This window comes from Klebsiella sp. HN106 (assembly GCF_051209435.1).
GTDB classification, from domain to species: Bacteria; Pseudomonadota; Gammaproteobacteria; order Enterobacterales; family Enterobacteriaceae; genus Klebsiella; species Klebsiella oxytoca.
The window spans coordinates 113,180-170,379 of the sequence record NZ_JBLURD010000012.1; the positions used below are offsets into that span (position 1 = coordinate 113,180).

The following is a 57,200-nucleotide window of genomic DNA, read 5'->3' on the forward strand; positions in this document are numbered from 1 at the left end:
GCCTGCGTTTACTGCATTGAATACTATCATTCCTGTAGGGCTTTATCTCGGGAGCGCGCTGAAAAAAGACGGTATAGCCGGCACCGGGCCTGGCCGGCCTGTGACGGCAGGCGTAGCGGTATTGACGATCTCTTATTAGTGGCTACAGGTTTTGCAAAGATCCCTCAGATGAGTGGATAGCTAAGAAATAAATTGTTTTCTTTTATTCAATACATGCATGAATTTATTAAGATCCTGAGTGCCTTTTATTTTAAAATCATGCATAACGTTTTTTTTATGCGAGTACACGGTTTTATAGTTGACTTTTAACTCACGGGCTATTTGCATTTGGTTCAATCCAAGACTGAGAGCATGTATTACTTTTGACTGCGCATGGGTTATTGATTTACATGGGCAGTTGATACAAAGATTTACCTTTGGTGCAATATCTTCATATCCTCTTAATAAAAATAAATTTATATGAATGTATATTTTCCCCGTAATCACAGGAATTGAATCGGATTTGTATAAAAATAAACAATCTTTTGTGCAGTTAGGAATTTCACTTTTGGAGGATACGCTTTTTTTCTCTTGAAGAATAAATAGCAAGCTTTTTTCTTTTTTATATTTCAACTCATCATGGCACAAAAAGATCTCTCCAGGTTCCATTTCGGTGAATATGATATGTGCTTGTGCAATGTTGCTTTGAGTGTACTTATCTTCAAAGATAACGTTTTCGTCTGTGGTGATGGACTCCATAACCATTTGTTTTATAGCGTGTTTTGAGTAGACGTTTTTGGTATTGATCAAAATATTAAGCATACATAGATTCACATAGTTATTAATATATGCACTCTGATTTAAAAGAATGCCGGTAAAAATATAGCTGTTAAAAAAGTGAGCTTAATAGTCGCGATCTGCTTTTAAAGTTTAAAATAAGATATTGTAGGTCTGCAAAAAAAGCAACATTTGTCTGCAAAATGAGATTTGAGATATTTTTTCTAAGAAAAATCTTATTTTTCATATAGCTGGGGTTTACAGGCTCCATTTTTGTGAATGTGCTCCGCGATAAATTTTTATTATGCACAAAAAGCTTAGTGTCAATACTTAATTACTGGTAAAATACCAACGGGCTAAAATTTGATATGGATGTCATTTACCGCAATGAAAGAAAATGTTTTTAATGAAATAGTTGAATGGATTGAGTCTCGCCTGACAATAAATCCATCGGTCGAAGATATCGCCCGTGGCGTGGGATATTCGCGGCGTTCAGTTTATAATATATTCCATGAATATGCCGGACTGCCTGTCGGCAAGTATATCAGAATGCGCCGCATGACGCTTGCTGCCGGTAAACTCAGGCTGACTCACCAACCTATTTCATCTATAGCCTGCTCACTGCATTTTGACTCTCATCAAACCTTTTCCCGCGAGTTTAAAAAAGCCTTTGGTCGCTGCCCCAGCCAGTATCGACATTCAGCATACTGGGATATGTCGGCGCTCTATCAGAAGGTGGGGCCGCAGGGCGACAGACTGCCTGTACCCTGGCTTTGTTTTCTCGAAGAGCAAACCTTTTCTGGATACGGCTTCACCTATACGCTCTCCCTGGCCGAGGGTATCTGCGCCAGGAAAAATGTCACCAGGCGGAAAATCGCGGCGGAAATGCCGGGCGGCGAGCGAGACATCTATATCCTCTCTGAATTCTCACCTGCCGCCGATAATCTCTATAAAGTGACCATCGGCAGTTTTATTGGTGCACCAGTAAGCTCACGGGAACGCCCTTTCCGCGAGATAAGGGTCGCTAAGCGGGGTTTATACCTGGGCATGGAATTTAGCGGTAGCTGGGAGGATTATGTTTTACTGTCAAATAATGTTTATATGAAACATCTTCCTGAGCTCGGGCTGTATCGCCGCGAGGGCTACGATATCGAACGTTTTGTTCAGCCGCAAAACGTGACGTCAGGAAACGATCGGCCTTATTACACCATCCAGTATTTTGTCCCGGTGGCCTATCTTTAGCGATTGGCTCACGCTCTCTGCCGCCACTAGTGGTGCCCGCAAGGTATGACCCAGTCAGACCCTGCATTGACACGAGAGACCACTGCTATCCACATTCGTACAGAGTTGGAGGGTAGGCTGACAGCTTTCCTGGTAATAGGTGTTTCGGATCGCGGCTGGAGGCCGCGTCCGGCGCGCTATCGGGAGGGACATACTGGATGTCGGCCATAAAAAAAGCCCGCACAAGTGCGGGCAAAAATACTGGAAGCAATGTGAGCAATGTCGTACCGAATACCTGAGTTGTTTACTCAACTATTCGGTAATGAGAAAGATAATATTTCTCATTTAAGATATCAACCCCAATTTTTGTGCGGCAGCGATCTTTTTACATTGAGGTGTTCATCGGGCATTTACAGGCTGCTATCCCCCTTGAAGCCGTCCCGTTCATAAAAGGATGTCTCTCGGGCGCAAAAACGGCCGATAGCTATGATGTTGGCCGGATGGCCGCAAAAAGAGGTGATGGCGCGGTTTCGTCTGACGCGTAAATACGCCGACAGCTTACCGCTGAAATAACCGCCCGGCCCAGGGCCGGACGGCAAGCATCATCAGGCGGCTTTAGTGGCGGCTTTCAGACTGCGGGCGAAGGTCTTTAATTCTGCCAGCATGGCCTGCGGGTCGTTCACGTTGCGCTCGATAATTTTGACGATGGCAGAGCCGGAAATCGCCCCGGCCGCGCCTGCGTCAATCGCGGCGGTAACCTGCTCCGGCGCCGAGATGCCAAATCCTTGCAGCGGCGGGGCGGCGTTGTACTCGGCCAGCTTTTCAATCAGATGATGCAGCGGCAGCGCGGCGCGGTTTTCCGCACCGGTTACGCCCGCCCGCGACAGCAGGTAGGTATAGCCGCGCCCGTAAGAGGCGATCTGGCGCAGCAGGTCGTCATCGGCATTCGGCGGGCAGATGAAAATCGGCGCGATGTTGTGGCGCAGCGCGGCCTGGCGGAACGGCGCGGACTCTTCAACCGGCACATCGGCCACCAGCACTGAATCGACGCCAGCGCGTTCGCACGCGGCGTAGAATTCATCGATACCGGGGCTGAACACCAGGTTGGCGTACATCAGCAGCCCGACTGGAATCGTCGGGTGCTTCTGGCGAATCGCCGTCAGCATCTCGAAGCATTGCGCGGGCGTCACCCCGGCGGCAAAAGCGCGCAGGGTGGCGTCCTGGATCGTCGGGCCATCCGCCAGCGGGTCGGAGAAAGGAATGCCCAGCTCCAGCGCGTCGGCACCGGCTTCAATCAGCGTATCGATAATTTTCAGCGACAGCTCAGGATTAGGGTCGCCGAGGGTGACGAAGGGAACAAACGCGCCTTCCCGGCGAGCTTTCAGTTGTGCAAACAGCGTCTCATAACGTTCCATCAGATTTCCCCTCGCGCTTTTAAAATATCGTGTACGGTGAAGATGTCTTTATCGCCGCGGCCGGAGAGGTTAACCACCAGCAGCTGCTCTTTTTCCGGGTTTTCGCGCATCATTTTAAGCGCGTGCGCCAGGGCATGGGAGGATTCCAGCGCCGGAATAATCCCTTCATGGCGGGAGAGCGCTTTAAAAGCATCCAGCGCTTCATCATCGGTAATCGATACGTAATCGGCGCGACCAATGCTGTTTAAATAAGCATGCTGCGGGCCAACGGACGGGAAATCCAGACCGGCGGAGAGGGAGTAGGACTCCTCAATCTGCCCCTCATCGGTCTGCATCATCGGCGATTTCATACCGAAGTAGATGCCCACGCGGCCGTGCTTAAGCGGCGCCCCGTGTTCGCCGGTTTCGATCCCATGTCCGGCGGGCTCCACGCCAATCAGGCCAACGGCGGTGTCGTCGATAAAGTCAGCGAACATGCCGATAGCGTTGGAGCCGCCGCCAACGCAGGCGATAACCGCATCCGGCAGGCGTCCTTCTTTCTCCAGGATCTGCGCTTTAGTCTCTTCGCCAATCATCCGCTGGAATTCACGCACGATGGTCGGGAACGGATGCGGGCCAGCGGCGGTGCCGAGCATGTAGTGGGCTTTTTCATAGCTGCCTGACCAGTCGCGCAAAGCCTCGTTACAGGCATCTTTCAGGGTGGATGAGCCGCTATGTACCGGGATCACTTCCGCACCCATCAAGCGCATGCGGAAGACGTTCGGCGACTGGCGTTCGATATCTTTGGCGCCCATATAGATGCGGCACTTCAGGCCGAGCAGGGCGCTGGCAAGGGCTGAGGCAACGCCGTGCTGACCGGCGCCGGTTTCGGCGATAATTTCCGTTTTGCCCATGCGTTTTGCCAGCAGCGCCTGGCCGAGCACCTGATTAGTTTTGTGTGCGCCGCCGTGCAGCAGATCTTCCCGCTTCAGATACAGGGTCGTGCGCGTACCTTCGGTGAGGTTACGGCATTGGGTCAGCGCCGTCGGGCGACCGGCGTAGTTTTTAAGCAGGTCGCTAAATTCGGCCTGGAATGCAGGATCTTTCTGCGCGCTGACGAAGGCTTCTTCCAGCTGGCGCAGGGCAGGCATCAGGATCTGCGGAACGTACATCCCGCCGAATTCGCCGAAATAGGGATTCAGTAAAGTACTCATTGTTGCTCCTTAATATGCGCGCAGCGTTTGAAACAGCGAGGCCAGCTTGCTGGCATCTTTAATACCCGGCTGTGACTCTACGCCTGAATTAAAATCGAGTCCGGCACAGCCGCTTTTCGCGGCTTCCACACAGTTATCGGCGCCGAGGCCGCCAGCCAACAGAACGTTACGCAGATCCTGGCCTTGCAGCAGAGACCAGTCGAAACGCTGGCCGGTGCCGCCCTGACCATTGTCGAGAACGTATTTGTCGACATGATTCAGATTGCGCGGCGGTAGCGTTTCGCCAACGCTGAGGGCTTTCCAGATTTGTACCTTGCCCGGTAATTCGGCGCGCAGGGCGTCGATATAGGCCTGGTCTTCGCTACCGTGGAGTTGCACAGCGGCTAAGCTCAGATTTTTCGCGCGGGCAATCACTTCCGCCACCGGCGAATTGCGGAACACGCCGACATAGCTCAGAGGCGCGCTGGCAATTACCGCTTGCGCCTGAGCCTCGTTCACCGCTCGCGGCGACGTCGGAACGAAAATCAATCCGCCATAGATCGCGCCGGATTCATATGCCACCTGGGCATCCTGGGGGCGGGTCAGGCCGCAGACCTTATTCTCACCGAGCAGCACGCGTTTTACGGCGGCGTTCAGATCGTCATGCTCCATCAGGGCAGAACCAATCAGGAAGCCGTTGGCAAAGTGGCTTAATTCGCGCACTTCAGCATAAGTATGGATGCCGGACTCGCTGATGACCGTGACGCCATGACCGAGGCGGGGTGCCAGGGTGCGGGTGCGGTTGAGGTCAATCGACATATCGCGCAGATCGCGATTGTTGATGCCGACCACTTTAGCCTTCAGCGCAATTGCGCGCTCCAGTTCCTCTTCATTGCTCACTTCGGTCAACACGCCCATGTTCAGGCTATGCGCGACGGCGGAGAGCTGACGATACTGCTCATCGTCCAGCACCGAAAGCATCAGCAGACAGGCATCAGCCTGGTAGTAGCGCGCCAGGTAGATTTGATAAGGATCGATAGTAAAGTCCTTACACAGAATCGGCTGCGGCGCGACCTTGCTGACCATCGGCAGACAATCGAAGCTGCCCTGGAAATACTTCTCATCGCAAAGCACTGAGATAGCCGAGGCATAGTGCTTGTAGACACCGGCGATGGCCGCCGGGTCAAAATCTTCGCGAATCAGGCCTTTCGATGGCGAGGCCTTTTTGCACTCAAGAATAAATGCGGTGCGGGTGCCGGCGAGGGCATCGTAAAAATTGCGCTGCGTCGGTACCACTTCATTTTGAAAACTGGCTAACGGTTGTTGTTGTTTGCGGGCTTCTACCCAAATCGCTTTGTCGGCCACGATTTTTGCTAAAACGGTCTGCATTATTTACCCTCTTGCCGCTAATGCGGTCACTCTGTCATAGGCCGCTCCGCTGTGCAGCACATCGATGACTTGCTGCGCGTTGGCCTTCAGGTCTTCGCGTCCATGTAAACGCATCAACATGGCGACGTTGGCGGCAACGGCGGCTTCGTGAGCGGCTTCACCTTTACCTTGTAGTAAGCGCGTAAGAATGTCACGGTTTTCTTCCGGCGTGCCGCCTGCCAGCTGCTCCTGATGATACGGCGTCAGGCCGAAGTCGGCGGCGGTCAACTGGTAGCTCTTGATCTGACCGTTGCTGAGCTCCGCGACCACCGTCGGCGCGTGCAGCGATACTTCATCCATACCGCCGCTATGTACCACGGCGGCTCGCTGGTAGCCCAGCACGCGCAGGGTTTCCGCAATCGGCAGCACCAGTTCCGGACTGTAGACGCCAATCAGCGCCAGCGGCGGATGCGCCGGGTTGATCAGCGGCCCGAGCACGTTGAACAGGGTACGGGTTTTGAGCTGCTGGCGTACCGGCATCGCGTGACGGAAGCCGGTGTGGTATTTCGGCGCAAACAGGAAGCAAACGCCCAGTTCATCCAGCGCCTGGCGAGATTTATCGGCATTCATATCGAGATTGATACCGAATGCTGCCAGCAGGTCGGAAGAACCGGACTTGCTCGACACGCTGCGGTTGCCGTGTTTGGCGACCTTCAGGCCGCAGGCGGCAGCCACAAACGCGCTGGCGGTTGAAATATTGATACTGTTGCTGCCGTCGCCGCCGGTACCGACGATATCGGCAAACGGATAATCCGGACGCGGGAACGGCGCGGCGTTTTCCAGCAGCGCGGTAGCGGCGCCGGCGATCTCCTGCGGATGCTCGCCGCGTACCTTCATGCTGACCAGCGCGGCGGCCAGCTGCTCAGGCTTCACTTCGCCGCGCACCACTGCGGAAAACAGCTGGTGGCTCTCCTGCTGGCTCAGGGTTTCTGCCTGATACAGTTTTTCCAGAATCGGCTGGAGGGTATTAGTCTGTTCCAGCTTCTGCAGCGCCCAGGCCAGAGTCTGTTCCAGCAGACGCGCCCCTTGGGTGGTCAGAATCGATTCAGGATGGAACTGGAAGCCGCAGACGCGATCCGCGTCGTGACGCACCGCCATGACCATGCCGTTAAAGTGGGCGTTGATCGTTAGTCCGGCCGGGATATTGCTGCCCACCAGCGAGTGGTAGCGGGCGACCGGCAGAGGATTACTCAGACCGGCAAACATCGCCTGGCCGTCGTGTTCAATGCTTGAAGCCTTGCCGTGAAGGATTTCACCGGCCTGGCCGACGTAGCCGCCGTAGGCTTCAACAATCGCCTGGTGACCGAGGCAGATGCCGATAATCGGCAGCTTACCGCGCATGCGGGTCAGCAGCTCCGGCATACAGCCCGCTTCGCTCGGGGTTCCCGGGCCCGGGGAGAGCATCAATACTGGATTGTCCATGGTGCCGATGCGCTCAATCAGCGCCTGCGCCGGGACGGAATTGCGATAAATCACCACGTTATGGCCGTTCGAACGCAGCTGGTCTGCCAGGTTATAGGTGAAAGAATCGATATTATCGAGCAGCAGAATGTCGGCCATTAGAAAATCTCCTTCGCGTGGTGGGCCTGGGCGATAGCGCGCAGCACCGCGCGAGCTTTATTGCGGGTTTCATCCGCTTCTGACTGGGGAACAGAGTCGAGCACGATACCGGCGCCGGCCTGCACCGTGGCGATGCCATCCTGCACGTAGGCAGAACGAATGACGATGCAGGTATCGAGGTCGCCATGGGCGGTGAAGTAGCCCACCGCGCCGCCGTAGCTGCCCCGGCGCTTGCCTTCGGCAGCGGCAATGAGCTGCATGGCGCGCACTTTCGGCGCTCCGCTGAGGGTGCCCATATTCATACAGGCGCGATAAGCATGCAGAACGTCGAGATCGCTGCGCAGCTCGCCAACCACGCGGGAGACAAGGTGCATCACGAAGGAGTAACGGTCGACTTTGGTTAAGTCGGCAACGTAGCGGCTTCCCGGCGTGCAGATGCGCGCGAGGTCGTTACGCGCAAGGTCAACCAGCATCAGATGCTCGGAGAGCTCTTTATGGTCGGTGCGCATCTCCAGCTCAATACGGCTGTCGAGATCGCGATCCAACGAACCGTCTGCACGGCGGCCGCGCGGACGGGTACCGGCTATCGGGTAGATCTCAATCTGACGGTTGGTGGCATCGTACTTAAGCGAGCTCTCCGGCGAAGCGCCGAACAGGGTGAAGTCGTTGTCCTGCATAAAGAACATGTACGGACTGGGGTTGCTCTTTTTCAGCACATCATAAGCGGCCAGCGGCGACGGGCAGGGCAGCGAGAAACGGCGCGAAGGTACCACCTGGAAAATCTCGCCCGCGCGGATGGCGCGCTGCATTTTACGCACCACGGCGCCGTACTCTTCGTCGCTCTGGTCGCAATCGCAGCGCATCTCGGCTACCGTCGTCACCGGCAGCGGCGCCGGCGGTTCGTTCAGCTGTTGACGAAGCTGAGCGATGCGCTGCAGCAGACGCTGCTTTTCGCTTTCCAGCGGGGTGAACAGGCTCGCCTGAATGCGCGTGTTTTTAGTCTGATGGTCGATAACCAGCAGCGTTTCCGCCAGGTAGAAGCAGTAATCCGGGCAGGCAGTGTCGCTTTCCAGCGGCGGTAGGTTTTCAAAGCCGGCGACGAGGTCATAGGCGAACAGACCGCCGAAGAACATGGCTTCGCGTTCGTCCTGCGGTACGGTAATCAGTTCCTGCAGCAGGCGAAAGGCGTCGAATACCGACAGTGAACACAGACGGGCATCTTCATCTAACAGCGCGCTGACCGGCGGGAAAGTTAATACCCGACCGTTTGGCTGACGCTGGTTATTAATGCCTGAAGGCAGAGCGCTGTCCAACAGCTCCAGCAGCGCCGTGCCGTTAGCGGAAAGTGCGTGAATAGTGACAGTGTCACCTAGTGCGGTAATACGCAGCGCGCTATCCACCAGCAGCAGGCTTTTCAAATCATCCTTACTGTCGATATCCGCGGATTCCAGCAGCAGGGTGGCGGGACGCGCGCCGCATAGCTGGTGGAATAGCGCCGTCGGGTTTTCCCGATAGATGGCGTCGCTGGTGAGAAGCTCGAGTGCCGGTTTTGATGTTTGCATTGTTTGTTGTCGCCTGTTCGCTGTAATAATTTGTCCAATAAAAAGCCCGCTCATTGGCGGGCCGGGTATCTGTATGCTGAGTGCAAAACGCGATCACGCCGCCCGATAACAGGAGGCGCGCCACCAGCCGTGCAGAGTGATGAGTTGCGTTTTCATTGATGATACCCCTTCATGTGAACTTGCGTACTAGTTAACTAGTCCGAGAGATTAAAGTCAACCCCCGTTTGCAGATTTTCTCTATCAGTCGGTATGATGATGCGCTTATTACTATCCTTAATCCCTTAAGCTGCAGAACATCAGTCAATTTGCCTGTGACTTAAAGTATGACGGGTACAGGTTCATGTCCAGCAGGAGTCATCTTGAGCAACACCAACTACGCAGTGATTTACGACCTGCACAGCCATACCATTGCCTCTGACGGGCGACTGACTCCAGAAGAACTTGTCCATCGCGCGCATCAGATGCGCGTCGGCACCCTGGCGATAACCGATCACGATACCGTGGCGGCGATCCCCGCGGCCCGGGCGGAGATTGAACGCGCCGGTTTACCGTTGACGCTGATATCCGGAGTGGAAATCTCCACGCTGTGGGAAAACCATGAAATCCATATTGTCGGGCTGAATATTGATATCGCCCATCCGGCAATGACCGCGCTGCTTGATGAGCAGAAAGCGCGCCGCCAGATGCGGGGACAGCAGATTGCAGAGCGGCTGGAAAAAGCGCGGATCCCTGGCGCCTGGGAAGGGGCGCTGAAGCTGGCTGACGGCGGCGCGGTAACCCGCGGCCACTTCGCCCGCTTTCTGGTGGAGGCCGGCTATGCCAACAATATGGCTGACGTTTTTAAGAAGTATCTGGCGCGCGGGAAAACCGGTTACGTTCCGCCTCAGTGGTGTACAATAAAACAAGCGATTGATGTCATTCATCATTCCGGCGGTAAAGCGGTCATTGCCCATCCCGGACGCTACGACCTCTCTGCCAAGTGGCTGAAACGACTGTTGGCCCACTTTAGCGAGCAGGGAGGCGATGCGATGGAAGTCGCCCAGTGTCAGCAGGCGCCGCACGAGCGGGCTCAGCTTGCCGCTTACGCCGTGCAGTATGGCCTTCATGCCTCGCAGGGGTCTGATTTTCATCAGCCCTGTCCGTGGATCGAGCTGGGCCGCAAACTTTGGCTACCCGCTGGCGTAGAAGGGATCTGGCGCAGTTGGGAAGTGGCCGTAGAACAAAATTGAGAGGGAAGTATGAGCCAGTTTTTTTATATCCATCCGGAAAACCCACAGGCGCGGTTGATTAACCAGGCGGTGGACATCGTGCGTAAAGGCGGGGTGATCGTCTATCCAACCGACTCCGGCTACGCCTTAGGCTGCAAAATTGAAGATAAAGGCGCGATGGAGCGGATTTGCCGAATTCGTAATCTGCCAAACGGCCACAACTTTACCCTGATGTGCCGCGATCTGTCCGAGCTGTCGACCTATTCATTCGTCGATAACGTCGCCTTCCGTCTGATTAAAAATAATACGCCGGGTAATTACACCTTTATCCTTAAGGGCACCAAAGAAGTCCCGCGCCGTCTGCTGCAGGATAAGCGTAAAACCATCGGTATGCGCGTACCGTCAAATCCGATTGCCCAGATGTTGCTGGAAACGCTCGGCGAGCCGATGCTTTCCACCTCGTTGATGCTGCCGGGCAGTGATTTTACCGAATCCGACCCGGAAGAGATCAAGGATCGTCTGGAGAAGCAGGTAGACCTGATTATTCACGGCGGCTATCTGGGACAACAGCCGACCACGGTTATCGATCTTACTGAAGACGTACCGGTGGTGGTGCGTGAAGGCGTGGGTGACGTGACGCCGTTCCTGTAATGGCCCTGTTTCCAGGGAAGGAAGGGGATACAGCGAACACCATCTTGCCGTTTGCTTTATACTGACATTCAGCGCTGCCTGATGTTTTATCCACTTTAAAAGAAGCTATGATGCCGCCTGGCATCTGTCTGCTTGCCATGCGCCTGCACCGAGGCGCGTGGTAAGTTGTGCTATGTGCGTAATGCAAAGAAGCATTCATCCTCAAGTTCGTGTACCATGTTCGGCCACGCGAGAGGCGTGTCTCTGTTATGTCTGCTGCGGTGACATAAAAAACGACACGAGCCGATGCATCATTTATTTACAGAACAGGGTGTTAGGTTGAATTCTATCCGACTCCCTGTTTTTCGAAGTATACCAGACGCCTGGGAAGGCGACACCTTAAGGAAGCTCAATGAGCGAGAAATTACAAAAAGTGCTGGCCCGCGCTGGCCACGGCTCCCGCCGTGAAATCGAAGCCAAAATCGAAGCTGGCCACGTCAGCGTCGATGGCAAAATCGCCACCCTTGGCGATCGCGTTGAAATTGTCCCGGGTTTAAAAATTCGCATCGACGGTCACCTGATTTCGGTGAAAGAGTCTGCGGAACAGATTTGTCGCGTGCTGGCTTACTATAAGCCGGAAGGCGAACTCTGTACCCGTAATGACCCGGAAGGACGTCCGACGGTGTTCGATCGCCTGCCAAAGCTGCGCGGCGCGCGCTGGATTGCCGTTGGCCGACTGGACGTTAATACCTGCGGTCTGCTGCTGTTTACCACCGACGGTGAGCTGGCGAATCGCCTGATGCACCCGAGCCGCGAAGTGGAACGTGAGTACGCGGTGCGCGTGTTCGGGCAGATCGATGATGACAAGCTGCGCCAGCTGGCTCGCGGCGTGCAGCTTGAAGACGGCCCGGCGGCGTTTAAAACTATCAAGTTTACCGGCGGCGAGGGGATCAACCAGTGGTACAACGTCACCCTTACGGAAGGCCGTAATCGCGAAGTTCGCCGCCTGTGGGAAGCAGTTGGTGTGCAGGTCAGCCGCCTGATCCGCGTGCGCTATGGCGATATTCTGCTGCCGAAAGGCCTGCCGCGCGGCGGCTATACCGAGCTGGACCTGGCGCAGACCAACTACCTGCGCGAGCTGGTCGAACTTGCGCCGGAAACCAGCTCTAAGGTTGCGGTTGAAAAAGACCGTCGCCGTATGAAAGCGAACCAGATCCGCCGTGCGGTTAAGCGCCACAGTCAGATGGGCAATAATAATAACAACCGTCGCTCCAGCAGCCGTAATAACGGTAACGGTTAATAATTTCAGTTCCGGCGGTTACCGCCGGAATTCTTCCTCCTGTGACTCCTTTCACACTTCTGCATAAAGACAAAAAACAGGAAATCCCCGGACAAATAACGCAAAGCGGTGCGCCAGGCAACGCCATATACTGAGGCCACTGATTACAAAAACAGGTAGCCTAAAATGGATACAGCAGGAAAACTATCGGCAAGCTATGTGGTTATCGGCGTTAAAGAAAAAATAGGTTATGGCTTTGGTGATTTTGCCTCTAATTTATCGTTCGGTTTTGTTTCTCTGTTCTTACTCTTTTTCTATACCAACATTTACGGCATTAGCGCCGTACAGGCGAGCCTGATTTTTGTTATTGCGCGCGTGGTTGATGCCGCTTTTAATATTCTGATTGGCTTTGCCATCGATAAAACCCACAGCCGTTACGGTAAACTACGCCCGTGGTTGTTATATGGCTCAATTCCGCTCGGCTTTTTAACGGTGCTCTGCTTTGTGCCATTCGGCGGTGAGGCAAAATTCTATTTTGCGCTGATCTCCTATACCATTTATTGCCTGGCGTATACGGCGGTGAATACGCCTTATTCGGCGCTGACTAATCGTCTGACCCAGCATGAAGCCTCCCGCTCATCGCTATCGGTATACCGGTTTGTGCTGGCGATTGTTGGCTATCTGATTGTTTCCACTACTGCCGATATGCTGATTTCCCCGTTTAGTGATAAGCAACTGGGCTACGTCTTTGCGGTCTCTTGCTTTGCGCTGCTGGCGACCTTTTTGTTCCTTGCCTGTTTCGGAATGACCAAAGAGCGCGTTGGCGAGGAAGAGGAAACTCCCGCGCCGACGCTGCGGGAAATGTTGAAGGCGGTGGCAGGCAATGCGCCGCTTATTAACCTCTCGATGTTTACCGTCTTTTTTTATATTGCCTATACCGTGTGGATGGCGATTGCTATTTACTTCATTAAATACATTATTGGCAGCGAAGGTTTTACGTCGACCTTCTTTATGATTCAGTCCGCAGCGTATATTGTCGGCACCGTTATTTCGGAAAAAATCATTGCGCTGATAGGTAAAAAGAAAATGACTTTGGTGGCGCTGTTGATCGGCATTGTCGGCGTACTTATGCAATATTTTATCGCTGGCGACAATATCTGGCTGATTATGACCGGGGTATGCTTGTATAGCATTACGCTGGGGATGGGCTTTGTTTCCATGTGGTCAATGATTGCCGATACCGTGGAATATGCCGAGTGGCACCATGGGGTGCGTACCGAAGGCGCCATCTACGGCTTCTTTAATTTCATCACCAAAATAGCAATGGCTATCGGCGGCGGCTGTGCGGGATGGATGCTGGACTATTATCACTATGACGCGGGTAACATTACTGCCAGCGCAATTAACGGTATTAACGTACTGATGACGCTATTCCCCGGCGCGATGTTTGCTCTCAGCGCCATATTTGTCGCGTGCTATTCGCTGGATGAAAAAACCTATCGCGATATTGTGCAAAAAATCAGCCTGCGTAAACAGAACGCGCTTTAACCTCAGGGAGCCAGAGAGATGAATAACGATTTTAATACCACCCTCGCCGCGATGAGCATCGAAGATAAAGTGGCGCTACTGACCGGCAGCGGCCTGTGGCGTACCGCGTCGCTGCCGCAGCACGGTATCGAAGATATCATTATGACCGACGGTACCTATGGCGTTCGCTACAGCAGCGCGCAGATTGATGGCCGGGAAAAGTGGAGCATGGATGATTTTATTTCGGTCATCACCCAAACAGCAGACCAGGCCAGCGCGGAAGAACCTACCGCGAAAGGGGGAAGCGAGGCGCTCTTCAGTACGTCGCTCCCGGCGACCTGCTTTCCTAACGGTTCCAGCCTGGCCTGCAGTTGGGACGTTGAACTGGTGCATCAGATGGGGCAGGCGCTGGGAAGAGAGTGCCAGCATATGGGGGTTGGGATTCTGCTCGGACCGGGCATTAACATCCGCCGTACGCCGCTGGCTGGTCGAGGCTATGAATATTATGCCGAAGACCCGGTGGTCAGCGGCGACATTGCTGCTGCGCTGATCAACGGTCTGCAGCAGGAGGGCGTCGGCGCCAGCCTGAAACACTTTGCGGCGAACAACTCCGAGTACCGTCGTACGGAAATGGATTCGATCATTGAAGAACGGGCGCTGCGGGAAATCTACCTGGCGGGTTTCCAGCGGGCGATTACAAAATCCCAGCCGTGGACGGTCATGTCTTCGTACAATCGTCTTAACGGCGTACAAACTTCGCAGGATCCGTTTTTACTCACTCAGGTATTGCGCGATGAGTGGGGATATGACGGCCTGGTCATGTCCGACTGGTACGGTATTAAAGATCGCCCGGCATCGCTGATGGCGGGTAACGATCTGGCGATGCCGGAAACCCGCCGCGATAAACAAACTCTGCTGGCGGCTATTGAATCCGCAGAGGTGCCGATGGCGGTGGTAGACCGCGCCTGTCTACGCATGCTGAAACTGCTCGACAAGGTTCAGCGCCATCGCCGCCCGGAAACGCGAGCCGATTTCCCGGCGCACCACGCGCTGGCGCAGCGCCTGGCCGGCGAATCCATTGTCTTGCTGAAAAACGAAGATAGACTGCTGCCGCTGCATCCGGAGAAAACACCGCGTATTGCGGTGTTGGGTAAACCAGCCCAGGAGCCGGTGATCCAGGGGTCCGGATGCGCGACAACGGTGCCGTATCTGCTCGACCGCCCGCTGGATGAAATTTTCGATCTCGCCGGGGACGATTTTAGCGTCTCATGGGCCGTAGGCGCGCCGGACGATCTGCGCAGCGATGAACAGGCGCTGGCGCAGGCCTGCCGGGTCGCTCAGGAAGCTGACGTGGCGGTGATTTTCGTCAGTACCGCCGTGGGTGAAGATGGTGAAAATGGCGATCGTCAGGATCTGAATATTCTGCCGGTGCATGAACGGTTGATTCGCGAAGTGGCGGCAGTCCAGCCGAATATCGTAGTGGTGCTGGCAAATAGCGATGCGGTGGTGATGCCGTGGCTTGGCGAGTGCAAGGCGCTGCTGGAAACGTTTTTTGCCGGACAAGGAATGGGGCGCGCGGTTGCGGAAATCCTCTTCGGCCAGCGCAACCCTTGCGGTAAATTGACGGTGACGGTGCCCAATACGCTGGAGGAAACGCCGGCCTGGCTGCACTATCCGGGCGAAAACCTGCGCCATCATTACGGAGAAGGGCTTTTTGTCGGCTATCGCTATTACGACAAGCGTTGTCTGACGCCGCAGTTTCCCTTCGGTTTTGGCTTAAGTTATACCCGGTTTGCTTACGATAATATTGCGCTCTCAGCCTCCCGTGTAGGCGCAAGCGAGACGCTTACCGTTTCGTTCGATCTGACCAACTGCGGAGAGTATGCAGGCAAGGAGATAGTTCAGCTGTACGTGAGCGCGCCTCAGGGAGAGCTGATTCGCGAAGTGCAGTCATTAAAAGCCTTCAGTAAAGTGGCGCTGGCCGCAGGGGAGTGCCGCCGGGTCAGCCTGCAGCTGCCCATCGGCGACCTGGCCTGCTATCATCCTGGCCTCGGCGACTGGGTCGTGACGCCGGGGCTCTGGCAGATCCGAGTCGGCGGCTCATCGCGGGATCTGCCGCTGACGGCGGAAATCGAAGTGGACTGCCCGCAGCGGTACGTCCCGCTTCGCGATGATAATTCGCTGCAGCAGCTGATTCAGCAGCCGGAAGCTTTTGCCCGGGTAGTCAAGTTGATTGCCGATAAGAGCCAGATGCCTGCGGAACAGGTCCGTGAAAAACTGATCCGCCTGGCGCCGGATTTGTTCTGCGGGCTGCTGATTGCGCTGACCGAGTTTCTGGCGCTGGATATTGAGCGCGACGAACTTAACGCCGTGCTGACAGGGCGCTGATCGTTGCCAATGACAGGAGAGTGCGCATGTTTCCTTTTTCAGTGACTCACCCCGGTTCGCTCACGCAGAGCGGACGACAGACGGCGAACAGCGGCTACGAGCTGATTGCCTTCGATGCCGAGAAGCTGAACGTGTTTGCCGCGGAGGTTCGCTACTGCGAGCCGCACTGGCATCCGGCTCCTGAGCTGATTACCGTACTGGCAGGGCGGTTTACGCTCGCCGTCGGCCAGCAGAGCCTGGAGCTGGCGCAGGGGGACATGCTGTACATCAATGCGGAAGAGGTTCATTCCCTCAACGCGGAGGCGGCGGGCAGCCAACTGGTCACCGTTCAGTTTTCGCCCGGCCTGTTTGACGAACTTCACCCCTCGCCGCAGCTGGAATGGAGTACCTGCGGACGATCTTACACTGCGGCGGACAGTGAAGTGCATCAGCGGCTGGCGGGGTTACTGAAACAGCTGATCGACAACCCTGCGCCGTTTCAGCGTATCGCCGCCATTTATCTGTTACTGGATGCGTTAGTCTCTGCTGGCAAGCCGACGCAGCGCGGCGAAAGTTCGCTGCGCGACGAGGCGATGATCAAAAAAGGCATAGATTTTATCAATCAACACTTTGACCAGCCGCTGACGCTGAGCGAGGTCGCCTGCCATAGCGGGATGAGCTACTCCTGGTTTTCGCGGCTGTTTAAAAAGGTGAGTCGCTATAATTTTAAAGAGTATCTGACGCTGGTGCGGCTAAACAAAGCCCGCACGCTGTTGCGCGATACCCGTACGCCGATTACCGAGATTAGCCACAGCTGCGGATTTCAGGAGCATAAATACCTGATTGCCGCCTTTAATAAATACTGCGGCGTTACGCCGACCGAATATCGCAAGCGCTTCGTTTCACGGCAAAATATTGTCGAAAGCGAACTGGCTCCGGGGGAGGATTGCCTGTGTCTGCCGCTCAACCATGCGCTGCTTGAGCGGCTGGTGGCTAGTAGTCGATCCCCATCTGCGCTTTGATACCGGCATCAAACGCGTGTTTCACCGGACGTAGTTCGCTGACGGTATCGGCCAGTTCGGTAATTTCACGGTGGCAGCCGCGTCCGGTAATAATCACCGTCTGCTGCGCCGGACGGTTGCGTAACGCGGTAAGCACCTCTTCCAGCGGCAGATAGTCGTAGGCCACCATATAGGTGAGCTCGTCCAGTAAAACGAGATCGAGGCTTTCATCGGCCAGCATGCGGCGCCCGTGCTCCCAGACCGCGAGGCAGGCGGCGGTATCGCTTTCGCGATCCTGCGTATTCCAGGTAAAACCGGTCGCCATCACCTGAAACTCGACGCCGTGGGGTTCGAGCAGATTGCGCTCGCCGTTCGGCCAGGTGCCTTTAATAAACTGCACGACGCCAGCTTTCTTACCGTGCCCGACGGCGCGGGTGACGGTACCGAAGGCGGCAGTCGTTTTACCCTTACCGTTGCCGGTAAAAACGATCACGATACCGCGCTCTTCCTGCGCGGCGGCGACGCGAGCGTCAACTTTGTCTTTTACCCGCTGCTGGCGTTCGCGGTGGCGTTCATCACTCATTGTGCGATTCCTGGTTTGCGGCCCGGCTGGGCGTCAAAAGTCATTCCCGTCTTACGACGACTGTCGTCGCCCATCAGCCACAGGTATACCGGCATGATATCAGCGGGGGTTTTCAATTTTTGCGGATCTTCCGTCGGGAACGCATTGGCGCGCATTTTGGTGCGGGTGCCGCCTGGGTTAATGCAGTTGACCCGCAGATGGCGGTTCTGATACTCCTCGGCCAGCACCTGCATCATGCCTTCGGTAGCAAATTTCGACGCGGCGTAAGCGCCCCAGTTCGCACGTCCCTGGCGGCCGACGCTGGAGGAGGTAAAGACCAGCGAACCCGATTCGGATTTGAGTAATAAAGGAAGCAGGGCCTGGGTGAGCATAAAGGTGCCGTTCACGTTCACCTGCATCACCTGCTGCCACACTTCCGGCTTTTGTTGATCCATCGGGCAAACGTCGCCCAGCAGACCCGCGTTATGTAGCACTCCGTCGAGGCGCGGGTAGTGGATGGCTATTTTCTGCGCCAGCTGCTGGCACTCCTGCGGCGTGCAGGTTAACAGGTCGAGAGTAAACCAGCTGGCGGGAATGCCGCCAGCCTGCTCAATCTCTTGCGCGACGCCGCGCAGTTTCTCTTCATTGCGTCCGACCAGAATAACGCTGGCGCTATAGCGGGAATAGGTCAGGGCGGCTTCACGGCCAATGCCGTCGCTGGCGCCAGTAACCAGGATGATGCGGTCCTGTAACAGGTGACGTTGCGGTTGATAGTGCACGGCGACTCCTCGGGCGATCTGCTGACGATCGCGCTTGCTGTTCGGTATCTCACTTTTGCGCTTTATGCCTGAAAGCGCCCGCTAATGCAATCGGCGAAGCGGAAACTCTTCGCGGAATTAATATCTTGCAACGATTTCATCGTCGCTGAAAAAAACAGGAAGGCGCCTCGCACGCGACACAAAGCACAAAGACTTCTCGCCGACGGCTGATGTACACTGTGCGCCAACGTCAGTGGTTTACACAAGGTGAAAACGTGGAATTAGTTGCTCAATATGGCCTGTTTTTGGCCAAAATCGCGACCATCGTTGTCGCAATTGCGGTTATCGTCGCCATTATTGTTAACCTGACTCAGCGCAAAAAACAGCGCGGCGAGCTGCGGGTAACCAATCTTAGCGAGCAATATAAAGAGATGAAGGAAGAGCTGGCGGTTTCGTTGCTCGATGCGCCGCAGCAGAAGCTGTGGCATAAAGCGCAAAAGAAAAAGCTTAAGCAGGAAGCTAAGGCGTCTAAGGCGCGGGCGAAGCTGGGGACGCCTGAGCCGGACGCCAAACCGCGCGTCTGGGTGATCGATTTTAAAGGCAGTATGGATGCGCATGAAGTCAGCAGTCTGCGCGAAGAGATCACCGCGGTTCTGGCGGCGGCAAAGGCGCGCGATCAGGTGGTCATTCGCCTCGAAAGCCCCGGCGGCGTGGTTCACGGCTATGGTCTTGCCGCTTCACAGCTGCAGCGTCTGCGTGACAAACAGATCCCGCTAACGGTGGCGGTTGATAAAGTCGCGGCCAGCGGCGGTTATATGATGGCCTGCGTGGCGAACAGAATCGTCTGTGCGCCGTTTGCTATCCTTGGCTCTATTGGCGTCGTCGCGCAAATCCCGAACCTTCATCGCTTCCTGAAGAATAAAGATATCGATATTGAGCTGCATACGGCAGGCCAGTACAAACGTACCCTGACGATGCTGGGCGAAAATACCGAAGAAGGGCGTCAGAAGTTCCGCGAAGACCTCAACGATACCCATCGACTGTTCAAAGATTTTGTTCACCAGATGCGTCCCGAACTCGATATTGAACAGGTAGCCACTGGCGAACACTGGTACGGCGTTCAGGCGCTGGAGAAGGGGCTTGTGGATGCGGTGGAAACCAGCGATGAGCTACTGTTGGGTCTGATGGATAAACACGAGGTGATCGGCGTGCGCTATCAGCAGCGTAAGAAAATGCTCGATCGTTTTACCGGTAGCGCCGCGGAAAGCGCTGATAAACTCCTGCTGCGCTGGTGGCAGCGCGGGCAAAAACCGCTGATGTAATCCAGACAACGCGAGGCTTCGGCCTCGCGTTTTCGTCAGGGCTGGGCAGAAGTGTTAATCCGCCAGGTGATACTTATCAGACAGTTCGTGCGCGAGGTATTTAAACATATTAAATACCGCCGTACTTTTCGCCGTGGGCAGTCCTTGCTCATCAAGATAAAACTCGCCGCTGAACACCAGCACGCCGTTACGCTGCACGACGTCGGTGGCCTCGATCCCGGCTAACGTATCTTCATGTTCGCGAATGAGTTTGTTGGCTTTTTCCAGAAGCGTCTGGCGATCGATGGGTTGGGTTGTACCTTGCATAAATGCCTCCTGTGATTCTTCGCGGGTAGTCTACGCCGCGCGACGGCGAGGGGCAAATTTTCCATTGATCTTACAGGGGTAATTGCAGGCGCCGAATAAACATCAGTTAGTGGCGGGATTTGCTTTTGCATGCTAATAAAGTTGCGTAACGAATTTTATCAGGTACAGTGTGACGCTTTCAGCGATCTGGCAACAGATTTGCTTGACATTCGGCCAAAAATTATTCGTGCTATGTCGCCTGGCAAGAAAAAGCCAGCAAACTCAGCTATCTGGTTTTATGGATGTGAAACCGGTGCAAAGGGTTGATATCCATCGACAACGACGCAACATAGGTTGTGACGTGTCGCCAGTGGATGGTGAATCAATGTGCGATGTATTCCTGGATGAATCAAATTAGGTAAAGGTGAATATGGGTAAAGCTCTCGTTATCGTTGAGTCCCCGGCAAAAGCCAAAACGATCAATAAGTATCTGGGTAATGACTACGTGGTTAAGTCCAGCGTCGGTCATATCCGCGATTTGCCGACCAGTGGCTCAGCATCTAAAAAGAGCGCCGACTCTACCTCCACCAAAGGGGCTAAAAAGCCTAAGAAGGATGAACGCGGCGCTCTGGTCAACCGTATGGGCGTGGACCCATGGCATGACTGGAATGCGCACTATGAAATACTCCCGGGTAAAGAAAAGGTCGTTTCTGAACTCAAACAGTTGGCGGAAAAAGCCGACCACATCTATCTCGCAACCGACCTTGACCGCGAAGGGGAGGCCATTGCATGGCACCTGCGGGAAGTTATCGGTGGTGATGAACAGCGCTATAGCCGCGTGGTGTTCAACGAGATTACCAAGAATGCTATCCGTCAGGCTTTCGAAAAGCCGGGCGAACTGAATATTGACCGTGTTAACGCTCAGCAGGCGCGTCGCTTTATGGACCGCGTGGTGGGCTATATGGTTTCTCCGCTGCTGTGGAAAAAAATTGCCCGCGGTCTGTCCGCAGGCCGCGTCCAGTCGGTTGCGGTACGTCTGGTGGTCGAGCGCGAGCGCGAAATTAAAGCGTTCGTTCCGGAAGAGTACTGGGAAGTTGACGCCAGCACCACCACCCCAGGCGGCGATGCATTGCCGCTGCAGGTAACGCACAACGGCGATAAGCCGTTCCGTCCGGTAAGCCGTGATGAAACCATGGCGGCCGTCGCGCTGCTTGAAAAAGCCAGCTACAGCGTGCTGGAGCGTGAAGACAAACCGACCAGCAGCAAGCCGGGCGCGCCGTTTATCACCTCCACGCTGCAGCAGGCCGCCAGCACGCGTCTTGGCTTCGGCGTGAAGAAAACCATGATGATGGCCCAGCGACTCTATGAAGCGGGACACATTACCTATATGCGTACCGACTCGACGAACCTGAGCCAGGATGCGCTGAGCATGGTGCGCGGCTACATTGGCGATAACTTCGGCAAGAAGTATCTGCCGGAGAGCGCGAATCAGTACGCCAGCAAAGAAAACTCACAGGAGGCGCACGAAGCTATTCGTCCTTCCGACGTCAACGTGCTGGCCGAAACCTTAAAAGATATGGAATCTGATGCGCAGAAACTGTATCAGCTGATCTGGCGCCAGTTTGTCGCCTGTCAGATGACTCCTGCGCAGTACGACTCCACCACGCTGACGGTAAAAGCCGGCGATTTCAAACTGAAAGCCCGCGGCCGTACGCTGCGCTTTGACGGTTGGACTAAGGTGATGCCAGCCCTGCGTAAAGGCGATGAAGATCGTACTTTACCGCTGGTCAATAAGGGCGACAGCCTGAGCCTGGTCGAACTGACGCCAGCGCAGCACTTTACCAAGCCGCCGGCGCGTTTTAGCGAAGCCTCGCTGGTTAAAGAGCTCGAAAAACGCGGCATCGGCCGTCCGTCTACCTACGCGTCAATCATTTCGACCATTCAGGATCGCGGCTACGTACGAGTGGAAAACCGCCGTTTCTATGCGGAAAAAATGGGCGAAATCGTCACCGATCGACTGGAAGAGAACTTCCGCGATCTGATGAACTACGACTTCACCGCGCAGATGGAAGACCGTCTTGACCAGGTGGCGAACCATCAGGCCGAGTGGAAGCAGGTGCTCGACAGCTTCTTCGGGGACTTCACTTCGCAGCTGCAAACGGCAGAGAAAGATCCGGAAGAGGGCGGCATGCAGCCGAACCCTATGGTGCTGACCAGCATTGACTGCCCAACCTGCGGGCGCAAGATGGGGATCAGGACCGCCAGCACCGGCGTGTTCCTTGGCTGCTCGGGCTATGCGCTGTCGCCGAAAGAGCGCTGCAAAACCACCATTAACCTGGTGCCGGAAAACGAAGTCCTCAACGTGCTGGAAGGCGATGACGCCGAAACCAATGCATTGCGGGCCAAACGCCGCTGTAAAAAATGCGGCACGGCAATGGACAGCTACCTTATCGATCCGAAGCGCAAGCTGCACGTCTGCGGTAATAACCCGACCTGCGATGGTTACGAGATTGAAGAGGGCGAATTCCGCATCAAGGGCTATGACGGTCCGATCGTTGAGTGTGAGAAATGTGGCTCCGAAATGCACCTGAAAATGGGGCGTTTTGGTAAGTACATGGCCTGCACCAACGACGAGTGTAAAAACACCCGTAAGATCCTGCGTAATGGGGAAGTGGCTCCGCCGAAAGAAGATCCGGTTCCGCTGCCGGAACTGCCGTGCGAGAAGTCAGACGCCTATTTCGTCCTGCGCGATGGCGCGGCGGGCGTATTCCTTGCCGCTAATACTTTCCCGAAATCCCGCGAAACTCGCGCGCCGCTTGTGGAAGAGCTGTTCCGCTTCCGCGATCGTCTGCCTGAGAAGCTGCGCTATCTGGCCGATGCGCCGCAGCAGGATCCGGAAGGCAACAAAACGCTGGTGCGCTTTAGCCGCAAAACTAAACAGCAGTATGTTGCTTCTGAGAAAGAGGGTAAAGCGACCGGCTGGTCAGCCTTCTATATCGACGGTAAATGGACCGAAGCGAAGAAATAACCTCCCCTGAGGGCCGCGTTGCGGCCCTTCATTCATTTCCCAGGTGACTGATCTCCCAAGTTAATCAGCTTTTTTATCTCCCGCCTTATAACTGTCTTATTATTTTTTGTTAGTATCTATACATAGTAGATATAAATGATATAGTGGTTATAGCTAATCTCTTTTTTATTATCAAATCGTCTTATACATCATCGTCTTCAGGATACGTTGTGGCGTCTAAATGGCGAGTCGCAGAGAGGCAGAGCCAGACTGGATTGCCAGCCGGATCGTCGCCTGAACGTAAAATGTATTAAGCGGGTTCATTTTACGCGCTATCGGATATCAGCCATGAAACTACAGCAGCTCCGCTATATCGTTGAGGTTGTTAACCATAATCTGAACGTCTCCTCTACTGCCGAAGGTCTGTATACCTCACAGCCGGGCATCAGCAAGCAGGTTCGCATGCTGGAAGATGAGCTGGGAATTCAGATTTTCGCCCGCAGCGGCAAACATCTGACCCAGGTTACTCCTGCGGGCCAGGAGATCATCCGCATCGCTCGCGAAGTACTGTCGAAGGTGGATGCGATTAAATCGGTGGCCGGAGAGCACACCTGGCCTGACAAAGGTTCGCTGTACGTGGCGACCACGCATACCCAGGCGCGCTACGCGCTGCCGGGGGTTATCAAAGGTTTTATCGAACGCTATCCCCGCGTCTCGCTGCACATGCATCAGGGCTCGCCAACGCAAATCGCCGAGGCGGTGTCGAAAGGCAATGCCGACTTCGCTATCGCTACGGAAGCGCTTCATCTCTATGATGATTTGGTCATGCTGCCGTGCTATCACTGGAACCGTTCCGTGGTCGTGACGCCTGAACATCCGCTGGCGTCGCGAGAGTCGGTATCGATTGAAGAGCTGGCGCAGTACCCATTGGTGACCTACACCTTCGGTTTCACCGGTCGTTCTGAACTGGATACCGCCTTTAATCGCGCTGGTTTAACCCCGCGCATCGTGTTTACCGCGACTGACGCCGATGTGATTAAAACCTATGTCCGCCTGGGGCTTGGGGTAGGGGTAATAGCCAGTATGGCGGTCGACCCGGTTTCCGATCCGGACCTGGTCAAGCTGGACGCCAACGATATATTCAGCCACAGCACCACCAAAATAGGCTTCCGGCGCAGCACCTTCTTACGAAGCTATATGTATGATTTTATTCAACGATTTGCACCGCATCTGACCCGAGACGTGGTCGATACCGCGGTCGCTCTGCGCTCAAATGAAGATATTGAGGCCATGTTCAAAGATATTAAGTTACCGGAAAAATAACCGCAGAAAAAATGATGGCATCCTCACGGGGATGCCAAAACCTATAATGACCTGAATTTGAATATCTAAACGTTGTCTGAATCACAATTTTCGTTAACTCCTCATACCAGATTTGCAAATATACCTGTCGCGATCAAAATAATGATTAAAGATATCTGCCGGGAAGCGAATTCGCTGGATTAATAGCGCATCCATAATTAAGATTTATCTGTGGTTAGCAATTCTTAGCGATTGGTGGTGAAAAAATGATTAGTGATATCGATTATATGAAGTTTACGATGTCACAGGAACGTGACAAGACTGAGATAGATCCGGTTTTGAGAAGTAAGGCCTGGAGCGCCGTTATCCTTGGGCTTGCGATGTTCTGGAGCGTCATTGCTCTGGTTATCTGCAACGTTTGGTTTCTAAGCTAGAGCACCTGCCAGTCAAAATGGTTGTGTCAGTTTTATGACAAGTGAAATATTGAGAATAATTTCCATCTGATAAAAATAGCGGCAATAAGGAGGATATAATCTTTCTCTTTTTAGATTCGCTCAATAAATTTTCTCTATTGGACTAATCGGCAAAATAATGACGATTAGTCCTTCTTTGTACTCGCGTACTAATACACCTTAGTTGTTGAAGTAAACGCACCTTCTTCAATGCTTCTCAATATTACCACCCTCTATTATTCAAATTTCCTGTCTTAATCCGCTTAACCTATTTTAGCAATTTGAGTTGTTATCAAAGTGTTACATCAAAGATGTGTTATCTTTAATAATGACCCTGAGGAGGATCAGGGGATGCTATCCCTAAGGTAAAGGAGGAGCTATGTCGTCAACCCTACGAGCAGCCAGCAAGGATACGCTTCAGGTTAAAGATAAAACCTGGCATTACTACAGCTTACCGCTGGCCGCCAAAGAACTGGGCGATCTCTCGCGCTTGCCCAAATCACTTAAAGTGCTACTGGAAAACCTGCTGCGCTGGCAGGACGGTGATTCCGTCACCGCCGAAGATATTCATGCCCTTGCCGGATGGCTGCAGCATGCCCATGCCGACCGGGAAATTGCCTACCGTCCAGCGCGCGTTCTGATGCAGGACTTCACCGGTGTTCCCGCCGTCGTCGATCTGGCGGCGATGCGCGAAGCGGTAAAACGCCTGGGAGGCGACACCGCCAAAGTGAACCCGCTTTCTCCTGTCGACCTGGTCATTGACCATTCGGTTACGGTAGACCGTTTCGGTGATGATGATGCCTTTGAAGAAAACGTCCGGCTTGAGATGGAGCGTAACCATGAGCGCTATGTCTTCTTACGCTGGGGACAACAGGCTTTCAGCCGCTTCAGCGTGGTGCCGCCGGGCACCGGGATTTGCCACCAGGTTAACCTGGAATATCTCGGTCGGGCGGTATGGGGCGAACAGCAAAACGGCGAGTGGGTAGCCTTCCCGGACACGCTGGTCGGTACCGATTCACATACCACAATGATTAACGGTTTAGGCGTACTCGGCTGGGGCGTGGGCGGTATCGAAGCGGAAGCCGCCATGCTTGGACAGCCGGTATCCATGCTGATACCGGACGTCGTCGGCTTTAAGCTGACCGGCAAGCTACGTGAAGGTATCACCGCGACGGACCTGGTCCTGACGGTCACTCAGATGCTGCGTAAACATGGCGTAGTAGGTAAGTTTGTTGAATTCTACGGCGATGGCCTCGATTCCCTGCCGCTGGCGGACCGTGCGACTATCGCTAATATGTCGCCGGAGTATGGCGCAACCTGCGGCTTCTTCCCGATTGATGCGGTCACGCTTGACTATATGCGCCTGACCGGGCGCAGTGAAGAGCAGGTGGCGCTGGTGGAAGCCTATGCGAAAGCCCAGGGGATGTGGCGTCAGCCCGGAGATGAACCGGTCTTCACCAGCACGCTGGCGCTGGATATGGGTAGCGTCGAAGCCAGTCTGGCAGGGCCGAAGCGTCCCCAGGACCGCGTGGCTCTCGGCGATGTGCCTCATGCCTTTGCTGCCAGCACCGAACTGGAGGTGAACCACGCGCAGAAAGATAAGCGACCAATCGACTATACCTTAAACGGGCAGCAGTACTCGCTACCGGACGGGGCGGTGGTGATTGCTGCGATCACCTCCTGTACGAATACTTCCAACCCCAGCGTGCTGATGGCCGCTGGCTTGCTGGCGAGGAAAGCTGTCGAGCTGGGCCTCAAACCGCAGCCGTGGGTTAAAGCATCGCTGGCGCCGGGATCGAAGGTGGTTTCCGACTATCTGGCCCATGCAAAGCTGACGCCCTATCTGGATGAGCTGGGATTTAACCTGGTCGGTTACGGCTGTACCACCTGTATCGGTAACTCTGGGCCGCTGCCGGATCCCATTGAGCGGGCAATCAAGCAGGGCGATCTGACCGTCGGGGCCGTGCTTTCCGGCAACCGCAACTTTGAAGGACGTATTCATCCGCTGGTAAAAACTAACTGGCTGGCTTCACCGCCGCTGGTGGTCGCCTACGCTCTGGCGGGTAATATGAATCTTGACCTGACGCGTGAACCATTAGGGACCGGTAAAGAGGGTCAGCCGGTGTATCTGAAAGATATCTGGCCGAGCGGCAGCGAAGTGGCCCAGGCAGTTGAGCAGGTCTCAACGGAGATGTTCCGCAAAGAGTACGCTGAAGTATTTGAAGGGACCGCCGAGTGGAAGGCGATTAAAGTGGATCGCTCTGATACCTACGACTGGCAGGATGATTCGACCTATATTCGTCTGTCGCCCTTCTTTGATGAAATGGGCGTTGAACCTGAACCGGTGGAGGATATTCATGGCGCGCGCATTCTGGCCATGCTGGGCGACTCGGTTACCACCGACCACATCTCACCGGCGGGCAGCATTAAAGCCGACAGTCCTGCGGGGCGTTATCTGCAGAATCACGGCGTCGAACGCATCGACTTTAACTCCTACGGCTCACGTCGCGGCAACCATGAGGTGATGATGCGCGGCACCTTTGCCAACATCCGTATACGTAACGAAATGGTGCCCGGCGTGGAAGGGGGAATGACCCGCCATCTTCCGGATAGCCAGCCTATTGCTATCTACGATGCTGCAATGCTCTATAAAGCGGAGGGCACGCCGCTGGCGGTCATTGCCGGCAAAGAGTACGGTTCCGGCTCCAGCCGCGACTGGGCGGCTAAAGGCCCGCGTTTGCTGGGCGTCAGGGTGGTGATTGCCGAGTCATTCGAGCGTATCCACCGCTCCAACCTGATTGGTATGGGGATTCTGCCGCTGGAGTTTCCGCAAGGGGTAACGCGCAAAACGCTGGGGCTGAACGGCGAGGAGCGGATTGATATCAGCAACCTGCAGGCTCTACAGCCAGGTATGACGGTACCGGTCAAGCTCACCCGCGCGGACGGTAGTCAGGAGGTCATTGAGTGCCGCTGCCGTATCGATACCGCGACTGAGCTGACCTACTATCAGAACGACGGTATTTTGCACTATGTGATCCGCAATATGCTCTAAACCTGCGTCTGATATAAAAAGGGCCAGCATATGCTCTGGCCCTTTTCTTATTAATGCGGCGGATTATTTACTCAGCAGGTGGCCCATTTTCGCCGCCTTGGTATCGAGATAGTGGGCATTTTTCGGGTTGCGGCCCACGATCAGCGGCACGCGTTCGACAATGTTGATTCCGGCTTCGGTAAGGATCTCAACCTTCTTCGGATTGTTGGTCAACAGACGCACCTGTTCAACGTTGAGCAGCTTAAACATATCCGCGCACAGGGTAAAATCACGCTCATCGGCGGCAAAGCCCAGCTGATGATTAGCCTCGACGGTGTCATAGCCTTGATCCTGTAAAGCGTAAGCGCGAATTTTATTCAGCAGGCCGATATTGCGCCCTTCCTGCCGGTGATACAGCAGGATACCGCGCCCCTCTTCGGCAATATGCGACAGCGCCGCTTCCAGCTGAAATCCGCAATCACAGCGCAGGCTAAAAAGGGCATCGCCCGTGAGACACTCAGAGTGTACGCGGGCCAGCACCGGGGATTGCCCCGAAATATCGCCGAAAACCAGCGCGACGTGATCCTGCCCGGTTGCCAGTTCTTCAAAACCCACCATGAGAAAATCGCCCCATGGGGTTGGCAGTTTGGCTTCTGCCACACGTTTAAGCTGCATGTGATTCTCCAGATTCTATCAGCACCTGACTGTGCTTCTGTTTGCCGCTATTTTGCCACAACGGCGCGACGTTCTCCTAATTGCGTACGGTTACCTGCGCGCAAAGCGCACAAACGAACTACTTTCCGTTATGATATTGAGGTCAAAGAATAAGGAGATGAAATGCTGTTGATTGCCAGACGAACCGCCGTTGGCGCGGCCCTGCTATTGATCATGCCTGCTGTGGTGTGGATTTCCGGCTGGAAATGGCATCCGGAACTGTCGGCAGGCATGATGAAGCTGCTGTACTGGGTGACCGAGACGGTGACGCAACCCTGGGGCATCATCACGCACGTTATTTTATGCGCCTGGTTCCTGTGGTGTCTGCGATTTCGTCTGCGCGCCGCGGTAGTCCTGTTCCTGATTCTGGGCGCCGCGATCCTGCTGGGTCAGGGTATGAAGTCGTGGATTAAAGACCGCGTTCAGGAGCCTCGCCCCTTTGTCATCTGGCTGGAACAGGCCCGGCAGGTGCCGGTCACCCAATTCTACACCTTGAAACGCAAAGAACGCGCTAAACTGGTGCATGAGCAGCTGGCCCAGGAGCAGCAAATTCCGCACTTTTTGCGTAAGCACTGGCAAAAAGAGACCGGCTTCGCTTTCCCTTCTGGTCACACCATGTTTGCTGCCAGCTGGGCGCTGCTTGGCGTAGGTCTGCTGTGGCCCCGGCGTCGTTGGGTAACCATGGCGCTGCTGCTGACGTGGGCCGTAGCGGTGATGGGGAGCCGCCTGGCGCTGGGCATGCACTGGCCGCAGGACCTGATCGTCGCGACGCTCATTTCCTGGCTGCTGGTGACCCTGGCGACCTGGCTTGCCCAGCGGTTCTGCGGTCCGCTATCGCCGCCGGGTGAAGAGGCGCAGGATATTAAAAAAAGGGCGGCAGCGCCGGAATAGTGTTGATATTGCCAGCTTCAGGCCGCATATCCTGTACTGGCGTCATGCATTTCCATTTCACCGCTGCGGCGAAAATGATACTTTATAGGGCTGAACGCGGGATTCTTACGCGCAACCCACATAACGGGAAGTCATGTGAAATATTTTCTAATTTTCTTATTGGTGTTAGCAATCTTCGTCATTTCAGTGACGCTGGGAGCGCAGAATGACCAGGTGGTCACGTTCAACTATTTGCTCGCGCAGGGTGAATTCCGTATCTCAACGTTGCTGGCCGTGCTTTTTGCTGCCGGTTTTGCCATCGGTTGGTTGATTTGCGGCCTTTTCTGGCTGCGCGTCCGCGTCTCTCTGGCGCGTGCCGAGCGCAAAATTAAGCGTCTGGAGCATCAGATTGCGCCAGCCGGCGCTGCGCCCGCTGAAGCCGGTGTTCCTGCGGTGAAGGAATAATCATTTATGCTGGAGTTGTTGTTTCTGCTTTTGCCCGTTGCCGCAGCATATGGCTGGTATATGGGGCGCAGAAGTGCACAACAGTCCAAACAGGACGATGCGAGCCGTCTGTCGCGTGACTACGTTACAGGGGTTAACTTCCTGCTGAGCAATCAGCAGGATAAAGCCGTCGATCTGTTCCTCGATATGCTGAAAGAGGATACCGGCACCGTCGAAGCCCACCTTACGCTGGGCAATCTGTTTCGCTCGCGCGGCGAAGTTGACCGCGCTATCCGCATTCACCAGAGCTTAATGGAAAGCGCCTCGTTAACTTACGATCAGCGCCTGCTGGCGGTTCAGCAGCTGGGGCGCGATTATATGGCAGCCGGGCTGTATGACCGGGCGGAGGGGATGTTTAAACAGCTGGTGGATGAAACGGATTTTCGCCTTGGTGCATTACAGCAGCTGCTGCAGATTTATCAGTCAACCAGCGACTGGCAGTCGGCGATTGAAGTGGCGGAACGCCTGGTTAAGCTCGGTAAAGAGAAGCACCGCGGCGAAATCGCCAACTTCTGGTGCGAGCTGGCGCTGCAGCAAATGGCGGGCAATGACCTGGATAAGGCCATGGCGCTACTGAAAAAAGGCGCCGCTGCGGACAAGAACAGCGCTCGCGTCTCCATCATGATGGGACGGGTGTGGATGGAGAAGGGCGACTACGCTAAAGCCGTCGAGAGCCTGGAACGGGTAATTGAGCAAGACAAAGAACTGGTCGGTGAAACCCTGGAGATGCTGCAAACCTGTTACCAGCAGCTGGGGAAAATCGACGAGTGGGAAGCGTTTTTACGCCGCTGCGCGGATGAAAACACCGGGGCGACGGCCGACCTCATGCTGGCACAAATCCTTGAGCAGCGAGAAGGAATTGAGTCCGCGCAAAACTATGTGACGCGCCAGCTGGAGCGCCACCCGACGATGCGCGTATTCCATAAACTGATCGATTACCATATTAATGAAGCCGAAGAGGGGCGGGCGAAGCAGAGCCTGGGTGTTCTGCGCCAGATGGTGGGCGAACAGGTCCGCAGCAAGCCGCGTTACCGCTGTCAAAAATGTGGTTTCACCGCGCATACGCTGTACTGGCACTGCCCGTCGTGCCGCTCGTGGTCCACCATTAAGCCAATTCGCGGCCTGGATGGGCAGTAAATTTAAAAAAACGCGCGCTTTAGTTACAACATACTAATGGATTTATCTTCATCATCTCCTCCGGCTACGGTAGCCGAATCGTCCGGCAGACAGGGAAATGCAGCCTGTTATTTTTGCCTTATCGCAGGTAGAATGCTGCCCGTTTACCTTTTTTGCGCCGAACCGGCGCTCATCAACAATTAAGGTCCGGCCATGACGTCTACTGCTACATCTTCTTCCCGCGTTGTCACATCTTCTCCCGTCGTCGTTGCTCTTGATTATGATAACCGTGATAAAGCGCTGGCGTTTGTCGACCGTATCGACCCGCGCGACTGTCGCCTGAAGGTGGGTAAAGAGATGTTTACTCTACTGGGGCCGCAGTTTGTTCGCGACCTGCATCAGCGCGGTTTCGAGGTCTTTCTCGATCTAAAATTTCACGATATTCCGAATACCACCGCCCGCGCGGTCGCCGCAGCGGCTGAGCTCGGCGTCTGGATGGTCAACGTTCACGCTTCCGGGGGGGCGCGTATGATGACCGCCGCACGTGAAGCCTTGCAACCTTTCGGCAAAGACGCCCCGCTGTTAATTGCCGTCACCGTGCTAACCAGCATGGAAGCCAGCGATCTACAGGATCTGGGGATTACGCTTTCTCCAGCCGACTACGCCGCGAAGCTGGCGGAGCTGACCCAGCGCTGCGGTCTGGATGGCGTGGTCTGCTCGGCGCAGGAAGCGGTTCGCTTTAAACAAGAACGGGGCCAGGCGTTCAGGCTGGTGACGCCGGGCATTCGTCCACAAGGCAGCGACGCCGGCGACCAGCGGCGAATTATGACGCCGGAGCAGGCGCAGGCAGCTGGCGTGGATTATATGGTCATTGGTCGCCCGGTCACTCAGTCTGCCGATCCTGCCGCTACGCTGCGCAGCATCAACGCATCGTTGAATAAGGAGGCATGATGAGCGATTCCAATAGCCGACTGGTGTACTCAACGGACAGCGGTCGTATTGATGAACCTAAACCGGTACATGCGCGCCCGAAAGGGGACGGTATCGTGCGCATCCAGCGGCAGACAAGCGGTCGTAAGGGTAAGGGCGTCTGCCTGATTAGTGGGATTGATGAAAATGATGAAGCGCTGGCTAAACTTGCCGCCGAGCTGAAAAAGAAATGCGGCTGCGGTGGGTCGGTAAAGGACGGTGTGATTGAGATTCAGGGCGATAAGCGCGAGCTGCTAAAAACGCTTCTTGAAGCCAAAGGAATGAAGGTTAAGCTGGCTGGCGGTTAATCAATAATAAGGCCACGATAATTATCGTGGCCTTCAATTTTTTGCTGGTGTACTGGTCAGCTAATATAAACTTTAATTTAATTGCTTGCGGTTAAATTATTTACCTACCTGGTGGCCAATAATACCGCCGACTGCCGCGCCGCCCAGGGTACCCAGGGTGCTGCCATCGGTAAGCACCGCGCCACCGAGCGCACCGGCGCCTGCGCCGATAGCGGTATTACGATCGCGTTTAGACCAGTTCGAACAAGCGCTCAGAGACATTGCAACAGTGACGGCCAGAACCACAGCGGCCATTTTTTTGTTCATTGAAGTCATCATTTTTTTTCTCCTGAATAATCTATTCATGGATACAACTTCCCTTAAGCATAGCTTGTTACGCCAGCTCGGGGAGTATTCCATGAAGCTTTAGTTGCGCAGGTGTTGCTCTATTCACGCAGGTGATAGTTACTTCCTGTTATATCGCTAACATTAATTCTACTTTCAATAAATTTTTCAGGCAGGTAAAAAGTCTGAATTCAGCGGTCAGATAAGTCTCAGACGAGAGCTATGCCGGGTACGGCCCGGCATACTAAAGGCAAAGCAGGGAGAACGATCAGGGATGGTTGACGATATTTACGGTTAAGCCGCACTGCGTTAACTGGTTATGCACGGCATCGTTTAGATTGTCGTCGGTAATAATGCGGTTGAATCGGCCGATCGGCCCGAGCGGATATGGGTGCACAACGTTGAACTTCGAGCTATCGCTCAGCACAATCGCCTCACAGCCCTTTTCAAGCACCGCGTTCACCACATCGGCGCGCATCATATCTCGTCCGGTAAATCCGGTTTCGGCCTGCCAGCCGTCGATGCCGATAAAGGCCTTGCTGAAGTGAACCTGCTGAATAAACTGCCGCGTGAGAGGACCAACCATGCTTTCGCTGCGCTTCTGGTAGATTCCACCCAGCAGGATCACTTCTCCGGGCGTCTCTTTCAGTAGGTGAGCGATATAGCTGCTGACGGTGATGATAGTGATATCGCCGCGCTCGGCGAGCGTACGGGCGAGCAGGGCGTTGCAGCTGCCGTTTTCGATAAATACCGTTTCCCCGGAGGAGACGAGCGTAGCGGCCCGCGCAGCCAGCTCTCGCTTAATGGCGAAATGGGTCATCATGCGGGTTTCCACATCTTCGCTGTCCAGCGGAACGGCGAAGCCGTGGGTACGTCGCAGGTAGCTCTGCTTTTCTAATGAGTTTAAATCCTGGCGAATGGTGACTTCAGAGACACCGGTCATTTTCGCGAGATCGGCCACGCTCATACGGCCTTTATCGATGACCATTTGCAAAATACTTTGTTGTCGGGCGTTCATAGCAACTTCGCAGTTAAGGGCTGTTTGGGCGAGCGATCGGGCCAGGATGCCCGATTGCGGCGGTGTAGATTATCAAATTTCCCACGGGGCCTTAGGCTGGCCGGGTTTGTTTTCCTGTTCGTCGTTCGAAAGCGCCTGAAGTTCAGCTTTCAGAATTTCGAGGTTATGGATCGCGGAGTGATAATCCCCGGCAACCAGAATATCCAGCACGGTATCGATACGTTGGGCGAGCAGGCGAGCATTCAGATCTGACATGGCGTTATCCTGGTTACAAATGTGAATAAAATCAATGATGCTAAAAACGGATGAAAAAGAGAAGCGAAAAAAACGCACAACTTTACTCATCGACGATAATTAGCGGACAACGCGCGGAACACCTACGGGAAGGGCTAAAACGCGGCTCCGGGTAAGGGAGCCGCATTGAACAGTCTATCAGGCGGCAGGGCGCGCAATCACGCTACGGGTTTCCATGCGGACTTCGGCAATCGTGACATCGATAACATCCGTCACCTTATATACGACCTCGCCTTTAATTTGCACGGTACCGCTTTCCTGGCTGCAAACCAGCTCATCGCGTACGGCGTGGAGGAATGGGGCCGGGATAAAGGCAACCGCGCCGTTATCAACCAGTCGAACACGCATACCGCCGCGGCTGACATCGATAATTTCAGCAGCAAAGCGAGTATTAGTGCCGGCCTGCGGCTTCAGATAGCGGGCGTACAGCCAGTCGCCGACGTCGCGCTCCGCCATGCGGTTGAGGCGGCGACGTTCCGCCATTTGCACCGCAACGTCATCCTGCGGACGAGAGATGGTTTCCCCTTTGATAATCGCTTTCAGCAGACGATGGTTGATCATATCGCCGTACTTACGGATTGGGGAGGTCCAGGTTGCATAGGCTTCCAGACCCAGGCCAAAGTGCGGGCCCGGCTCGGTGCTGATTTCGGCAAAGGACTGGAAACGGCGAATACGGCTGTCGAGGAAACCGGACGGCTGCGCGTCCAGTTCGCGACGCAGTTTGCAGAAGCCCTCCAGCGTCAGTACTTCCACCGGATCAACGTGAACATCGTGGGTTTTCAGCAAGGCCGCGAGCTGCTCGGTATTGGCCGGATCGAATCCGGTATGTACGTTATACACGCCGAAACCGAGCTTATCGCGCAGCACGCGGGCGGCGCAGATGTTGGCGGCAATCATCGACTCTTCAACGATGCGATTAGCGATACGACGCGGTTCGGCAACGATATCCAGCACTTCGCCTTTTTCGCCCAGCACAAAGCGATAATCCGGACGGTCCTTGAACACCAGCGCGTGGTTTTTGCGCCATTCGCTACGGCGCAGGCAGGCATCGTGCAGCAGGTTAATTTGCTGCGCGATTATCTCGCTCTCCGGCTGCCAGCCGCCGTTATTTTCCAGCCAGTCGGACACATCATCGTAGGCCAGCTTCGCTTTCGATTCGATGGTCGCCGCGAAGAACTGAATATTGTCTTCGATGGCCCCGTCAGCAGCCAGGATCATACGGCAGGCCAGAACCGGACGAACTTCGTTGGGGCGCAGGGAGCAGAGGTCATCAGAGAGTTCGCGCGGCAGCATCGGAATGTTGAAGCCCGGCAGATAGTTGGTAAAGGCGCGAATTTTTGCCGTATTGTCCAGCTTGCTGCCTTCGGCAATCCAGGCGGTTGGATCGGCGATGGCGACAGTCAGGTGCAGCTTACCGTCAGCGGCCAGCTCGGCGTACAGCGCATCGTCCATATCTTCGGTGCTGGCGCTGTCGATGGTCACGAAAGTCAGCGCCGTTAAATCGCGGCGTTCCAGACCCTCATCAAGCATCTCGGTCGCTACCCCATTCGGCGCTTCTTTTTCCAGATTATGGCGCGCCAGGGTGACCCACCATGGTGCGAAATGATCGTCGCCGAAGGTAATGTACTGGGTGAGCTCAGCGTAGAAACCGCGGTCACCTTTCAGCGGATGACGGCGCATTTCGGCAACGGCCCAGTCACCCTCTTTAAAATCATGCTCTACGCCGCGAGCAGCGCGGCAGGGAATGGCATCTTTCAGCAGCGGATGGTCAGGAACGATGGAAAGACGGTCGTCTTTCTTATGAACTTTGCCGACAAAACGCGTCAGGAACGGCTCAACCAGTTCTTCCGGCTCAGCGCTTTCGCGTTCTTTTTCAGTATTGACCACGGCAATAATACGATCGCCATGCATGACTTTTTTCATTTGCGGCGGCGGAATGAAATAGCTTTTCTGAGAGTCGACTTCGAGGAAGCCAAACCCTTTTTCCGTCCCTTTAACGACCCCTTCAACGCGCGGAGTCTGGGAATGCAGTTGCTGTTTAAGCTGCGCTAGCAGCGGGTTGTCCTGAAACATAATTTCTTATTTTCGTGGCTAAAAGAGCGGCTGACATTTTTACGCGAATATGCCTGCCGCAGCAAGCGCTGTTTCAGCATTTTACGTCTGCTGACATCCATTGCCGAGGGCGATTTTCAGACGATTCATCCAACCGCATAGCCCGCACCAGGCGAGAAGATCGATGGCGGCGGTGCGGGAAAGCCCGCATTCCGTCAATGGGCTTAGGTGGGCGGCGCTAAAACGGTCAGGGGAGCGGGTTAAAAGCTGTATGGACTGTAAAAGCCGGTGCTCGATGACATGCTCTTCTCTGCGCGACTGCGCGTCAGGAACGATACCGCGTAAAGCATCGGCAAAATCCGGACATCGCGAGGCCCAGGCATTGAAGCAGCTGATGCTGCCGTTAATCCGCGCTGCGATCAGCGCCACCTGAGCGGCGAACGGCGGCTGATCGCTGAGGTGGCTCAGGAGCAGTTCCTGCAGATCCAGCGGCGGTTCCTGGGTCGCCAGCAGCGGCGCCAGTTCAAACAGGCCGGGATACTTTTGCCATTTTGCCAGCAGCGACTGACGCTCATCATCGGCATAGCGTAAATCTGAGTCGTCGAGTCCGGGCCGCCAGTCGCTCTCTCGGGCAATGAAAAGCGCCTCTGGCGCATCTTCCTGCTGCGGCATCCCGGGGATCCAGCGCACCGGGTAACCCAGCGCGGCGTGAAAGGCGGCGATAGCGCGCGCCTGGAAGCCGATAAAGCCAATAATCTGATTGATAAGAATAATGTCGCGACTGGTCAGGCCGACTTCGTCAAGCTGGCTGCGGGAGAGCGCGTTGATCAGTGAAGGAGAGCTCGCCAGCTGGCGGGCGTATTGGGTAATTTGCGCCAGGCGTCGATTGCTTTCACGCGAGGAGTCCGGGCCGGGAAGCGGCGCCAGGCGGGCTGCGTAGTGATTGCATAGCCGCTGAACGCCATAAACCTGGGCGACGGTCAGCGCCGTGCTAAGCCGGTCATAGGCGCTAAATGTCTGTAGACGATTTACGCTCACAGAAGCAGGAAACAGGGCATCAGCCAGCCGTCTGGCGGGTGCCAGCCAGCGCGCATGCGCCTTAAGCAGATCTTCAGGTAGCGTGAGATCGAGGAGAAAACGATCTTCGACATGGGCGGCTTCAGGGACGAGCGGCAATACATCCACCGGGCAGATTGTTGACTGGGTCTCATGATACCAGTGGTTTTTGCCGTAAACGCGGCGTTGCTCCATGGGCGTTCCTTGTTCGGTATGTGGCAAACCGCCGTTTCGCGGTCATGCTATGCGGAACTATCCTGGCTTAACCCTGGTGCAGGAGAAAATATTGATACGTGCTAACAAATAGCGGATTGGAATAACAGAAAGGTAAATATGCAGAAAAGACCCCTCCTCACGGACGTAAGGAGGGTGAACAACTTATTTGATTTCCAGCTCGTTCATGGCGGCGATGTTGAAGCCGCCGTCAACGTGAACGACTTCGCCGGAGATGCCGGCAGACAGGTCGGAGCACAGGAATGCTGCGCTGTTACCCACGTCTTCAGTGGTGACGGTGCGACGGATCGGAGTGACCGCTTCGCAGTGCGCCAGCATTTTACGGAAATCTTTGATACCGGAAGCCGCCAGGGTACGGATTGGACCGGCAGAGATGGCGTTAACGCGCACGCCTTCCGGACCCATGGCGTTAGCCATGTAGCGGACGTTAGCTTCGAGGGAGGCTTTCGCCAGACCCATCACGTTGTAGTTCGGGATGGCGCGCTCTGCGCCCAGGTAGGAGAGCGTCAGCAGGGCGGAGCCCGGGTTCAGCATACCGCGGCAGGCTTTCGCCATCGCCACAAAGCTGTAGGCGCTGATATCGTGAGCGATTTTGAAACCGTCGCGGGTAACCGCATTAACGTAGTCGCCGTCCAGCTGATCTGCCGGAGCATAGCCGATAGAGTGTACGAAACCGTCAAACTTAGGCCATACTTTTGCCAGCTCGGTGAACAGAGACTCGATGCTCTCGTCTTCCGCCACATCGCACGGCAGGACAATGTTAGAACCCAGCGCGGCGGCAAATTCTTCCACACGACCTTTCAGTTTTTCGTTCTGATAGGTGAACGCCAGTTCAGCCCCTTCACGGTGCATTGCTTGTGCGATGCCCCAGGCGATGGACAGTTTGCTGGCAAGGCCAGTCAACAGAATGCGCTTACCGGAAAGAAAACCCATAGCTTTTAATCCTTATCGTTATTGCGTATTTTTACTTTAACAATCATCTGGTTAGCGTTGTTATTTCAAAATAACTCAAATTTAGCCGGGAATTATATCCCACTGACGACCCCTTGTGTCACGATATTTTTCTGCCATTTGCCACGGTCTGGCGCGCTTTGGCTACCGTGCGTACAAGAGTATACCATCTGATATTGCGGCGATCTGGGGTTAGCGGCGCTCGATTTCCGCCAGTAAAAGCCGGGCGTCCTCAGAGTGCGGGATCAGCTCGCCAGGCGGTTGATTCTGCCACCAGATCCCCGAGCCGGCCTGGTAAATCGTATCCGCCATCCGCCAGTGTCCCCGCAGAACCCATGCGATACCCTCCGCGCCGGGCCGCTGCGGTTCAGCGACGACGATAACCCGCGAGGCGGCACGCGCGCGCTGGGTCATAATATTGAAATCGAGACCGCGTCCGCTAATGCCTTCGCTGGCAAGAGGCCATTCGCCGGCAAAAGCCCATGGCTGCCAGAGCATCAGGCGCTGAGCAATATTGTCGCCCCGTAGCCACAGCGGCTGGCCCTCAAGAAGGGTGATGACCCGGTCAACGCCGGGAAAAGGAGAAAACGGGCCATCCTTTTCCAGCGTAGCGATACTGGCGCGCCAGAGAAACGGCGCATCTGGCGAGGCAACGCTGACAATTTCACGCGTTTCCCCACCGCCGTTTTTCCACGGCGTGACCGGCAGGGTAGAAAACTGAACCGGAACAATCATCGCAATTTTCGCCTCGGATTATTTACCGTCTTTACGCCAGGCATCGGCGGTCAGCGCCTCGCCGAAATGGCCGGCAATCAGACGTTTTGTCAGATCGTGCAGCGGAGAGGCCAGTACGTCGGCGGTGCTGCCGCGTTCGACCACTTCACCCTGGTGCATCACCAGCACCTGATCGCTGATGTGCTTCATCATGCCCAAATGCTGGGTAACGTAAATGTAGGAGATACCCTGTTTTTCCTGCAGCTCCAGCATCAGGTTAATCAGTTGAGAGCGCATTGACATATCCAGCGACGCCAGCGCTTCATCGCAGACGATCACTTTCGGGCGCAGGATCAGCGCCCGCGCCAGGCCCAGACGCTGTTTTTGGCCCGGTGCCAGCATATGCGGATAATAGCTGACGTGGTCAGGCAGCAGACCAACCATGCGTAACGTTTCGATAATCTGCTTCTGCCGCGCCTCGGGTTCGAGGTCGGTATTGAGACGCAGAGGGAAATCGAGGATTTGCGAAATTCGCTGCCGTGGATTGAGCGAGGTCGACGGATCCTGAAAAATCATGCGAATCTTCTGGCTGCGGAAAGAGAAATCTCCAAACGCCAGCGGATGGTCATCAATCAGCAGTTCGCCTGTGCTGGGTTCGACCATCCCGGCTAGCATTTTCGCCAGCGTCGATTTGCCGGAGCCGTTTTCGCCGATAATCGCCAGAGTCTGGCGCTCGCGCAGGGTAAAGCTTAACGGCTTAACCGCCTCTACCGTTTGCCGGTGAAACCAGCCGGTGCGGTAGCGAAAGGTCTTACTCAGATTGCGTACTTCAAGCAATGTTTCGACCATTTCACTCTTTCTCCATGTTCAGCGGGAAGTGACAGGCATAGAGGTGGTTGCGCGCGCCCACCAGCCGGGGCGTTTCGATACATTCACGCTGGGCGTAAGGGCAGCGCGGCCCGAGCCGGCAGCCGATAGGCAGCTGTTCGAGCAGCGGAATAGCGCCCGGCAAGGTATTGAGCCGACTTTTGTGCGGCATGGCGCTGCCGAAATCGGGAATCGCCCGAATCAGCGCCTGGGTATAGGGATGATGAGGAATCGTCACCAGCTCCTCGCTCGGCGCGGTTTCCACCGTCTGCCCGCAGTACATGACGTTAATTTTGTCCGCCCATTTACTGAGCATCTGCATATCGTGACTGATCAACAAAATCGTGGTGTTGTTGTTTTGGTTCAGCCGCGTCAGCAGGCGGATGATTTGCGCCTGTGTTGTCGGCTCCATGGCGTTAGTCGGTTCATCGGCGATCAGCAGCCGCGGCTGGTTAGCCAGTGCGATGGCGATCATGACCTTCTGACACTCACCATCCGTCAGCTCGTAGGGGAAGCTGCGCATCGCATCTTTATGGTCTTTAATCCCCACGCGGTGCAAGAGCTCAATGGCGCGCCGCTTGCGCCAGCCAAAACGTTGCCACCAGCGGCCTTTAAAGGTCCAGCCGGGGATATTCTGCGTGAGTTGTTCGCCGATACGTTCGGAAGGATCGAGACAGGATTGCGGCTCCTGAAAAATCATCGAGACGTTGTGGCCCACCAGTTTACGCCGTTCGCGCACTGAGAGACGCAGCAGATCGATATCGTCGAAACGCATACGGTCGGCGGTCACCCGCCAGTTGTCTTTGGTGACGCCGCAAATCGCTTTGGCAATTAAGCTTTTACCCGAGCCGGATTCTCCGACCAGGCCGCGAATTTCCCCCTCAGCGAGGGTCAGGCTGACGCGATCGACGGCTTTCACCCAACCTTCGTTGGTTTTGAATTCAATGGTTAAATTTCGGATATCGAGTAACGGCATTATTCCACCCCGGCGATAATTGCGCGGCGGATCCCGTCGCCCAGCAGGTTAACCAGCAGGACGCTAATCATAATGGCCGCGCCCGGCAGCATCACCGTCCACGGCGCAACGTAAATCAGCTCCAGCGCGTCGCCGAGCATCGCTCCCCACTCCGGGGAAGGTAGCTGAGCGCCGAGGTCGAGGAAACCCAGCGCGGCGATATCCAGAATCGCCATCGAGAGCGCTCGGGTGATCTCCGTAACCAGCCCAGAGGTAATATTTGGCAACACCGCGAACCATAAAATATTCAGGGTTGACGCTCCGTCAAGGCGGGCGGCGATAACATACTCTTTTTCCAGCTCGTCGTGCACCATGCTGTAAACCGAGCGTACCATGCGCGGCAGAAGCGCCAGCCAGACGGCGAACATCGCGTGGCTGAGGTGAGGTCCGGCGAAGGCGACCACGATGATGGCCAGCAGCAGTGACGGGATCGACAGCAGGGTATCAAGAATATGGTTCATTACCGCCGAGCGCAGGCCGTGGGTCGCACCGGCAATCACACCAAGCACCAGACCCAGTAGGGTAGCGCCCAGCGTCACCACAAACGCGCCGCCGACCGTTGGCGCCGCGCCGCTCAGCAGGCGGCTAAGAACGTCGCGGCCCAGATCGTCGGTACCAAGAAAGAACGAGACTTCGCCGTAGCGCGACCATGACGGCGGCAGCAGTTGATAGCCAAGGAACTGCTGATCGATACCGTAAGGCGCGAACCAGCTGCCGAAAACGCACAGTAGCACCAGCGCCGCGCAGCCGTACAGGCCGATCATAGCGGTAGTATCGCCATAGAATTTTCGCCAAACGGTGCGCAGCGCACCCGGCGGGCGCTTCTCCAGATAGACGCTATCGTAGGGCATACCATTCCTTATGTTTCAGTGGGTTAGCCATAGCCCCCAAAATATCGGATATCACGTTCACAATAATCACCAGCGCGCCGATGACCATCACGCCCGCTGAGATTGCGGCGTAGTCCTGTTGGCGAATGGCGTTAATGAGCCAGCGGCCCAGTCCCGGCCAGCTAAAGACCATTTCGGTAATCATCGCCAGCGTTAGCATGGTGGAAAACTGCAGACCCAGGCGCGGAATCACCGGCGGCAGGGCGTTATGCAGTACGTGACGGTGTAAAATTGTCCGCCGCGATACGCCACGGGTGGCCGCAGCTTTGACATAGTTGGTGTCGTACACTTCGCTGGTGCTGATGCGCATCAGACGGATCACTTCCGTCGTCGGCGCCACTGCGAGGGTCAGCACCGGCAGCACCATATGGCGCGCCGCGCTGACGATCATTTCATGACGCCACGGCGAATCGGAAAGCCACGCGTCGATCAGCGCAAAGCCGGTGACCGATTTCACTTCGTACAGCAGGTCGAAGCGCCCGGAGACCGGGAACCAGCCCAGGGTGAGGGAGAAAAATAGGGTCAACAGCAACGCCAGCCAGAATACGGGGATCGAGAAGCCCAGCAGCGCCAGGGCGCTAATCAGGGTATCTTGCCATTTGTTGCGCATAATCCCCGCCAGCATGCCGACGGGGATCCCGATCACCAGCGCGAAGCCGAAGGCGAGGATACACAGCTCCATCGTGGCAGGGAATACCTCTTTAAGCTGCTCGGAGATCGGCTGCCCGTTGATGCTGGAGACGCCAAAATCCCAGTGCAGCACGCCCTCAAACCAGAACCACCAGGCGTTCCACAGCGAGGCGCCCTGCAGCGGCGCGTGAGGCGTAAAATAGCTCAGGCTAAAACCGACAAACGTCAGCAGAAAGAGCGTAATCAGCAGCAGCAGCAGGCGACGCAGGGTAAAAATAATCATGGTTTTTGCACCTCGTCTTCTTTTTCCCGCGAGACGCCGGCAAAAGAGGCGTTGCCAAACGGACTCAGCACCAGGCCTTTCATGTCGTAACGATAGGCCTGAAGACGCAGGGAGGAAGCCAGCGGCAGAACCGGCAGTTCATCAGCAAGAATGCGTTGGGCCTCTTTATAAGCTTCAATGCGCGAAGCCAGCTGCTGGGATGTCAGCGCTTTTTGCAGCACGTCGTCGAATTCACGATGACACCAGTGAGCATAGTTGGTTTGTGAGGCAATCGCCGCGCAGCTCAATAGCGGACGGAAGAAGCTGTCCGGATCGTTACTGTCCGTTGCCCAGCCGGAAAGCGTCAGATCATGACTCATATCCATTAATCTGGCTTCCTGAAAACGCCCTTCGACCGGCACAATGATCACCTTCACGCCAATTTGCGCCATATCCGCCTGGATAAGCTCGGCGGTTTTCAGGGGGCTGGGGTTCCAGGCCTGCGAACTGGTCGGGACCCATAGTTTAAGCGTCAGCTGTTCCAGCCCCAGCGCTTTAAGCCTGGCGCGAGCTTCCGCAGGATTATATTCGGTGATTCTGGCGTCGTTATCATAGGCCCAGGAGGCGCGAGGCAGCATTGAAGCTGCGGTTTCCGCCGTTCCGTAATAGATTGACTGCATCAGACGCTGATTATTGATGGCCAACGCCAGCGCGTGACGGACCTCCGGATTATCGAGCGGCGGCTTAGCGGTATTGAACGCCAGCCAGGCGATGTTCATTCCCGGGCGCAGGGTCAGGCGAAGGCGCGGGTCGTCACGCAGAATAGAGAGCTGGCTGGCAGCGGGCCAGGCCAGCACATCACACTCGCCGGTCAGCAGTTTTGACAGTCGTCCGGTACCGCCGGAGCCCAGATCGACCACCACCTGCGGCATCAGCGGTTTACCTCGCCAGTAGGCCGGGTGGCGCTGCAGACGGATATATTGCCCGCTGCGATATTCCTCAAGCTGGAACGGGCCGGTGCCAACAGGTTGACGATCGATCAGCTCCTGACGATCGCTCTGGGCCAGCTTTGCGGCATACTCCGCCGACATCACCGAGGCGTAGTGGGTAGCCAGGTGCCACAGGAAGGAAGCATCCGGTCGTTTGAGGCGAAATTCAACGGTGTGGTTATCCAGCTTACGCACGCTTTCGACGCTGTCGGCGAACTGTAAGCTATCGAAATAGGGGAAGCTGCTGCCGTTCACGTTGTGCCACGGATGGTCGCGGTTAAAAATCCGGCCAAAGGTAAAAATCACGTCGTCAGCGTTGAAATTGCGGGTCGGCTTAAACCAGGCGGTGGTCTGGAACGGCACGTTGTTTCGCAGGTGGAAGCGGTAGGTGGCGCCGTTATCCAGCACCTCCCAGCTTTCTGCCAGTTCCGGGACCAGGCGGTAGGTATAGGGGTCAACATCAAGCAGTCGATCGTACAGCTGGGCGGCAAGAGTATCGACAATCAGACCGCTGCTGACCTTTTGTGGGTTGAAGGTGTTAACCTGGCCGCTTACGCAATAAACAAAACCGCTATCGCGAATATCCGCGTTAGCAGGCAGGGCGGGCGCGGCAAAAGCTTGCCCGTACAGCATAGACACCGCTGCCAGGAGAGAAGACAATTTCAGGCGCATAGTTTCTTATTGATTATAGAGCAAGGCTCTATCTTATTAATATTAAATAACATTTACCACCACCTTATTGCTTATGGAGATAATTTAAGCGATGGTTGCGTCGGTTATTTGACCAACTAATTCAAATTCATACCGCTTATTAACTTCGAGTATACCTCTTAATTCACCCTGCGTTTGGCAACAGGCGAAGAGACGGGAAGCGCAAATATGAATTTCATCGATTCAAATGCAGAACGGCTCGCGGGCACGTATTGTCGTAAGCATAGCGCTTCTCTGCGCCGCAGACGCCCAGATGTTTGCCACATGGTAGCTTTTTATTTGCGGATTCTCCAGCGAGCCGTGCCGGCACGACCGCCGGAGAAAGGGGCGCTACAGCGGCAGGAGCCGGTTATAACGTGCAATATAGTCTTTTGGGGTGATTTCAAGCTTTCCGCCATCAGGATGGTTCGCGACATACGTACGCAGCACCAGGCCGCTTTTTTGCGGCGTGATTTCCCAGCCTTGCAGACGATAGGAATCTTCGGTTGAACGAATAAGCAGGTCTGAAAAGATCATCATGACCGTGAGCGCCGGGGCTTTGTGGCTTTTCATGGTATGAACCAGGCTGACGTGCGCGGCATAGCGGCCAAGCGTTGAGGAATTAACCGGAATCATCTGTATTTTCAGTCCATTGAGTCATCATGCGCCGATGATAGTTCACATCAGTATATCTTACCAGTTACAAATGTTTAACCATGATGACGGCCCGGGCGCATCCAAAACCCTTAACTTTGTCCCTGTTTGCCTCCGCAGGTCATGGTAACCATTCATGTGACGCTGTCACTTCATTTCATTAAGAGGCGTAAATTCATACAGCGCCAGCGCGTTGCTCTCCAGCGAATCGACGAGCTGCCAGCGATCGCTTGCGGGGGTTTCTTCGCTCACGCGCAGGGCCGGGCGCGCCTGGTGCATCAGCCAGCGATACTCTTCTTCATCCGGGCCGCTCTGGCTGCGAAAAGCCTCGAAAAGCGGAAAGAGCGCGCCATGATGCCGATCGAAGAGATGATGTTTGATGCGCTAGCGTCCATCAAGGCCGAGCAGGCGCACGCTCCATGGCTGACTAAAGCGCTGGATAAACGCCTCCTCGCTGGAAAGCCAGGGATTGAAAACCACCGTATTGCGCAGCAGCAACTGGTAATGGCCGTTATCGCGCAGCAGCAGCAAATTTTTTTCGTTAATCACCACTTCGCCCCGCAGCCTGCGCCACAGCCACAAGACCCAATACACCGGTCGCGGCAAACCGTGGAGATAGTGCAGCGCCAGGCTGGAGGTATCAAGCTTGCCGTTAGCGCCGGCTTCCCCTTGCAGCCCGGAATTCAGCCAGAACCCCGCCAGCCACACCTGGTCTGCCAGCCCCAGCAGATTATCCATCAGTAGCGCGCCGCGAAAGAAACGGCCGTTGGTGTCGCGAGTATCGCCGGTCAGGGTATTCCACGACAGTAGCCAAAGCGGTAACAGCAGCTGCCGCTGGCGCAGCGCGCTGTGGAGCTTGCGCATTTTAAGCACCGGGTAATTCTCGCTGGCGGCCAGCCTCTGGCTATCAATCTGCGCCAGATCCAGCAGTTCATTCGCATCTGCCTGGCAGGCAAGAAAATCCGCCTCGGCCAGCAGCGGTGAACAGAGGAGGGGATCGTCCTCCACGTTTTGTGAAAAGCGGTGCCAGATCCCCAGCGCCGACTGCGGCGAAAGCGCCTGGAGGATCGTTTTTTGTTGCCGCCAGGCATGCTGGCGCGCCTCATCGCTGGCCTGCGGGGACCAGTGCCAGACAAAACGCCAGCTGGCGAGGGTTGCCGGTGGAAAATGGTTGGCGGACAGGCGCAGAAAACGCTGTAGCAGATCGCCGCGGGTGGTGATACCGGTATGCAGTATTACCGCCCAGCCCATCGACGCCAGCCAGCTAAAAATGCGCTGCAGGTTATACCAGCAGGCATACCCGGCCAGCTGCGCATCGTCCCAGCCGGTACCGAACAGGCGGCTACTGAGAAACGGATCGTGAACGTCGATGGCGAATATCGGCAGCGAGTTGTGCAGTTCTTCGAGCTCCTGACGGACATCCTCGCGCAGCAGGTCATCCAGTTCCCGAACGGTAACGACGATGCGCGTGTGCCGCAGCGGCGTACCGCGCGCCGGTAGCTGGCGCACATCAAGATGACGGGTTTGCTGGGGATTGAGCCGCAGCGGCGGGCTATCCAACCCATTGATCTGCGGCGCATTGAGCCGGGAATATAGCCTGTCTATAGACACTGGTTGCCACAGCTCAGCCCGTTGAACGCGTGGACGAGGGGATTCAACCGCCGTTTGCGTATGCTGCTGGCGAAACTGGCGCGGCGTCAGACCGTGTTCGTGTTTAAACAGGTCGCTCATCACCCGGCTGCTGGCAAAGCCCTGTTGCTGAGCGATCTGCTGTATCGATTTACGCGTCATCGTCAACTGCTCAGCAGCTTTACGCAGGCGAAGCCCGGTGATGTATTGCATAAAGCTGACGCCCACCTCTTTGCGGAACAGACGCGATAGCCAGGCCTCAGAAACAAATTCGGCGGCGGCTATCTCCTGCAGCGACAGGCGCCGTTGATAGTTGGCGTCGATTCGCGCCACTACCCGATTTATTCGCTGACTCCAGCGTTCGGCTCCGCGAGGCGCCAGGGCGGTGAGGGGACGGCTGAAGCGTGACGCCAGCAGAAGAGCAATTTCGCTAAGCCAGCGGTTGGCCTCCAGCCGGTAGTGGGCCTGCGGATTGACCAGACCGAGGACCAGCAGCTGGCGCATCAGGTAGCGCAGGGTATCTTCGGCATCGCGGGTTTCGTTGCTGCTCTGGTAGGCAGAGGCAAAAAAATCGCCGTCGAGGCGGGTCAGCCATCCAGCGTTCAGCGACAGCGCCATCACGACGTTCGCCGTCTTGCTGTGCAGGCTCCAGCGGCGATGCCGATTCACTATCGCCAGTTCATCAGCCTGCAGGTTCCGGCCCGACTCGCCATCGCGGAGTTCGACGCTGCCCTCAAGCAGCCATATTAGCGTCAGCGTCTCGTTTTCCTGCTGGCTCAACTGGCGGATATCGCGAACCGTAACCTGAAAGTCGCCTGAATGATGATCCACACCGCCTCCTGAAGACAAAAAACAGCGTGTTGTTTTTTGTCATAACTGTTTTGTATGAAAAACACTCATTAATAATCCGTCACTATAAAACAAAAAAGCGCATTTTAAAGCCGCCATGGATGCATAAACTCGAAAGTGTCGTGCAAACACAACACAGGAATAATAAAAATGACACACCCGATTATTGAGGCATTACAGGTTAATGAGGCGCAGTTTGTCGCTCTTCGTCGCCGTTTCCACCAGCAGCCGGAAATCGGTTTTGAAGAGCATAAAACCAGCGAAGAGGTGGCCCGACTGCTCGGCGAGTGGGGCTATCAGGTCCATCGTGGACTGGCGGGAACCGGCGTGGTCGGTACCTTACGTGCAGGCGACGGTCAAAAACGGTTGGGACTTCGGGCGGATATGGACGCGCTGCCGATGCAGGAGATGAGCGGCAAAGCGTGGGCCAGCCAGATAGAGGGACGTTTTCATGGCTGCGGCCACGACGGTCATACCACCACCTTACTTTACGCCGCGGAATATCTGGCGCGCACGCGGCAGTTTAACGGCACGCTGCAGCTTATTTTTCAGCCGGCTGAGGAACTGCTCTACGGCGGCCGGGTTATGCTCGAAGACGGCCTGTTCGACCAGTTTCCCTGCGATGCCATTTTTGGCCTGCATAATATGCCGGGACAACCGTTAGGCAAAATCGGTCTGCGCGACGGGGCGATGATGGCCTCATCCGACACTCTCCATATTGAAGTCAAAGGGGTTGGTGGACACGGCGCGCTGCCGGAGCATACCGTCGACGCTACGCTGGTGGCCTGCCATATCACCCTGGCGCTGCAATCCATTGTCTCCCGCAATATCACGCCGTTTGAGCCGGCTGTCGTGACCGTGGGCAGCATCCAGGCCGGGCATGCGCCGAATATTATCAATGACAAGGCCTTAATGAAGCTCACTGTGCGCACCTTAAACGAACAGGTTCGCGAGACCGTACTGCAGCGCATTCACGATATCGCCGTCGCTCAGGCCGAGAGCTTTAACGCCAGCGCCGCCATTACCCACGTTAACGGCAGCCCGGTTTTAAGAAACGATCCGGCAGCCAATGAGATGGTTCGGAAGGTGGCGGCTTCGCTATTTGGCGAGGAGCTGGTCGGCGAAGTGAAGTCGTTTATGGGCAGCGAAGATTTTGCTTTTATGCTCGAGCGTAATCCGAACGGCTGCTATTTCACCATCGGAGCCGGGGATGAAGCGGATCGCTGTATGGTGCATAACCCGGGGTATGACTTCAACGATGCCCTGTTGCTAAAAGGCGCCGCGCTGTGGTGCGCCCTGACGGAACACTATTTGCGTTAATCTCCGCAACGAAGAGGACCCTGCTATGAGTTCTGTATCGCTAAGCGAAGCGCAGTTCGTCGGCACCGATCGCCTGCTGGCGGGTATTGTATTGAGCGTTCTGACCTTCTGGCTGTTTGCCCAGTCGGTGATTAACGTGGTTCCGGCAATGAAAAGCAGCCTTGATATTTCGCTGGAAACCCTGACCCTGGCGGTGAGCCTGAGCGCCTTGTTCAGCGGCTGCTTTGTGGTCGCCAGCGGCGGGCTGGCGGATAAATTCGGCCGCATGCGCATGACCACCCTGGGCCTGATTCTCAGCATAGCCGGCAGCGCAATGCTGGTGCTCTCCCAGGGACCCGCGCTGTTCCTGGCCGGACGCGTTTTACAGGGGCTATCGGCCGCCTGCATCATGCCGGCGACGCTGGCATTAATAAAAACCTGGTATGAAGGTAAAGCGCGCCAGCGGGCGGTCAGCTTCTGGGTCATCGGCTCCTGGGGCGGCAGCGGGCTGTGCTCGTTTGTCGGCGGGGCGATTGCTACCGGACTGGGCTGGCGCTGGATCTTTGTTTTCTCCATCGCGGTAGCGCTGGCGGCGCTGTTTTTACTGCGCGGTACGCCGGAGAGCCGCAGCGCCAGCGCGCAGCAGCATAAGCTGGACATCAGCGGCCTGCTCAGCCTGATCCTTGCGCTGGTGCTGTTAAATCTGTTTATCAGCAAAGGCCACGGCTGGGGCTGGAGCAGCGGAACCTCGCTGACGATGCTGGGCGGCGCGGTGGCGGCGGGGTTATTTTTTATCCGCAGCGGTCGGCGTAAGGGCGACGCGGCGTTGATTGATTTTGCGCTGTTTCGTAACCGGGCCTACAGCGCCGCGGTGCTGTCGAATTTTCTGCTCAACGCCGCCATCGGTACCATGATGATTGCCAGCATCTGGCTCCAGCAGGGGCACCATCTAAGCCCGCTGGAGAGCGGAATGATGACGCTCGGCTACCTGGTCACCGTGCTGGTGATGATCCGGGTGGGCGAAAAGCTGCTGCAACGCTACGGCGCGCGCTTGCCGATGATCGCCGGCCCGGTTTTTACCGCGCTTGGCATCCTGCTTATTTCCTGCACCTTTCTCGATAAATCGACCTATATCGTCACGGTCTTTTTCAGCAACGTGCTGTTTGGCTTTGGACTGGGCTGCTACGCTACTCCGTCAACGGACACCGCGGTGGTCAACGCTCCAGAGAATAAGGTCGGGGTGGCGTCGGGAATTTATAAGATGGGTAGTTCGCTCGGCGGGGCGATGGGTATAGCGGTGACGGCGTCACTTTTTGCGCTGTTTTTACCGCTGGGAATGGCCAGCGCGGCGCAGTATGCGCTGTGGTTTAACGCCGCACTCTGTCTCGGTTCAATGACGCTGAGCGCGCTGCTGCTGCCGGGCATAGCTCAAAGCTGATGCTTTTTCAGTAGCGCCCGCAGCTGGTGATAGGTTAGCCCCAGTAGTTCGGCCGCCTGCTTTTGATTGTACTTCGCCTGCTCAAGGCTTCTCTCGAGCAGGCTTTTTTCTTGCTCCTGCTGGAAAGCGCGCAAATCGAGCGGCAACGTGGGGCCGGGCGCCTTTTCTGCTGCAGCGGGCGGGGCAGTTTGCTGCTGGCGGAAGGGGTTAATAATAATATTATCCAGCTCGCTTTCACTGCTGCCGTGACGGTAAACCGACCGTTCCACCACGTTTTTTAATTCACGGATATTCCCCGGCCAACGGTAGTTCTGCAGCGTCACGGCGGCGCGTTCGCTAAAGCCGGGAAACAACGGCAGTCCGAGTTCGCGGCACATCTGGATAGCAAACTGGGTGGCGAGCAGCATAATATCGCTCTGGCGTTCGCGCAGCGGCGGCAACTGCACCACATCGAAAGCCAACCTGTCGAGTAGGTCAGCGCGAAAGAGCCCATCTTCCACCATTTGTGGCAGATCGGCGTTGGTCGCGCACACCAGGCGGACGTTAACCTGCAGCGGCTGGCTGCCGCCGACGCGCTCGAGTTCGCCATACTCAATCACGCGCAGCAGCTTTTCCTGCACCAGCATCGGCGCGGTGGCCAGCTCATCAAGAAACAGGGTACCGCCGTCGGCGCGCTCGAAGCGCCCCGGATGGCGTTTACTGGCCCCCGTAAATGCCCCGGCTTCATGACCGAATAACTCGGAATCGAGCAGGTTTTCATTCAGCGCAGCGCAGTTCAGCGAGATAAACGGCCCCTGCCAGCGGGAAGAGAGGAAGTGCAGGCGGCTGGCGATCAGCTCCTTACCGGTTCCGCGTTCGCCAATCACCAGCACCGGTTTATCGAGCGGCGCCAGTCTTGAGACCTGTTCCAGCACTTCCAGGAAGCTGTTGGCCTCGCCGAGCAGGTTGTCCTTGTATTCCGCCATGATGAATTTCGCCATTAAGTAGTGTGATTCACCAGGTCACTTTAGCAATGCGTTGGCCAGATAACAACCACTTCTTTTAAAATCAATAAGATAAAAAGTTGGCACGGCATTTGTATTAGTGATGGCACAGGCCGGTGCCTGATACCAGAACTATGAGGATTGAAATTATGGGTATTTTTTCTCGTTTTGCCGACATCGTGAACGCCAACATTAACTCTCTGCTGGAGAAAGCGGAAGATCCGCAGAAGCTGGTTCGACTGATGATCCAGGAGATGGAAGACACGTTGGTTGAAGTGCGTTCGACCTCGGCGCGGGCGTTGGCTGAAAAGAAACAGCTGACCCGTCGTATTGAACAGGCCGTTGCGCAGCAGGCGGAATGGCAGGAGAAAGCCGAACTGGCGTTGCGTAAAGAGAAAGAGGATCTGGCTCGTGCGGCGCTGATCGAGAAGCAGAAGCTGACCGACCTGATCGCTAGCCTGGAAAATGAAGCGCAGCTGGTTGATGAAACGCTGGCGCGGATGAAAAAAGAGATTGGCGAGCTGGAGAATAAACTGAGCGAAACGCGCGCCCGTCAGCAGGCGTTGATGCTGCGCCATCAGGCCGCAAGTTCCTCCCGCGACGTTCGTCGTCAGCTGGACAGCGGCAAGATTGATGAGGCGATGGCGCGCTTTGAATCGTTTGAACGCCGTATCGATCATATGGAAGCCGAAGCCGAAAGCCACCGCTTCGGTAAAGATAAATCGCTGGATCAGCAGTTCGCCGATCTGAAAGCGGACGATGAAATCAGCGAGCAGCTGGCGGCGTTGAAAGCCAAAATGAATCAAAATAACCAGTAATGAATTCGGGCGGCACCGAGACGTGCCGCCGCCATCTGCAAGGAGTTCACATGAGCATGCTTTTTCTCGCCATCCCTTTGACGTTGTTTGTGCTGTTTGTTTTGCCGGTCTGGCTTTGGCTGCATTACAACAACCGCACCGCCAGCGGCAGTTTATCGCAAAACGAGCAGCAGCGCCTGCTGCAGCTGACCGATGACGCAAAGCGCATGCGCGAGCGTATTCAGGCGCTGGAAGCCATTCTTGACGCTGAGCATCCGAACTGGAGAGAAAAATAATGGGCGGACTGGATCTGAGTAAAAAACTGTGGCGCATTCCACAGCAGGGCATGGTCAAAGGCGTTTGCGCCGGTATCGCGCAGTACCTGGACGTGCCGGTTAAGCTGGTGCGCCTGATTACCGTACTGGCAATGATTTTTGGCCTGTTCCTGTTTGTGGTGGTGGCCTACATCATTCTCTCGTTTGCGCTGGATCCTATGCCGGAAAGCGAGCTGTATGGTGAAAAAACGCCGAGCAGCGGAGAGCTGCTGGCTGCTGCGGATAAGGAGCTGGCTGCAGGGGAGCGCCGTCTGCGTGAAATGGAACGCTACGTCACCTCTGACACCTTTTCGCTACGCAGTCGTTTTCGTCAGCTATAACTGAAAGTTGAGGTTAATAATGAACATGAAATGGCAGCAGGCCGGGCAAAAAGTTAAACCGGGTCTGAAAATCGCAGGCAAGCTGGTGCTGCTCACCGCGCTGCGCTACGGCCCGGCGGGCGTCGCTGGCTGGGCGGTAAAATCCGTCGCGCGTCGGCCGCTGAAAATGCTGCTGATGCTTGTTCTGGAACCGATGCTCAGCCGGGCGGCGCAGCGGTTTTCTAAACGTCGTGGATGGCGTATGTTATGAGTGCCTAAAAACTCACTCTATCAGGATGATAAAATGCGAAAATTGTTTCTGGGTTTAGCGCTGGCGATGGCTTTACCCGCCTTCGCGGCGGAGCACTGGATTGACGTCCGCGTTCCGCAGCAGTATCAAAAAGAACACGTTGACGGCGCGGTGAACATACCGCTGGCGGATTTAAAATCGCGGATTGCGGCTGAAGTGCCGGATAAAAACGATACCATTCACGTCTATTGTAACGTTGGCCGACAGTCGGGCCAGGCTCAGCAGCTGCTGAGCGAAATGGGCTACACGCAGGTGGTGAATGCCGGCGGCCTCAGTCAAATAGCGATGCCGAAAAGCGCCAGCCACTAACCGTCAGCCCCGCCGCAGCGGGGCTATTGCACTTTATTGATTAGCCCTCATGTCTATTTCCCTCGTTCTTCAGGCTCAACAGGATGGCGATGAAGCGACTCAAAACAGAATTTAATGCGCTGGTGAATCGTGGGGTTGACCGGCATCTCCGTCTGGCCGTCACCGGTCTTAGCCGTAGCGGCAAGACCGCGTTTATTACCGCACTGGTCAATCAGCTACTGAATATCCACGCCGGGGCACGGCTGCCGCTGCTTAGCGCGGCCAGAGAAGAACGCCTGCTGGGCGTCAAGCGCGTCCCGCAGCGGGATTTTGGCATTCCGCGTTTTACCTATGACGAAGGGCTGGCCCAGCTCTATGGACAACCTCCGGTCTGGCCGACGCCCACCCGCGGCGTCAGCGAAATCCGCCTCGCTCTGCGCTATCGCTCTAACGATTCGCTGCTGCGCCATTTTAAAGAGACTTCGACGCTCTATCTGGAGATTGTCGATTATCCCGGCGAGTGGCTGCTGGATCTGCCGATGCTGGCCCAGGATTACCTGACCTGGTCACGACAGATGACCGGACTGCTGCAGGGGCAGAGGGCGGCGTGGTCGGCGCGCTGGCGGCAGCTTTGCGAAGGGCTGGATCCGCTGGCGCCCGCCGATGAAACCCGTCTGGCGGAGATCGCCGCGGCGTGGACCGATTATCTGCACAGCTGTAAGCGCGAAGGGATGCATTTTATTCAGCCCGGGCGCTTTGTGCTGCCCGGCGAAATGGCCGGCGCGCCGGCGCTGCAGTTCTTCCCCTGGCCGGACGTTGATGCCGCCGGTGAGGCTAAGCTGGCGCAGGCGGACAAACAGACCAATGCCGGAATGCTGCGCGAGCGTTTTAAATACTACTGCGAGAAAGTGGTGAAAGGCTTCTACAAAGATCATTTTCTCCGCTTCGACCGGCAGATTGTGCTGGTGGACTGCCTGCAGCCGCTTAACAGCGGGCCTCAGGCGTTTAACGACATGCGTCTCGCGCTGACGCAGCTGATGCAAAGCTTCCACTATGGCCAGCGCACGCTGTTTCGTCGTCTGTTCTCACCGGTTATCGATAAGCTGCTGTTCGCCGCGACCAAAGCCGATCACGTCACCGTCGATCAGCACAGCAATATGGTATCGCTGCTGCAGCAGCTGATTCAGGATGCCTGGCAGAACGCGGCGTTTGAAGGCATCAGCATGGATTGCCTGGGTCTGGCGTCGATTCAGGCGACGCAGAGCGGGCTTATTGAGGTGAACGGGGAGAAGATCCCTGCGCTGCGGGGGCATCGGCTAAGCGACGGACAGCCGCTGACCGTCTATCCCGGGGAAGTGCCCGCGCGCCTGCCGGGTCAGGCCTTCTGGGAGCAGCAGGGCTTTCAGTTTGAAAACTTCCGCCCGCAAGTGATGGATGTTGATAAACCGCTGCCGCATATTCGCCTCGACGCGGCGCTGGAATTTTTGATCGGAGATAAATTGCGATGACCGAACCCTTAAAACCGCGTATTGATTTCGACGGCCCGCTGGAGGTGGTAAAGGCGCAAATTCTGAAATCCGCTCGCGCTTTTGACGGCGCGGATGCGGAGAAGTTCGCCCCTGCGCGCCTTGACGCGCCGGAAGAAGAAGAGGGGGCGGCGGAAGCGGTAGTGGAGTCGGTGCTGCGGCCTAAGCGCAGCCTGTGGCGAAAGATGGTCAGCGCCGGGCTGGCTATTTTTGGCGTCAGCGTCGTAGCGCAGGGCGTGCAGTGGACGATGACCGCCTGGCAAACGCAAGACTGGATCGCCCTCGGCGGCTGCGCAGCCGGCGCGCTGATTGTCGGGGCGGGCGTCGGCTCGGTAGCGACCGAATGGCGCCGTCTGTGGCGGTTACGCCAGCGCGCGCACGAGCGCGATGAGGCTCGGGACCTGATGCACAGCCATGCGGTCGGCAAAGGGCGTGCCTTTTGCGAAAAGCTGGCCCGGCAGGCGGGTCTCGATCAATCGCATCCGGCGCTGCAACGCTGGTATGCAGCGATCCACGAAACGCAAAACGATCGCGAAGTGGTAAGCCTGTACGCGCAGATCGTGCAGCCGGTGCTGGATGCGCAGGCACGGCGTGAGATTAGCCGCTCGGCGGCGGAATCGACGCTGATGATTGCCGTCAGTCCCCTGGCGCTGGTGGATATGGCGTTTATCGCCTGGCGTAATTTACGCCTCATCAACCGCATCGCCACTCTGTACGGTATTGAGCTCGGCTACTACAGCCGCCTGCGCCTGTTCCGTCTGGTGCTGCTGAATATCGCTTTTGCCGGCGCCAGCGAGCTGGTGCGGGAAGTCGGGATGGACTGGATGTCGCAGGATCTGGCAGCCAGGCTATCGGCGCGCGCGGCGCAGGGGATTGGCGCCGGGCTGTTGACCGCGCGGCTGGGTATCAAGGCGATGGAGCTCTGCCGCCCGCTGCCGTGGATCGCCGATGATAAACCGCGGCTGGGGGACTTCCGCCGCGAGCTGATCGGCCAGCTAAAAGAGACGTTGCAGAAGAGCAAAAGCGGCGCGGAAAAATAAGTCGCTTAAGCATTCCCGGCTTGCGGCGTGAGCGCCTTAGCCGGGCTATCACTCCACAGAAGGCTGTCACTTATCTCACGGCGATGCACAGCGCAATCGGGGGAGAAAAGCAGCGGCGATGACGACCGGTTCTTTATTGCCATTTTCCTCCCTGAGCGCATAACTTTACGGCAGAAAGGCCATTTTTCCGCCATGCTGTCAATAATTGTTGACAGCTATCTTCACGCCAGCAAATAACTGTCCTATTATTCATCCGTTATTGGCCTCTTTAGGGTGAAAACTCCTATGCGTCTTGAAGTCTTTTGTGAAGACCGTCTTGGTCTGACTCGTGAATTGCTCGATTTACTGGTGCTGCGCGGTATCGACCTGCGGGGTATCGACATTGACCCTATTGGCCGAATTTATCTCAATTTCGCCGAGCTGGAGTTCGCTAGCTTCAGCAGTCTGATGGCGGAAATTCGTCGTATCGCCGGCGTCACCGACGTGCGCACCGTGGCGTGGATGCCGTCAGAGCGTGAACATCTGGCGCTCAGCGCGCTGCTGGTGGCGATGCCGGAGCCTGTGCTCTCTCTCGACACCAAAGGAAAAGTCGAACTGGCTAACCCGGCCAGCTGTCAGCTGTTTGGCCAGAGCCAGGAGAAGCTGCGCAGCCATCCGGTCGCACAGCTGATTACCGATTTTAACGTCCAGCGCTGGCTGGAAAATAGTCCGCAGGAGTCCCACGCCGAGCACGTGGTGGTTAACGGGCAGAACTTCCTGCTGGAGATCACCCCGGTTTATCTCGAAGGCGAACACGGCGAGAAGGTGCTGACCGGCGCGGTAGCGATGCTGCGTTCAACGGTCCGTATGGGGCGCCAGCTGCAAACGATGACCATTCAGGACACCAGCGCCTTCAGCCAGATCCTCGCCGTAGGCCCGAAAATGCGCCACGTCGTCGAGCAGGCTCGCAAGCTGGCTATGCTCAGCGCGCCGCTGCTGATCGTCGGCGATACCGGTACTGGTAAAGATTTGCTCGCCCACGCCTGCCACCTCGCCAGCCCGCGAGCGGGGAAACCTTACCTGGCCCTGAACTGCGGCTCCATTCCGGAGGACGCGGTGGAGAGCGAGCTGTTTGGCGACGCTATCCAGGGCAAAAAGGGGTTCTTTGAGCAGGCTAACGGCGGTTCGGTTCTGCTGGATGAAATTGGCGAAATGTCGCCGCGAATGCAGACTAAGCTGCTGCGCTTCCTCAACGATGGAACCTTCCGCCGGGTCGGGGAAGATCATGAAGTCCACGTAGATGTACGGGTGATCTGCGCGACGCAGAAAAACCTGGTGGAGCTGGTGCAAAAAGGGCTGTTCCGCGAGGATCTTTATTATCGTCTTAACGTCCTGACGCTCTATCTACCGCCGCTGCGCGATTGTCCGCAGGACATCATGCCGCTGACCGAACTGTTTGTGG

51 protein-coding genes, 1 pseudogene and 1 other annotated feature (1 of these 53 cut by a window edge) are annotated in these 57,200 nt (G+C 55.9%); of the genes and pseudogenes, 27 read left to right on the forward strand and 25 right to left on the reverse strand.

All coding sequences use genetic code 11. The features are described from left to right. Window positions 1-180: 180 nt before the first annotated feature. Window positions 181-801 (reverse strand): helix-turn-helix transcriptional regulator, encoded by a 621-nt coding sequence (locus tag ACSIPU_RS22775; protein ID WP_004101364.1) that lies wholly within the window; start codon window positions 799-801, stop codon window positions 181-183. Window positions 802-1,143: 342 nt separating this feature from the next. On the opposite strand from ACSIPU_RS22775, the gene ACSIPU_RS22780 reads away from it, so the two are divergent. Continuing rightward, window positions 1,144-1,998 carry a helix-turn-helix domain-containing protein gene (locus tag ACSIPU_RS22780; protein ID WP_004101365.1) on the forward strand — a complete coding sequence of 285 codons (855 nt, stop codon included), beginning with the start codon at window positions 1,144-1,146 and terminating at the stop codon, window positions 1,996-1,998. 584 nt (window positions 1,999-2,582) lie between these two features. Here the strand turns inward: ACSIPU_RS22780 and trpA are convergent. From trpA to ACSIPU_RS22805, 5 genes are read right to left on the reverse strand one after another with little or no spacing between them, the layout of a single operon-like run. Beyond that, window positions 2,583-3,392: a tryptophan synthase subunit alpha gene (gene trpA, locus ACSIPU_RS22785; protein ID WP_004101366.1), complete on the reverse strand. Its 810-nt coding sequence runs from the start codon at window positions 3,390-3,392 to the stop codon at window positions 2,583-2,585. Next, a complete protein-coding gene (gene trpB, locus ACSIPU_RS22790) occupies window positions 3,392-4,585 on the reverse strand; it encodes a tryptophan synthase subunit beta (RefSeq protein WP_004101367.1) in 1,194 nt (397 codons plus the stop codon). Before trpB ends, trpA begins: the two co-directional genes overlap by 1 nt. Before the next feature lie 9 nt (window positions 4,586-4,594). After that, window positions 4,595-5,953, reverse strand: a complete 1,359-nt coding sequence (gene trpCF / locus ACSIPU_RS22795; protein WP_435322274.1) for a bifunctional indole-3-glycerol-phosphate synthase TrpC/phosphoribosylanthranilate isomerase TrpF — start codon at window positions 5,951-5,953, stop codon at window positions 4,595-4,597. Window positions 5,954-5,956: 3 nt separating this feature from the next. After that, a complete protein-coding gene (gene trpD / locus ACSIPU_RS22800; RefSeq protein ID WP_017146064.1) occupies window positions 5,957-7,552 on the reverse strand; it encodes a bifunctional anthranilate synthase glutamate amidotransferase component TrpG/anthranilate phosphoribosyltransferase TrpD in 1,596 nt (531 codons plus the stop codon). Then, the gene (locus ACSIPU_RS22805) at window positions 7,552-9,114 is read right to left on the reverse strand and encodes an anthranilate synthase component 1 (RefSeq protein WP_004101370.1); all 1,563 of its coding nucleotides are present in this window, start codon (window positions 9,112-9,114) and stop codon (window positions 7,552-7,554) included. Before ACSIPU_RS22805 ends, trpD begins: the two co-directional genes overlap by 1 nt. Window positions 9,115-9,150: 36 nt before the next feature. Beyond that, window positions 9,151-9,246 (reverse strand) — a sequence feature (Trp leader region). 227 nt (window positions 9,247-9,473) lie between these two features. Between ACSIPU_RS22805 and rnm the strand changes: the two genes are divergently transcribed. The 6 genes from rnm to ACSIPU_RS22835 all read left to right on the forward strand — a co-directional run bounded on the left by rnm (window position 9,474) and on the right by ACSIPU_RS22835 (window position 17,147). Continuing rightward, complete coding sequence (gene rnm / locus ACSIPU_RS22810) at window positions 9,474-10,343, forward strand: RNase RNM (RefSeq protein WP_004112415.1); 870 nt, start codon at window positions 9,474-9,476, stop codon at window positions 10,341-10,343. A 9-nt stretch (window positions 10,344-10,352) separates the two neighbouring features. Next, complete coding sequence (locus tag ACSIPU_RS22815; RefSeq protein ID WP_004101372.1) at window positions 10,353-10,973, forward strand: L-threonylcarbamoyladenylate synthase; 621 nt, start codon at window positions 10,353-10,355, stop codon at window positions 10,971-10,973. A 391-nt stretch (window positions 10,974-11,364) separates the two neighbouring features. Then, the gene (gene rluB / locus ACSIPU_RS22820; RefSeq protein ID WP_049593226.1) at window positions 11,365-12,252 is read left to right on the forward strand and encodes a 23S rRNA pseudouridine(2605) synthase RluB; all 888 of its coding nucleotides are present in this window, start codon (window positions 11,365-11,367) and stop codon (window positions 12,250-12,252) included. 165 nt (window positions 12,253-12,417) lie between these two features. Beyond that, window positions 12,418-13,779: an MFS transporter gene (locus tag ACSIPU_RS22825; protein ID WP_004101378.1), complete on the forward strand. Its 1,362-nt coding sequence runs from the start codon at window positions 12,418-12,420 to the stop codon at window positions 13,777-13,779. An 18-nt stretch (window positions 13,780-13,797) separates the two neighbouring features. Further along, window positions 13,798-16,146 carry a beta-glucosidase gene (locus ACSIPU_RS22830; protein WP_004101379.1) on the forward strand — a complete coding sequence of 783 codons (2,349 nt, stop codon included), beginning with the start codon at window positions 13,798-13,800 and terminating at the stop codon, window positions 16,144-16,146. 26 nt (window positions 16,147-16,172) lie between these two features. Next, window positions 16,173-17,147: a helix-turn-helix transcriptional regulator gene (locus tag ACSIPU_RS22835; protein ID WP_004101380.1), complete on the forward strand. Its 975-nt coding sequence runs from the start codon at window positions 16,173-16,175 to the stop codon at window positions 17,145-17,147. On the opposite strand, the gene cobO is transcribed toward ACSIPU_RS22835, so the two are convergent. After that, window positions 17,119-17,709, reverse strand: coding sequence for a cob(I)yrinic acid a,c-diamide adenosyltransferase (cobO, locus tag ACSIPU_RS22840; RefSeq protein WP_004101381.1), 591 nt, complete (start codon window positions 17,707-17,709; stop codon window positions 17,119-17,121). The genes ACSIPU_RS22835 and cobO overlap by 29 nt on opposite strands. Further along, window positions 17,706-18,467: a YciK family oxidoreductase gene (locus tag ACSIPU_RS22845; RefSeq protein ID WP_004101383.1), complete on the reverse strand. Its 762-nt coding sequence runs from the start codon at window positions 18,465-18,467 to the stop codon at window positions 17,706-17,708. The genes cobO and ACSIPU_RS22845 overlap by 4 nt, the downstream gene beginning before the upstream one ends. 254 nt (window positions 18,468-18,721) lie before the next feature. On the opposite strand from ACSIPU_RS22845, the gene sohB reads away from it, so the two are divergent. Then, window positions 18,722-19,768: a protease SohB gene (gene sohB / locus ACSIPU_RS22850; RefSeq protein WP_016808521.1), complete on the forward strand. Its 1,047-nt coding sequence runs from the start codon at window positions 18,722-18,724 to the stop codon at window positions 19,766-19,768. 54 nt (window positions 19,769-19,822) lie between these two features. On the opposite strand, the gene ACSIPU_RS22855 is transcribed toward sohB, so the two are convergent. Then, window positions 19,823-20,074, reverse strand: coding sequence for a YciN family protein (locus ACSIPU_RS22855; protein ID WP_004101388.1), 252 nt, complete (start codon window positions 20,072-20,074; stop codon window positions 19,823-19,825). Window positions 20,075-20,483: 409 nt separating this feature from the next. Between ACSIPU_RS22855 and topA the strand changes: the two genes are divergently transcribed. The 4 genes from topA (at window position 20,484) to acnA (ending at window position 27,866) form a co-directional block, all read left to right on the forward strand. Continuing rightward, complete coding sequence (gene topA / locus ACSIPU_RS22860) at window positions 20,484-23,081, forward strand: type I DNA topoisomerase (protein WP_004101389.1); 2,598 nt, start codon at window positions 20,484-20,486, stop codon at window positions 23,079-23,081. A gap of 327 nt (window positions 23,082-23,408) precedes the next feature. Then, on the forward strand, window positions 23,409-24,383 hold the full coding sequence (gene cysB, locus ACSIPU_RS22865; RefSeq protein WP_004101390.1) for an HTH-type transcriptional regulator CysB: 975 nt from the start codon (window positions 23,409-23,411) through the stop codon (window positions 24,381-24,383). 245 nt (window positions 24,384-24,628) lie between these two features. After that, the gene (locus ACSIPU_RS22870) at window positions 24,629-24,796 is read left to right on the forward strand and encodes a YmiA family putative membrane protein (protein ID WP_004101391.1); all 168 of its coding nucleotides are present in this window, start codon (window positions 24,629-24,631) and stop codon (window positions 24,794-24,796) included. Between the two features lie 397 nt (window positions 24,797-25,193). After that, a complete protein-coding gene (gene acnA / locus ACSIPU_RS22875) occupies window positions 25,194-27,866 on the forward strand; it encodes an aconitate hydratase AcnA (RefSeq protein ID WP_016808523.1) in 2,673 nt (890 codons plus the stop codon). Between the two features lie 63 nt (window positions 27,867-27,929). Here the strand turns inward: acnA and ribA are convergent, their stop codons facing one another. Further along, window positions 27,930-28,520 carry a GTP cyclohydrolase II gene (ribA, locus tag ACSIPU_RS22880; RefSeq protein ID WP_004101393.1) on the reverse strand — a complete coding sequence of 197 codons (591 nt, stop codon included), beginning with the start codon at window positions 28,518-28,520 and terminating at the stop codon, window positions 27,930-27,932. 162 nt (window positions 28,521-28,682) lie between these two features. On the opposite strand from ribA, the gene pgpB reads away from it, so the two are divergent. The 5 genes from pgpB to yciH all read left to right on the forward strand — a co-directional run bounded on the left by pgpB (window position 28,683) and on the right by yciH (window position 32,326). Next, window positions 28,683-29,450, forward strand: a complete 768-nt coding sequence (pgpB, locus tag ACSIPU_RS22885; RefSeq protein ID WP_004101394.1) for a phosphatidylglycerophosphatase B — start codon at window positions 28,683-28,685, stop codon at window positions 29,448-29,450. Window positions 29,451-29,585: 135 nt separating this feature from the next. Continuing rightward, window positions 29,586-29,894 (forward strand): LapA family protein, encoded by a 309-nt coding sequence (locus ACSIPU_RS22890; protein ID WP_004101395.1) that lies wholly within the window; start codon window positions 29,586-29,588, stop codon window positions 29,892-29,894. A gap of 6 nt (window positions 29,895-29,900) precedes the next feature. Beyond that, window positions 29,901-31,070, forward strand: coding sequence for a lipopolysaccharide assembly protein LapB (gene lapB, locus ACSIPU_RS22895; RefSeq protein WP_004101396.1), 1,170 nt, complete (start codon window positions 29,901-29,903; stop codon window positions 31,068-31,070). 192 nt (window positions 31,071-31,262) lie between these two features. Next, window positions 31,263-32,000, forward strand: a complete 738-nt coding sequence (gene pyrF, locus ACSIPU_RS22900) for an orotidine-5'-phosphate decarboxylase (protein WP_017146059.1) — start codon at window positions 31,263-31,265, stop codon at window positions 31,998-32,000. Further along, window positions 32,000-32,326, forward strand: a complete 327-nt coding sequence (gene yciH, locus ACSIPU_RS22905; RefSeq protein ID WP_004101399.1) for a stress response translation initiation inhibitor YciH — start codon at window positions 32,000-32,002, stop codon at window positions 32,324-32,326. The genes pyrF and yciH overlap by 1 nt, the downstream gene beginning before the upstream one ends. A gap of 96 nt (window positions 32,327-32,422) precedes the next feature. Here the strand turns inward: yciH and osmB are convergent, their stop codons facing one another. The 14 genes and pseudogenes from osmB to ACSIPU_RS22975 all read right to left on the reverse strand — a co-directional run bounded on the left by osmB (window position 32,423) and on the right by ACSIPU_RS22975 (window position 47,426). Further along, window positions 32,423-32,641: an osmotically-inducible lipoprotein OsmB gene (osmB, locus tag ACSIPU_RS22910; RefSeq protein WP_004139496.1), complete on the reverse strand. Its 219-nt coding sequence runs from the start codon at window positions 32,639-32,641 to the stop codon at window positions 32,423-32,425. A gap of 277 nt (window positions 32,642-32,918) precedes the next feature. Beyond that, on the reverse strand, window positions 32,919-33,668 hold the full coding sequence (yciT, locus tag ACSIPU_RS22915; RefSeq protein ID WP_004101403.1) for a DNA-binding transcriptional regulator YciT: 750 nt from the start codon (window positions 33,666-33,668) through the stop codon (window positions 32,919-32,921). A 72-nt stretch (window positions 33,669-33,740) separates the two neighbouring features. Next, window positions 33,741-33,923, reverse strand: coding sequence for a YciZ family protein (locus ACSIPU_RS22920; protein ID WP_004101405.1), 183 nt, complete (start codon window positions 33,921-33,923; stop codon window positions 33,741-33,743). Between the two features lie 177 nt (window positions 33,924-34,100). Further along, on the reverse strand, window positions 34,101-36,035 hold the full coding sequence (locus tag ACSIPU_RS22925) for an exoribonuclease II (RefSeq protein ID WP_004101407.1): 1,935 nt from the start codon (window positions 36,033-36,035) through the stop codon (window positions 34,101-34,103). A gap of 81 nt (window positions 36,036-36,116) precedes the next feature. Beyond that, a complete protein-coding gene (locus tag ACSIPU_RS22930; protein WP_004101409.1) occupies window positions 36,117-37,265 on the reverse strand; it encodes a carboxymuconolactone decarboxylase family protein in 1,149 nt (382 codons plus the stop codon). A 183-nt stretch (window positions 37,266-37,448) separates the two neighbouring features. Further along, complete coding sequence (fabI, locus tag ACSIPU_RS22935; protein WP_004101419.1) at window positions 37,449-38,237, reverse strand: enoyl-ACP reductase FabI; 789 nt, start codon at window positions 38,235-38,237, stop codon at window positions 37,449-37,451. Window positions 38,238-38,447: 210 nt separating this feature from the next. Then, complete coding sequence (locus ACSIPU_RS22940) at window positions 38,448-38,990, reverse strand: HutD/Ves family protein (protein WP_004101421.1); 543 nt, start codon at window positions 38,988-38,990, stop codon at window positions 38,448-38,450. A gap of 18 nt (window positions 38,991-39,008) precedes the next feature. Beyond that, window positions 39,009-39,818: a putrescine export ABC transporter ATP-binding protein SapF gene (sapF, locus tag ACSIPU_RS22945; RefSeq protein ID WP_004101423.1), complete on the reverse strand. Its 810-nt coding sequence runs from the start codon at window positions 39,816-39,818 to the stop codon at window positions 39,009-39,011. 1 nt (window position 39,819) lies between these two features. Then, on the reverse strand, window positions 39,820-40,812 hold the full coding sequence (sapD, locus tag ACSIPU_RS22950) for a putrescine export ABC transporter ATP-binding protein SapD (RefSeq protein WP_004101425.1): 993 nt from the start codon (window positions 40,810-40,812) through the stop codon (window positions 39,820-39,822). After that, window positions 40,812-41,702 (reverse strand): putrescine export ABC transporter permease SapC, encoded by an 891-nt coding sequence (gene sapC, locus ACSIPU_RS22955; protein WP_004101427.1) that lies wholly within the window; start codon window positions 41,700-41,702, stop codon window positions 40,812-40,814. Before sapC ends, sapD begins: the two co-directional genes overlap by 1 nt. Continuing rightward, a complete protein-coding gene (sapB, locus tag ACSIPU_RS22960; protein ID WP_004101442.1) occupies window positions 41,689-42,654 on the reverse strand; it encodes a putrescine export ABC transporter permease SapB in 966 nt (321 codons plus the stop codon). Before sapB ends, sapC begins: the two co-directional genes overlap by 14 nt. After that, on the reverse strand, window positions 42,651-44,294 hold the full coding sequence (gene sapA / locus ACSIPU_RS22965) for an ABC transporter substrate-binding protein SapA (protein WP_004101448.1): 1,644 nt from the start codon (window positions 44,292-44,294) through the stop codon (window positions 42,651-42,653). The genes sapB and sapA overlap by 4 nt, the downstream gene beginning before the upstream one ends. A 369-nt stretch (window positions 44,295-44,663) precedes the next feature. Beyond that, window positions 44,664-44,948 (reverse strand): hypothetical protein, encoded by a 285-nt coding sequence (locus ACSIPU_RS22970; RefSeq protein WP_016808546.1) that lies wholly within the window; start codon window positions 44,946-44,948, stop codon window positions 44,664-44,666. A gap of 165 nt (window positions 44,949-45,113) precedes the next feature. Next, window positions 45,114-47,426 (reverse strand): annotated as a pseudogene (locus ACSIPU_RS22975) (helix-turn-helix domain-containing protein). A gap of 168 nt (window positions 47,427-47,594) precedes the next feature. On the opposite strand from ACSIPU_RS22975, the gene ACSIPU_RS22980 reads away from it, so the two are divergent. Both ACSIPU_RS22980 and ACSIPU_RS22985 read left to right on the forward strand, forming a co-directional pair. After that, entirely contained in the window at window positions 47,595-48,764 is a 1,170-nt protein-coding gene (locus ACSIPU_RS22980; RefSeq protein ID WP_196558120.1) for a M20 aminoacylase family protein, read from the forward strand. A 25-nt stretch (window positions 48,765-48,789) separates the two neighbouring features. After that, window positions 48,790-50,181, forward strand: a complete 1,392-nt coding sequence (locus tag ACSIPU_RS22985) for an MFS transporter (RefSeq protein WP_196558119.1) — start codon at window positions 48,790-48,792, stop codon at window positions 50,179-50,181. Here the strand turns inward: ACSIPU_RS22985 and pspF are convergent. Continuing rightward, window positions 50,172-51,161, reverse strand: a complete 990-nt coding sequence (pspF, locus tag ACSIPU_RS22990; RefSeq protein WP_017146047.1) for a phage shock protein operon transcriptional activator — start codon at window positions 51,159-51,161, stop codon at window positions 50,172-50,174. The genes ACSIPU_RS22985 and pspF overlap by 10 nt on opposite strands. Window positions 51,162-51,313: 152 nt before the next feature. Between pspF and pspA the strand changes: the two genes are divergently transcribed. The 8 genes from pspA to tyrR form a co-directional block, all read left to right on the forward strand. Then, entirely contained in the window at window positions 51,314-51,982 is a 669-nt protein-coding gene (gene pspA, locus ACSIPU_RS22995) for a phage shock protein PspA (RefSeq protein ID WP_004101456.1), read from the forward strand. 50 nt (window positions 51,983-52,032) lie between these two features. After that, window positions 52,033-52,257, forward strand: coding sequence for an envelope stress response membrane protein PspB (pspB, locus tag ACSIPU_RS23000; protein WP_004101459.1), 225 nt, complete (start codon window positions 52,033-52,035; stop codon window positions 52,255-52,257). Continuing rightward, window positions 52,257-52,616 carry an envelope stress response membrane protein PspC gene (gene pspC, locus ACSIPU_RS23005; protein ID WP_004101461.1) on the forward strand — a complete coding sequence of 120 codons (360 nt, stop codon included), beginning with the start codon at window positions 52,257-52,259 and terminating at the stop codon, window positions 52,614-52,616. The genes pspB and pspC overlap by 1 nt, the downstream gene beginning before the upstream one ends. 19 nt (window positions 52,617-52,635) lie before the next feature. Further along, window positions 52,636-52,866, forward strand: coding sequence for a phage shock protein PspD (gene pspD / locus ACSIPU_RS23010; protein WP_004101464.1), 231 nt, complete (start codon window positions 52,636-52,638; stop codon window positions 52,864-52,866). Between the two features lie 33 nt (window positions 52,867-52,899). Further along, window positions 52,900-53,214 (forward strand): thiosulfate sulfurtransferase PspE, encoded by a 315-nt coding sequence (pspE, locus tag ACSIPU_RS23015; protein WP_004112461.1) that lies wholly within the window; start codon window positions 52,900-52,902, stop codon window positions 53,212-53,214. Between the two features lie 89 nt (window positions 53,215-53,303). Then, window positions 53,304-54,701: a YcjX family protein gene (locus ACSIPU_RS23020; RefSeq protein ID WP_004101472.1), complete on the forward strand. Its 1,398-nt coding sequence runs from the start codon at window positions 53,304-53,306 to the stop codon at window positions 54,699-54,701. Further along, entirely contained in the window at window positions 54,698-55,759 is a 1,062-nt protein-coding gene (locus ACSIPU_RS23025; RefSeq protein WP_004101473.1) for a YcjF family protein, read from the forward strand. Before ACSIPU_RS23020 ends, ACSIPU_RS23025 begins: the two co-directional genes overlap by 4 nt. A 285-nt stretch (window positions 55,760-56,044) precedes the next feature. After that, window positions 56,045-57,200, forward strand: the 5' portion of a protein-coding gene (gene tyrR / locus ACSIPU_RS23030) for a transcriptional regulator TyrR (protein ID WP_004101475.1). The gene runs 386 nt beyond the window's last position; 1,156 of the gene's 1,542 nt are visible here — the first part of the coding sequence; its start codon is at window positions 56,045-56,047; the stop codon falls past the right edge of the window.

Excerpts from the sequence above, each read along its gene's own strand:
- ACSIPU_RS22825 (WP_004101378.1), top strand. The coding sequence starts at position 12,418 with ATGGATACAGCAGGAAAACTATCGGCAAGCTATGTGGTTATCGGCGTT.
- sapB (WP_004101442.1), bottom strand. The coding sequence starts at position 42,654 with ATGATTATTTTTACCCTGCGTCGCCTGCTGCTGCTGCTGATTACGCTC.
- sapF (WP_004101423.1), bottom strand. The coding sequence starts at position 39,818 with ATGGTCGAAACATTGCTTGAAGTACGCAATCTGAGTAAGACCTTTCGC.
- ACSIPU_RS22780 (WP_004101365.1), top strand. The coding sequence starts at position 1,144 with ATGAAAGAAAATGTTTTTAATGAAATAGTTGAATGGATTGAGTCTCGC.
- ACSIPU_RS22830 (WP_004101379.1), top strand. The coding sequence starts at position 13,798 with ATGAATAACGATTTTAATACCACCCTCGCCGCGATGAGCATCGAAGAT.
- trpB (WP_004101367.1), bottom strand. The coding sequence starts at position 4,585 with ATGAGTACTTTACTGAATCCCTATTTCGGCGAATTCGGCGGGATGTAC.
- cysB (WP_004101390.1), top strand. The coding sequence starts at position 23,409 with ATGAAACTACAGCAGCTCCGCTATATCGTTGAGGTTGTTAACCATAAT.
- ACSIPU_RS22970 (WP_016808546.1), bottom strand. The coding sequence starts at position 44,948 with ATGATTCCGGTTAATTCCTCAACGCTTGGCCGCTATGCCGCGCACGTC.
- topA (WP_004101389.1), top strand. The coding sequence starts at position 20,484 with ATGGGTAAAGCTCTCGTTATCGTTGAGTCCCCGGCAAAAGCCAAAACG.
- sapA (WP_004101448.1), bottom strand. The coding sequence starts at position 44,294 with ATGCGCCTGAAATTGTCTTCTCTCCTGGCAGCGGTGTCTATGCTGTAC.
- rluB (WP_049593226.1), top strand. The coding sequence starts at position 11,365 with ATGAGCGAGAAATTACAAAAAGTGCTGGCCCGCGCTGGCCACGGCTCC.
- pyrF (WP_017146059.1), top strand. The coding sequence starts at position 31,263 with ATGACGTCTACTGCTACATCTTCTTCCCGCGTTGTCACATCTTCTCCC.
- ribA (WP_004101393.1), bottom strand. The coding sequence starts at position 28,520 with ATGCAGCTTAAACGTGTGGCAGAAGCCAAACTGCCAACCCCATGGGGC.
- ACSIPU_RS22815 (WP_004101372.1), top strand. The coding sequence starts at position 10,353 with ATGAGCCAGTTTTTTTATATCCATCCGGAAAACCCACAGGCGCGGTTG.
- ACSIPU_RS22805 (WP_004101370.1), bottom strand. The coding sequence starts at position 9,114 with ATGCAAACATCAAAACCGGCACTCGAGCTTCTCACCAGCGACGCCATC.
- ACSIPU_RS22855 (WP_004101388.1), bottom strand. The coding sequence starts at position 20,074 with ATGCAAGGTACAACCCAACCCATCGATCGCCAGACGCTTCTGGAAAAA.
- trpA (WP_004101366.1), bottom strand. The coding sequence starts at position 3,392 with ATGGAACGTTATGAGACGCTGTTTGCACAACTGAAAGCTCGCCGGGAA.
- lapB (WP_004101396.1), top strand. The coding sequence starts at position 29,901 with ATGCTGGAGTTGTTGTTTCTGCTTTTGCCCGTTGCCGCAGCATATGGC.
- ACSIPU_RS22835 (WP_004101380.1), top strand. The coding sequence starts at position 16,173 with ATGTTTCCTTTTTCAGTGACTCACCCCGGTTCGCTCACGCAGAGCGGA.
- ACSIPU_RS22775 (WP_004101364.1), bottom strand. The coding sequence starts at position 801 with ATGCTTAATATTTTGATCAATACCAAAAACGTCTACTCAAAACACGCT.
- cobO (WP_004101381.1), bottom strand. The coding sequence starts at position 17,709 with ATGAGTGATGAACGCCACCGCGAACGCCAGCAGCGGGTAAAAGACAAA.
- ACSIPU_RS22870 (WP_004101391.1), top strand. The coding sequence starts at position 24,629 with ATGATTAGTGATATCGATTATATGAAGTTTACGATGTCACAGGAACGT.
- pspB (WP_004101459.1), top strand. The coding sequence starts at position 52,033 with ATGAGCATGCTTTTTCTCGCCATCCCTTTGACGTTGTTTGTGCTGTTT.
- ACSIPU_RS23025 (WP_004101473.1), top strand. The coding sequence starts at position 54,698 with ATGACCGAACCCTTAAAACCGCGTATTGATTTCGACGGCCCGCTGGAG.
- pspA (WP_004101456.1), top strand. The coding sequence starts at position 51,314 with ATGGGTATTTTTTCTCGTTTTGCCGACATCGTGAACGCCAACATTAAC.
- acnA (WP_016808523.1), top strand. The coding sequence starts at position 25,194 with ATGTCGTCAACCCTACGAGCAGCCAGCAAGGATACGCTTCAGGTTAAA.
- pgpB (WP_004101394.1), top strand. The coding sequence starts at position 28,683 with ATGCTGTTGATTGCCAGACGAACCGCCGTTGGCGCGGCCCTGCTATTG.
- ACSIPU_RS22940 (WP_004101421.1), bottom strand. The coding sequence starts at position 38,990 with ATGATTGTTCCGGTTCAGTTTTCTACCCTGCCGGTCACGCCGTGGAAA.
- pspC (WP_004101461.1), top strand. The coding sequence starts at position 52,257 with ATGGGCGGACTGGATCTGAGTAAAAAACTGTGGCGCATTCCACAGCAG.
- ACSIPU_RS22930 (WP_004101409.1), bottom strand. The coding sequence starts at position 37,265 with ATGGAGCAACGCCGCGTTTACGGCAAAAACCACTGGTATCATGAGACC.
- pspF (WP_017146047.1), bottom strand. The coding sequence starts at position 51,161 with ATGGCGAAATTCATCATGGCGGAATACAAGGACAACCTGCTCGGCGAG.
- ACSIPU_RS23020 (WP_004101472.1), top strand. The coding sequence starts at position 53,304 with ATGAAGCGACTCAAAACAGAATTTAATGCGCTGGTGAATCGTGGGGTT.
- ACSIPU_RS22980 (WP_196558120.1), top strand. The coding sequence starts at position 47,595 with ATGACACACCCGATTATTGAGGCATTACAGGTTAATGAGGCGCAGTTT.
- osmB (WP_004139496.1), bottom strand. The coding sequence starts at position 32,641 with ATGACTTCAATGAACAAAAAAATGGCCGCTGTGGTTCTGGCCGTCACT.
- trpD (WP_017146064.1), bottom strand. The coding sequence starts at position 7,552 with ATGGCCGACATTCTGCTGCTCGATAATATCGATTCTTTCACCTATAAC.
- ACSIPU_RS22925 (WP_004101407.1), bottom strand. The coding sequence starts at position 36,035 with ATGTTTCAGGACAACCCGCTGCTAGCGCAGCTTAAACAGCAACTGCAT.
- sapD (WP_004101425.1), bottom strand. The coding sequence starts at position 40,812 with ATGCCGTTACTCGATATCCGAAATTTAACCATTGAATTCAAAACCAAC.
- yciT (WP_004101403.1), bottom strand. The coding sequence starts at position 33,668 with ATGAACGCCCGACAACAAAGTATTTTGCAAATGGTCATCGATAAAGGC.
- pspD (WP_004101464.1), top strand. The coding sequence starts at position 52,636 with ATGAACATGAAATGGCAGCAGGCCGGGCAAAAAGTTAAACCGGGTCTG.
- fabI (WP_004101419.1), bottom strand. The coding sequence starts at position 38,237 with ATGGGTTTTCTTTCCGGTAAGCGCATTCTGTTGACTGGCCTTGCCAGC.
- yciH (WP_004101399.1), top strand. The coding sequence starts at position 32,000 with ATGAGCGATTCCAATAGCCGACTGGTGTACTCAACGGACAGCGGTCGT.
- ACSIPU_RS22985 (WP_196558119.1), top strand. The coding sequence starts at position 48,790 with ATGAGTTCTGTATCGCTAAGCGAAGCGCAGTTCGTCGGCACCGATCGC.
- pspE (WP_004112461.1), top strand. The coding sequence starts at position 52,900 with ATGCGAAAATTGTTTCTGGGTTTAGCGCTGGCGATGGCTTTACCCGCC.
- ACSIPU_RS22920 (WP_004101405.1), bottom strand. The coding sequence starts at position 33,923 with ATGTCAGATCTGAATGCTCGCCTGCTCGCCCAACGTATCGATACCGTG.
- sapC (WP_004101427.1), bottom strand. The coding sequence starts at position 41,702 with ATGCCCTACGATAGCGTCTATCTGGAGAAGCGCCCGCCGGGTGCGCTG.
- trpCF (WP_435322274.1), bottom strand. The coding sequence starts at position 5,953 with ATGCAGACCGTTTTAGCAAAAATCGTGGCCGACAAAGCGATTTGGGTA.